Raw genomic sequence first — 57671 nt, forward strand, 5'->3', positions numbered from 1 at the left:
CGTACAAATTCCTCCGTTTCTCGACCCGCTGTTCCATTGCCGATTGCGATGGCTTGGATATCGTATTTCGAGACTAAATACTGAATTGTTTTTTTTGCTTCTGCCAGTCCATTGGCACCCGTATGTGGAAAGATAGCCGTATTTTCTTTGAGCTGTCCCTGCTCATCCAGAACAACCGTTTTACAGCCTGTACGAAATCCTGGGTCGATTGCAAGCAGCCTTTTCTGCCCTAGTGGAGCGGCTAGAAGTAATTGACGAACATTGTCGGCAAAAACTTTGATGGCTTCTTCATCGGCTTTTTGGCGTGTTAATACACGAATTTCAGTCTCCATGGAAGGTTTTAACAGACGCTTATAGCTATCGACCAAGGCGAGTTTTACCTGAGCTGCGGCATCGTTGGCACCCTTAACATAGATGGATTCGATACGGGGTAGAATTTCTTCTTCATTGATCGCTATATCTAAGTAGAGCAGCTCTTCTTTTTCCCCACGGCGCATCGCAAGCACACGATGGGAAGGTGCATCTTTCAAAGATTCAGACCATTCGTAATAATCTTTATATTTTAGGGCGGCGTCTTCTTTTCCAGGAACTACCTTTGAAACAAATGCACTTTTTTCGAGGAATATCGCTCTCGACTTGGCTCTCACTGTCGCATCTTCGGCAATGACCTCTGCAATGATATCGCGGGCACCTGCTAGTGCCTCCTCTGTATTTTTTACGCCTTTTTCTTCATCTATTAAACTGTCCGCAAGGGCGAGGAAATCGCCCGTTTCTTGCGCCAAAATAAGATCCGCTAAAGGTTGCAGACCTTTTTCACGTGCCACACTGGCGCGGGTTTTACGCTTAGGTTTGTAAGGCAAATAGATATCTTCAAGACTGGCCATGGTTTCGGCATTCAAAAGCTGCTGCTCAAGCTCCGCTGTCAATTTCCCCTGATCGTTGATAGATTTAAGAACAGCTTCTTTACGTTTATCTAAATCGCGCAGCTGCTGGAAACGATCTCTGATATTGGTGATTTGAACTTCGTCCAAACTACCAGTCATTTCCTTACGGTAGCGTGAGATAAACGGAACGGTAGCGCCTTCGTCTAATAGTGCTATAGTCGTGCGAACCTGTTTTTCGCTAATAGAAAGCTCGTTAGCAATAGTAATTTCGTGTGTTGATAAGCTCATTGTCGGTTTAATCTTAAAAAGTAGAGCTGTTGAATCACCATTCAACAGCTCTAAGTATATCTAATTATAAACTAAAGTAGTAAAATTAAGCAGGTTTATTGGTATTGTCCTGCTCAGGAACTTTTTTATCTTCTACCTCGTTGTTTTTAGTTTCAGCAAAATGATCGTTATACCCGTACGTGATGTGGGATGGCTCTTCGCCGTAATCGGGTTGTTTATGCGGATTATGTTCGACGACACCGGCAGGTGTTGTGAATTCATATTTTTTCTTAGGCTGCTCTGTTTCTGAACCTTCTACGGTTTCCTGTGGCTTAGCCTCTTCTTCGTGTGCTACTTGAGCCTTCTCCTCAGCTAAACGCACATCATTAGGAACAGCTTCTTCTTTTACTTCTGTTTTAACGTCTATGTCTTTCTCGAAATTATTGATTTGATCTGAAATTTCACGTTTGATACCTTCTGATGCATCTTTGAACTCACGTATTCCTCTTCCTAAACCTCTCGCCAATTCAGGAAGTTTTTTGCCTCCAAAAAGTAACAAGATTGCAAACACAATTAAGATCATCTCTTGTGTTCCGATGTTTAGAAATGCTATTACTGGATTGTACATACTCTTTTTCCTCTTCTTTTGATTACTAACTAGATGCTAAGGTACATTTATATTTCTATAGTTCTTAGACCCAAAAGTAAATTTAAGATAATTTTAAGGTATTTGAAACATAAAAATTACTTAACAAAGTGCGGTTATTTGATGGGTGTAAATTGTTATATTTTTGCTAAATATTTTTTAATATGACGATAGGGTAGCAATATCTTCGTATTTTTGTGGCTATTTTTTTAGGGAAATCGATTATGTTGGGAAATTTTAAAACATTTAAACCGTATTACAAAAGTACGATGGTATTGGCGGGGCCCGTGGTGATCTCACAATTGGGACATACACTGGTGCATACCGCAGATAGTGTGATTGTTGGACATTTTGCAGGAACCATTCCATTGGCCGCAGTTTCGTTGGTACATGCTGTTTTTATGGTTGTTATGGTCATCGGGTTGGGAATTGCTTATGGCATCACGCCGTTGATTGCACAGGAGAATGGCCGTGATAATAAAAAAGAATGTGCCATATTGTTGTCCAATAGCTTTTGGTTAAATATTCTCGCAGGACTCTTGTTGTTCGCTTTAGTTTACTTTGGTTCGATGTTGGCTATCGATCACCTCAACCAAGATCCGGCTGTGGTGAAGGAGGCAAAGCCTTATTTACTTATTCTGAGTTTATCGATGCTTCCGTTGATGGTATTTAGCACATTTAAACAATTTGCCGAAGGCCTTGGCTTTACAAAGCAAGCCATGAATGTAACTATTTGGGGAAATGTACTGAACATTATTTTGGCGATCATCTTTGTCAAAGGGATGTTTGGCATTAGCCCTATGGGGGTGAAGGGAGTCGGATACAGTACATTGATCGACCGTGTGTTAATGATGTCTGTGATGATGACCTATGTATTGCGATCGCAGAAATTTAAAGGATATATTCAATATTTTAAGGTGACATTGGTAGATCGGCAACGATTGCTTAAGATCGTGCGCATCGGGGCACCCGTGGCTATGCAATATGTATTTGAAATTGGGGCTTTTGCAGGGGCTTCCCTATTAGCCGGTACGATAAGTGCTACAGCGCAAGCTTCTCATCAAGTAGCCATCCAGCTGGCCGCGATGACGTATATGATGGCGAGTGGTATCGCTGCTGCTGCAACAATCAAGGTGGGGAATAGTTATGGTAATAGAAACCTTTTTCGCCTCGAACGATTTGCCATCACTTCGTATCAATTGGTGTTGATCTTTATGGTGATTACAGCGTCTTTGTTCGCGTTGTTGAATAATTATTTACCTTATATCTTTACCTCAGATCATGCTGTGGTGATTATTGCTTCCCAGCTGTTGATTATTGCGGGACTTTTCCAATTGTTTGATGGTACGCAAGTTGTCGGTCTGGGGGTGTTACGTGGTATGGGGGATGTGAATATTCCAACCCTTATCACATTTATTGCTTATTGGATTATAGGGCTACCAAGTGGCTACCTCATGGGAGTGGTATTTAACTGGGGTATCAAGGGGATTTGGTATGGGCTGACATTAGGCTTGTTAACCTCTTCGCTTTTACTTTATCTGCGGTTTCAATTGGTGATCAAGAAGAAGAAAATACAATTCGAACAAAGTATGTTTAAGTAACAAAAAATATATTTTAAATAATAAAAATGCCCCAAATAAGTGTCTAACTTTTTGGGGCATGTCTATTTAAGAGCCTTTTTTATTTATCAATTTTGATGGCTAGATTACTCTATTGCTATCCCAATTTTCCAGGTAGTCCGCCACCCGTTTTAAGAAGGTACCTCCGAGGGCACCATCGATTGCACGGTGGTCATAAGAAAGTGAAAGATACATCATATGTCTAATACCAATCATATCACCATACTCTGTTTCTATGACTGCTGGTTTTTTCGTAATTGTACCTACAGCCAAGATTGCAGCTTGCGGTTGGTTAATGATAGGAGTTCCCATAATATTGCCAAAAGCGCCGATATTGGTGAATGTAAATGTGCCATCTTGTGTGTCGTCAGGTTTTAATTTATTTGCCCGTGACCGTTGTGCGAGGTCGTTGACACTTTTACTCAAACCTACTAAGCTTAATTGATCTGCATTTTTGATAACAGGAACGATGAGATTGCCATTAGGCAATGCTGCCGCCATACCAATATTGATGTTTTTCTTCTTGATGATATTGTAACCGTCGATCGAGATATTGACCAATGGAAAATCTTTGAGCGCCTTGCTAATCGCCTCGATAAACAAAGGGGTGAACGTAATGTTTTCTCCCTCGCGTTTTTTATAGGCATCTTTAACTTTATTGCGCCACAAAACTAAATTGGTTACATCTGCCTCAACAAAAGAACATACATGGGGAGAGGTTTGTACACTTTTGACCATATGGTCTGCAATCAACCTTCGCATGCGGTCCATTTCAATGATTTCATCACTGCCATTGGCAACAGTGTGAACATGCGATGGAGCGGTAGAGATTATTTTCGGAGATTCTGTAGCCGTGTTCGTGTGCTCTGCCGGAATAGACTTTGGTGTTTTTGCCGATGAATCTCGATGTGTTACATAGTTTAAAATATCTTCCTTTGTCACTCTTCCCTCTGCTCCAGTACCCTGGATACGGTCAAGTTCATCTTGGGACAATCCTTCGTGACGTGCGATATTCTTTACTAAAGGTGAATAGAAACGAAGGGTATTCTCGTAGGGAGAAGACGAAATTTCAGCCGCTACATTTGGCAGCTGGTCTACACCAGGGATATTCAACTCTATGATCTCTTCGGGAGCTGTCGCTGAAGGAGCTGTATTTTCTTGTGCTTGAATCGCAGGTTCTTCATTTTCGCCCTCAATTTCTATAATTGCAACGACTTCACCAACTTGGACAGTCTGGTCTACGGTATAGCAATGCTCTTTTAAAACACCTTTTACAGGGGAAGGTACCTCTGAATCAACTTTGTCCGTTGCGATTTCCAATAAAGTGTCATCTTCATCAATCAGGTCACCAGGTTGTTTTAACCATTTTGTGATTGTTGCCTCGGATACACTTTCTCCCATTTTTGGGAGCAAGAGTTTATATAAAGCCATATTTTTTAGCAATCTCGTTATAGAAAAACGAAGTTAAATAAATTGTGGTTTACTTTCAACAATTTAAAATATTATTCCTTAAATAACGTATTCTTTGAAATATTATTTTACTTTATTGTGTGTCTTGTTCTTTTTCTTTTACCAGCAACTTCCACAAAAGTAATAAAGCATTCATACGGGTACGTTCGATGTTGATCAGTCTTTCGTTATTAAACTGAAACTTCTTGGTTAAAACTTCTTTTTTTCCCGCAACAGCTACCCAGATAGTGCCAACTGGTTTCTCAACTGTTCCACCACCTGGCCCCGCTATCCCAGTTGTCGCAATAGCATAATCCGACGAAAATGCCTTTTTTGAACCGGAAGCCATTTCGATAGCAGTCTGCTCACTTACTGCGCCATATTGGATCAGTGTTGCTTCTTTGACGTTCAACAATTGTTGTTTTAAAGCGTTGGAGTAGGGGATAGTACCACCAAGGAATATAACGCTGCTTCCTGCTACTGCGGTTATTGAAGCGGCAAGGCTACCACCTGTACAGCTTTCTGCGGTAGTCAATGTAGCACCTCGGCGGCTAAGCTCTTTAATTAAATAAGGTTCGATGCTGGTATCATAATCTGCAATGACATATTGTTGTAAACGATGGAGTAGCTTTGTTTTAAAAAGGGCAACCTGGAGCATAATGTCAGATTTATTCCTGCTTTTACCAGAGAGTCTCAATCGGATAAAGGCCAAGGTTGGTAGATAGGCCAATTTTATGCTTGAAGGAAGTTCTGATTCGATATCCTTTATTTCTTCTGCCAAATAGGATTCTCCGATTCCGCCGACCAAAATTGTCTCATGACAGATAAATAAGTCAGGATCCTGTTTGGCTAATAAAGGCAGCACATGTTTTTCCATCAGAAATTTCATCTCAAATGGCACTCCAGGCATAAAAATAAACTTCTTTTGGTTCTGGTGTACCAGCATGCCGGGTGCAGTGCCATAGTCGTTAAATAGGACTTCACAATTTGCCAAAACATCGGCCTGCTGCAGATTGATGTCGAGCATTTTTAGATTGCGTGATTCAAATATGTTGGTCACGTGCCGAAGTACATGCTCATCCCGTATCAAGGTGGTTCCAAAATACGCTGCGGCGGTTTTTTTTGTTACATCATCTTTCGTCGGGCCCAGACCTCCGGTGATTAAAATAAGATCTGCCCGAACTGAGGCCTCCTTCAATGTCGTTGAAATAGCCTCTTCAGTATCAGGGATCGATGTCATTTGAACGATATCGACTTCGAATTGGAGCAGTTGCTTGGCAATCCAGCCTGAATTGGTATCAATGATCTGCCCGATGAGGATCTCATCGCCTATGGTAATAATCTCTGCTTTCATCTTTAAAATAATTATGAAAATAATTATGAAACCACCTCCCTACTTTGAAAAATACATCTGCGGGGTATAGTGTTGGATTTTCTCAATCTTTTGGTGTTAAAATGTCCATGCGCTAGCGCCTAAAAAATGAAAATTCAATACCAGAAGATTCAGGATATAAACTTACATAAAATTGCGGCTCAACGAAATGTTAAAAATGTATTTGATGGAAGAAGTTTTTTGAAAAGAAGCTGATGGTTCTGCTGACCAATACAAGTACGGCATTTCAAAAAAAAGCAGTTATTTTAAAAATAACTGCCTCCTGAACTGGCTCTTTTTGTGAGCTTAAGATCTTGTAAGATCGATGCCTTTGCACGTATGGTGACGTTATAGCTTCGGAACCGGCCGAAAGGCATCCAGCCAAATGACATATCCCAACAATGCAGATCCCGATAGATATTGAAAGAGGTCATGACCACTTCCTTCTGTTTGAAATCGTATCCCGATTGAAAGGTGACTTTCCATTTTGGTGTAACACTGAAGTCGCCATGTAAATTCAATGTGCTTGTGATTTGACTTTCCATTCTCCGCGTACTGGAGTTGAACGATTTTGCCATATTGAAACTGAACGATGCCGCAAGATTCCATGGGATATTAAAGTCCACAAATGCATTTGGATCTGAGCTGATTCGAGCCAAGGCCTGTGCTTGCTCAGGAGTCATACCTGCTCCAGACATTTCTTTTCTTAAAGAATCAATATTGTTATTACGTGATTTCGCAGCTTTAGGATTCAGACTATAGTCAAAGGAAAGACCAAAGTTTGTCAGACGAGCAAGGCTACCGTCTTTAATGGCATAGCGATTGACGCGGACACCATTTTCATTGACCGAATAGGGATCAAATGTACCGTTGAAGTTTACATTCATCTTTTGGTCGAAAAAAGCTGTACGGCCAGAGAAAGTAATTGGGGACAACTTTAGCGAGTCGGCAACAAAGTTGTAATTTCCGCTGAACGTCAGACCTTGAAGAATAGGGATTTTCTTCATACCGCCATCTGTGGTATCGGATTTGCTTTTGACTTTTGCTTCGATGTTATTGTCAATGGAAAAGCCTATCCCTGCAGATTTTCCTGCAGAAGGAGATCCGTAGACACCCTGACTAAAGATTGAGTATACATTTCTGTTCCCATATTGATCGTTATAATGCTGATAGAAACCATATCTTGGATCCGAAAAATCGGGTCTATAGTTCAGGTTGATCGACGGTGTAACGACGTGTCTGATCTGCTTAAGGTTACCTATTTTAGGGAAATAATTACCATAAACCTTGGTCGAAAGTCCGGTCGAAACAGAGTAATCGTATGCACGATTGAATCCCTGAACGGTATCGATACGTTGTTTATAACCTGCGGCGGTATTGTCGATGCTTTGTCTTGTACTTTGTAAATACCAACGCTCGGTATAGTTTACACTGGTGTTGAACTGAAAATATTTAAAAGCATTGAGTGATAAACTGATTGGAATATTGTGTTGGAAACCATTTTGGAATTTTTTGAAGCCTCCTGGTTTAAATAACAATGTATCAATGGTGCTTACCGAGTTTTGTGCTTGGAAACTATAACCGACATTGATGCGTTGATACCATTTTTGTTCACCGACACGGTCTTTACTGTCAAATGGATTGAAAGAGGATACGTTTAAGCTGATATTTGGTAAACTCATCTGTATACTGCGCGTAGCCATATCCTGATTATGCGTTAAGCTGGCCGTGAGGTTTACCTTGCCATCGGCAAATACTTTTCCATAACTGATGGACGAGCCCATCCGGTTACGTGCAAGGTTTTCATAGGTGTTTTGTGTACTTCCGGTTCCGGTATTTTGAAAGAAAGAACTTGTACCAAAGTTAACACTTGCAGAGAAAGATGTTCCTGGATTGGCTTCCTGGCGTTGAGTATGATTCCAAGTGACATTAAAATCCTTATTGGAGCCATAATTAGATGTTCCTTCAATACCCGTTTTGGTATTAGCATAACGGATATTAAAACCACCGTTAAATTTATAGTTGACGGTATAGCGCGTATTGATGGACGCTTCCCATGAACCTTTAGAATACAAGGAACCTCTAATCTCACTGTCCCAGTAATCGTTGAAGGCCAAATACCAACCGATATCCCGCATCGAGAATCCTCTGGTATAATCTTCCCCAAAAGAAGGGAAGAGAAATCCAGAAGCTCTTTTATCTGGCTTTGGGAAAAACGCAAATGGAAATGCCACCGGCATAGGTACACCCATCACCACAAGGTAAGCCGGACCGGAAATAATCTGATTTTTAGTGACAATTCCTTTGGTGATATGAATGCCAAAATGGGTATGCGGATAGGGTAGATTACAGGTACTATATAATCCCTTGTATATCGACATTTCGTCGTAGATATTCTTTCGCACAATATTGGCCTGGATAAATCCACCATCAACTTCGGTCATAATACCGTAGGTGTTTCCCTCTTGTTTTTCGTAATCGTAATAAAGTGAGTCTACCGTTTTCGGTGATTCACCATTTCCCATGATGACGATAGGACGCCCTACATATTTACCAGTTTTGTCATAGATTCCAGAAGCAAAAATCTTTTTCTTGTTTCGGTCAAGACGGATATAATCGGCAGAAAGTTCAAAATCTTGATATTTTACCTTTGCTCCGCGATAAAGGTGACTTATATTCTTGGCAACTTCAGATTTCTGCGAGTCAACCGCAATAATACTCACTTCAGCCTGCAAACCACTTCCTTTTTTCTTGGTCGTATCGCTTACAGATTTGGTCGTATCTGCAGTTTTGGATTTACTTGTATCTTGCGATTTATTGGTCGCCGAAATAGGATCTTTACCTTGAAGTCCGTTCTGTTTTAAAGGAATATTACTTTGAGCAAAGCTAGAATTGCCCATTGCAAGAATGATAAATAGTGTTAAAATGTTGATTAACGACTTCAAAATTAAAGACAAATGTTATTTTTGTGAAATAATGTTAAACTTCGAGAGACAAAATTAGTCAAAAAAGCAATAGAAAATATGTTAAATATCGTTATCTATTAAAGAAATAATATAGACTCATTTTGATTCGTTTATAGTAGAGCAAATAATTATTCAATGAAATCAGATTTAAGAATTAGAAAATGGTGTAGCGTTGTGTTTGCTACTTTGGGATTTTTTTTATTGAATTCTTTCAAATTAAACAATGGGCAGGTAGAGCCTCCGGACTACCAAATAAGAACGATTGTAATTGATGCTGGCCATGGTGGTAAAGATACCGGAGCGCAAGGAAGACGGTCTTTGGAAAAAAATGTAGCATTGGAGGTGGCGTTAAAATTGGGGAAACAGATTCAGAAAGATATTCCAGGTATTAAGATCATCTATACGAGAACAACGGATGAATTTGTGGAGCTTTATAAACGTATCCGTTTGGCGAATGCCAATAAAGCCGATCTATTTATTTCGATACACTGTAATTCCAGCGGTGCCAGTGCGCATGGTACCGAAACTTTGGTCTCTGGTTCGCATCGTTTGGGACAGCAGGATGCAGCCGTTCGTGAAAATGCTTCCTTATTACTGGAATCAAACTATAAAGAGAATTATCAGGGATTTGATCCAAAAGACCCTGAAAGTGCCATCATCTTCTCCTTGATGAAAAACCGATTCCGTGAAAAAAGTATTCGTCTGGCGCAGATGATCGAAGGTGAGTATGTGAAAGCAGGCCGATATAGCAGAGGCTTCTGGGAGAAAGGATTAGCTGTGCTGGCGGAAGCAGGTATGCCTGCCGTGCTTACAGAAATTGGCTTTATTAGTAATAGAGAAGAAGAGAGCTATCTCCTGTCTGATGAAGGGCAACAGGAGGTTGTTGATAATTTGGTTTCGGCTCTGAAAATTTATAAAAATTCTGTAGAACGCTAAACAGATTTGCTTTTATGCTGTTTTAAACTTAAATTAATGATCATTACTAAATAGGTTATTTGTGAAAATTTCAAACGAGACAAAAGTCGGCATATTAGCAACAGTTGCAATAGTTTTATTATTTATTGGATATAGCTTTCTAAAAGGAAATGATGTTTTTAGCAGCGATAATACTTTTTACACGACCTATACGACTGTAGATGGCCTAACTCCATCCAAGCCTGTCCTGGTCAATGGCTATCAGATTGGACGTGTTTCAAAAATGATTTTACAGGCAGATGGGAAGATCAAAACCGAGTTTAAGATCCATTCTCATTACGATATACCAAAAAATACAGTAGCGAGAATTTCAAGTACAGATTTGTTGGGAAGTAAGGCTATTGTTTTCGAAATGGGCAACAGTAAGGAATTGGCAAAGGATGGCGATTTTTTAACTTCAGGTGTTCAACCGAATATTATGGATAAGGTTGAACCCATTCAAAAACGGATCGAAACAATTACCATTAAACTGGATTCAACGTTATCGGTTGTCAATACTGTCTTAGACAAACAGTTTCAGGACGACTTTAAAAGAAGTATTCATAGTATTTCCACTTCTTTAAAAAATGTGGAAGGCATCACCAAAGATGTCGAAGGTCTAGTGGGGGATGAAAAGGGAAGACTGAATAGAATCATGGCTAATCTGGAATCTATCACTTCCAATTTTTCACAAAATGGTGAGAAAATCAATGCGATTATGTCTAATCTGAATAATATTACCGATAAGGCGGCCCGATTGGATTTTGAACATACCATGAACAAAGTAAATGCTGCAGTGAATGATTTTCAGGAGATCACAGGAAAAATTAATAGTGGTAAGGGATCTATCGGTTTATTGCTCAATGATGAAGCTTTATACAATAATCTTAATAATGCTTCGAAGGAAATGGATAATTTGATGAAGGACGTTAAAGAGAAGCCTGGGAAATATATCAAACTTTCCATCTTTGGAAAAAAAGGCGAGAAATAGATTTTAGCAATCAGATCAAATAATATACGTAAAAAGCCTGCATATAGCAGGCTTTTTTGTTTTCATGAGCTACCCGTTTGGCGGTTGAATTGGTCGTCGCGCCGATCCCATAAATTAGATTCCCCCATTTATGCTTTACCGATCCGGACTTTCCTATTGCTATGCTTATATCATGTTTGGTATTAAGATCGTTTTTATTGCCTTTTTACAGGGGATTAACACCGGGTTAATAGGGGTATACCCGGGCTAACCCCCTGTTATACCCCTGTTAACCCCCTGTAAAACCCCAGTTAAACTAGAAGCTGATGTTAACCAATGGTTAACAAGAGTATGATATGGTAAGTATCGAATTGAAATAGAAACGCCACTCATCGAGTGGCGTTTCTATTCTTCTAAATTCAGCACTTTACGAGCGACTTTATTAGTCGCGAAAGTAGGTGGTCTTCCGATCCGATTTCACCGTACTTTCTATAAGGTTTCTTTAAGCCAGGTAAAGAATTCTCTTTGCCAAACCTGTGCGTTTTGTCCGGACAGAACCCAGTGATTTTCATCCGGTAGGTAGACCAGACGACTCTTAATTTTTTTGAGCTGAGCCAATTGGAATGCAGCCAGTCCTTGTCCGATTGGGACGCGATAATCTCTTCCACCCTGAAAGATCAAAATTGGTGTGTGCCAATTATTTGCTTTTTCAATCGGGTTGAATGCGGTATAGGATTTCTCATTTTTGCTATCCCAGTACGCTCCGCCCAGTTCGTGGTTGGCGAAAAAGAGTTCTTCTGTGGTGCCATACCAGCTTCTCATGTCGAATAAACCATTGTGCGTAATGAACGTTTTGAAACGGTTTTGATGCACTCCAGCTAGTTGATAAACAGAGTATCCACCATAACTAGCTCCAATCGCCGCGCGGCGTGTTGTATCTACATAAGACTCTTTGGAGATATCGTCTATGGCGGCCAAGTAATCCCGGATTGGCTGACCGCCCCAGTCTTGGGAAATAGCTTCATTCCATTTTACCCCCCAGCCAGGCATACCCCTACGGTTTGGAGCGATGACAATATAACCTTGTGATGCAATCAATTGTAAATTCCAACGGAACGAATAAAATTGCGTCAGTGCGGATTGAGGGCCGCCTTCACAGTAAAGTATGGTTGGATATTTTTTTGCAGGGTCAAAGTTTGGCGGATAGATTACCCATGAAAACAGATCTGCTCCATCGGATGCCTTTGTAATACGCTTCTCAATTTTGTTTTCGCTGATGCTTGCATATTTTGCATCATTAACTTTGGTGACCGGAGTTAATGATTTGGTTTTTAGATCAAAGCTGAAGATTTCTGTAGCACGGGTAAACTTTGTCGAGCTAACGATTAATTTGTCCGCTACTTGGCCTACAATACCGGTGATGTCAAAGTCACCTTCTGAAATTTGATGTATTTTTGGTAAACTTTTAGCTTTGATATTGGTCGGTACTTCAAGTTCAAATAATTGAACGGTACCTTTCGTAGCAGCTGTAAAATAGATTTTTCGATTGTCACTGCTCCAGATAAAACTATTGACCGTACCATCCCAATGTGCTGTTAGATTTAAACGAATTGAGCTGTTTTTGTCAAATAGCATGATGTCATTTTTGTCCGATTCATAACCATCGGTCTTCATGCTGAGCCAGGTTAGGCTTTTTCCATCGGGAGAATAGGTTGGGGCTGTGTCATACCCATTCATACCTTCTGTCAGGTTGGAAGTCGTTCCGCTGGCGATATCATAGCGATAAATATCGGTATTGGTACTGACGGCATAGTCTGTTCCGAATTTCTTTTTACAGACATACAGCACTGCTTTGCTATCTGGAGACCAGGCAAGATCTTCGGCGCCACCAAATGGTGCCTGAGGGCTATAAAAGGCTTGGTCCTTCAATAGGTCTACCGGCTCACCAACTTTACCATCAATAAAACTCGCCACAAAAGGATGACTGAACTTACCATCATTGAAGGTATCCCAGTGCCTATAATCTAAGTTGTCATAGATATAAGCGTCTGACTTTGGCAATTCGGGATATTTATCTGTGCTGTGGTATTTTTTTACAAGAACGGACTGACTGAAGAGTATTTGTTTTCCATCAGGAGAAAATTTGACATTTTCTAAGGCGATATCACCATTTGTCAATTGAAGTGCTTCACCCTTAGATAGGTTCTTCTTCCATAACTGCCCTTTTAGTAAATAAATTACGTCGCCATTTGGCGTGATCTGAACGACTGTTTCACCGCCTTTTTGATCGGTGAACTGCTGGTTGGTGCCATTGGCCAGTGAAATCGTATATAGATTTTTTTCACTTGAATTGCTTTCCAAATTATAATTGGAAACACCATATACCAATGTTTTGCCATCTGCAGAAAGTCCTTCGGCCGAAACACGACCAAGATCCCAGAGTGTACTTGGGTTGATCGGTTGTGGCGATTCCGACACTAATTTAAAATTGCTTTTTCCACCTTTGCTTTCTTGCGCATTGCTTAGGTTACACGCCATAATCGCTAATGTAAGTATTGTAAGTTTTTTCATCTGTTTAAACATATCTATGCCGCTGAAAAATTTCTTCGCAAGTTACAGAATTTGGTCATATATGCTAAGTCAAGTAAAAAAATAGCCATCTCTTTTAGTTAGAAATGGCTAATGAGAATTGTAAATCCCTATTTTTTAAGTAATATCTGAATCAAGACCCAGTAAAGTCGCAGATGTTGTCTATTGATCCACATGGCTATTGTCAAATTGATACCAGTTTATTTTTGTTGAAACGCGCATTAAAATCGCCAAAATGATAAAGATGCCAATTGTTCCAGCGATAAGGGAATAATCCCGAAGTTGCATAAGGATATAGATGAAGAGATAAAATAAAGCCAAAATTGAACTCAGCAACAGCGCCGATTTCTGATCTTTGGTAATTGATTTAATGAAACTGCCAATCAGCATAACTGTCGCCACGGAAGCGGTTAAGTAAGCTAGATTAAATCCAATATGCTCGGATAGCGCGAGTAACAATGTGTAAAAAAGAACCATCGCTGCCCCAATCAGGATATATTGGATGATATGGATCCTTTTTTTCTTGATCACCTCGGTGAATAGGAGCGAAGTAAAGGTCAGAATGATGACTAAAATACCATATTTGGCAACTCGTGTTGTTTTTTGATAGTTATTGATATCGGGTAAGAAGTTAATTGTAATCATGTCCGTGTTATCCAATAGGTTATTTGCAGAGGCAAGTGTAGTGTTGGCGGTTTGTGCTGCTTTTTGTTCATTGTCCTCATTTCCATTTGCGAGCTTGTTATCGAACTGATAGATTGGACGGGCATCGCCAGTCCATTGTTGTGGCAGCTTTCTATTGAACGAAGGGATTTCCCATGAAGCCGAAAAATTTGATGTTTCGGTATTACGTTTGCTCGGTAAAAATGCACCAGTGAAACTTGGATTAGCCCAGTTGCCCTTTGCCTGGATGTTTGTCTGATCACTAAGAGGGAGGAAATTCAATGATTTGGATCCTTTTAGATTTAGTTTTATCTTGAAACGACTGTCCGTTTTCTGCGGATCCAAAGATACCGGACAGACTAAATTCTGAGTGAACAATTTGAGATTATTAAAGTCTGGATCGAAAGTTAACTCGTTACCATCCCAATTCAAGGATGGACGCTTGCCTAGGCCTTTAAAATCCTGGATACCGAAAATAAGCTTGCTGCCTTTCCAGTCAATTTGCTCATGAGGAACCTCGAGTTTTTCTATGGATATTTTGTCAAAGGAACCTTCTAATGTGATGTTGCTGTTGTAAACTACGGCATTATAAATACCTCTAGAGAGATGTTGTGGCGTTATATCTGTTGCGATATTGGAAGTTTTGGGTAAGACAAATATCCATTTCAGCTCCTCTCTAAGGTTAGATTTATCGGCTTTTTCGGCAGAAAGTGGGATAGTCTCGCGATAGGGGATGGCAAGAACAGGGCTTGAAATAACCTGATCCTTTCCCCAATTTAATGTAATTCCATCGGATACTTCCTGTTCGCGGTTTTTCCGCTCTTCAATCAAATCGCTGATTAAGGCTAGTGGAATAAGTAGTATGAGAGAAAGGAAGAAAATGACAAATAGCTTTAGGACAGTAGAATTACTGATTTTCTCAAAAATTGAGGATTGCGCTGTCGGAGATAAATTGTTGTAGTCCATGATTTTAGCGGTTTAAGTTTAGCTGAATGTTTTTGCTGTATAAGGCAATTTGAAGCTCCGTTAATTGCCAATGAAGGATTTCTTTAAATTCTAAATGATGAAAGCTCTGGAGCGATCGCCCCTTTTGAAAATGTTTTTTGTAATAACTGAAGTATTCAGGAAATAAGGTGCCGCCAATAAAAATCATTGCCATGAGATACAGACTTATCTTTCCATTACCAAGCAGAAGGAATTGCATGGCAATTTCATCTTGTATCTCTGTTCCGGTTTCAGTCAGGATATGAAAGACATCGTGATTTTCCAGTTTGGGCATGACATCGAAACCTTTACTTTCATAAAAGAGCCCCAAATTATGGCCGATGCTTCCAATGGGGTAGGTCATGAAATCTGCTTTAGAGATTCCCCAGGCTTTTTTGTTCCATTTAAAGATGTTTGCATATACTTTGGAGGACCAATTGTAGAGGTGCAGCATCAGTTTCAGTCTAATTCCTTTCATTTAATTATGTTTTAAAAGTACTTTGGTTTTCAAAGTAAATAGATAAAAAAATTATTTGTATTGTTGTTTTATTAAATTTTCAAGTGCAATAAGGTGATTTTCAAAGGCTTTAAGTCCCTTTGTTGTTCTTTTGTATCTGGTGTTCGGCTTCCGGTCGACAAAGCTCTTTTCGACAATAATGTATTCCTCTTTTTCCAATGTTTTTAGGTTGGAAGCAAGGTTACCATCGGTTACATCCAACAATTCTTTCAATGAATTAAAATCATATTCTTCATTGGCAGCGAGAACACTCATAATTTGGAGGCGAACTCTGTTTTCAAATATTTTGTCATATAAGGAAAGATCTAATTTCACGATTCGTACTTTTTGTAAACGATAAAACCATAGATGATGTGTAGCACACCAAATCCTAATCCCCATAATAATAACCCGTTGTCCGGGAAACATATACCAATCAAACCCAGGCAGATTTCCAGTATACCCAGGCCTTTTGCTTCGGCAAAGGTATAGATGCTACCCGCAGTCAGTGCCAGTCCATAAAAGATCAGTAGCATAGCAGCAATCAGCTGGTAGTAGCCTTGGACAAAAAACAACAAGGATATTATGCCACCCGTTAGTAAGGGGATTGAAACTGCAAATAAAAGAGATTTGCTTGTAATGTTCCAAATCGACTGCTTATTTTTTCTCGCCTTTTTACGTGCCATTAGCCAGCCGGTCACCAAGGATGATAAGAGGACGATGAGCGCAATCATTAAAAACAGTAGGGGCCTATTCAGATTTTGGCCCAAGAGTAGAGCGGTACTTTCGGGTTGCTTTATAATATAGTATCCCAATAGCGTTCCCAGCAAAGCATAACAGCCCATGAGTACACCTGATAATCCGCTTATTGAAACAAATTTGGACGATTTTTCCATTAATGATCTGATCTGCCCAAGTTCTCTAAATAAATCTTTCTGTTCCATAAAAGTACTTTGATATTCAAAGTAAATGAATAATAATGAATTATGCAAGGGGTTGGGGGAATATTGAAAAAAAATAAAAAAAAGAGTAGAAAATACTTGCAGGATATAGGTTTGGTTTCTATCTTTGTGGCATCAAAAGAAATCCTAATGCGGAAGTGGCGTAATTGGTAGCCGCACCAGACTTAGGATCTGGCGCCGCAAGGCGTGGGGGTTCGAGTCCCTTCTTCCGCACTTGATGTCCTCCCGAACTTAAAACCTCGGGAGGATTTTTTTATGAATGCGATATAGCTAAAAAGAGTATGAATATTTCACACGAGAATGTAGATGCAATCAATGCGGTAGTCAACGTCGCATTAGCACCTGAAGATTATAATCCTCAAGTCGACAAAGAGATTAAAGCGCAAGCTAAAAAAGCAAAATTACCAGGGTTCCGTCCAGGTCAAGTTCCAGTGGGACATATCAGACGTACTTATGGTAAATCTATTTTATTTGATGAGATCAATAAATTAGTGAATGAGAAAATCACCAATTATATTGCTGAAAATAAATTAGAAGTTTTAGGTCAACCACTTCCTTTGGAAGATGATGCACAATACAGCTGGGATTATAAAGACAATTTCAACTTCAAATATGAAATTGGTCTTGCTCCTGCTTTTGAATTACCTTTTACCGCTGAGACTGAATTTACTTCATACGAAATCAAAGCTGATGAAGAGACATTGGCAGATCGTATCAAGAACTTGCGTCGTAGCTATGGAAAAATGACTAATCCAGAAGTATCTGAAGAAGGTGATGTATTGTATGCAACATTGAAACAAGATAAAGAAGAAGGTCTAGAAAAAACAACTTCTATCCGCACAGATATCGTAGAAGATGCTAAGATCAAAAAATCATTAGTTGGTCTTAAAAAAGACGATGTTGTTAAGATTGATGTTAAAAAAGCATTCAAAACTGAAGATTTAGCACGTATCTTAGGGATCACTGAGGAAGAAGCAACTGCTTTAGACGTCACTAAATTTGAATTGACTGTTAAGAATATCAACCGCTTAGAAGAAGCTGATCTTAACCAAGAATTTTTCGATAAATTATTCGCAGAAGGTGAAGTAACAGAAGAAGCTCAATTCACAGAAAAAGTGAAAGAAGAAGTTGAGAATTTATTCAAACAAAATTCAGATCAAAGATTACGTAATGATATGTATACTTTTGGTATGGAAAAGGTTGATGTATCTTTCCCTGAAGAATTCTTGAAAAGATGGTTGAAAGCAACTAACCCAAGCATTTCTGAAGAAGAATTGAACGAAGGTTTTGCTGATTTCTTGAATAACTTGAAATGGACAATCATCGAAAATCGCGTTGTTACTGAAAATGGTCTTGAAGTTAAATATGATGAAGTTATCAATTTAGCAAAAGAACGCATCTACGCGCAAATTAAGATGTACAACATCAACGAAGAGCCTTCTGATGAGCAGTTGAACCAATTTGCAATTCAATTGTTGCAAGACAGAGAACAAGGTAATCGTTTGTTCGAAGAAGCTAAAGCTTTAAAAGTATTTGATCACTTGAAAGGTTTAGTGAAATTGAATGCTAGTGACATTGAATTCAAAGAATTCGAGAAATTAGCATAAGCGATTTTTAAAATAAAAAGAAAGTCCCTCCGATCTATTTGGAGGGACTTTTTTATTTTCAATGCAGCGCGTCGCGTGGTCGCAGCTTAGACACTATTCGTTTATATGTTTTTCAGATCATCCACAGATCGTCTGCGTAGACCGTTATATGGAGCTGAAATACAATATCTGCTGGTGGAATCGAGACGGACTCCCAGAATAGGAATTATGTGTTTGGGATAGGAGTTGGACTGCTGGAGTTGAAATGGTCCGCTTGATTTGGATGAGGTCTGCTGGAGTTGGTCTGCTTGAGTTGAACGAACTCAGCCTGAGCTGAAAGAGGTCTGCTGGAATTGGAAGAGACCTGTTAAAATAGCAAAGGACTATTCCGAAAGGTTAATTGACCTTGCTTTTCTTTGTTTCTGTAGGAGCTGTCGTAATCGTCTTCTTGCCAAAAGGGAATAGCCTTTTCAAGAACTCGGAGAAGGTGTTGAATTCCTGCCGATAGAGCAATCCGAAAGCACTAATATATTCGCCGTCATTGGGGCTAAGAAGAAAGTTACGTGTATTTAGGCGATTGGAAGCACGTAGGACCAAACGTCCATCTTTTCTTAAATAAAACATAGCTTCGGCATCGGTTGAGACCCGATCTGAAAATACATTCAAATCTGTTAGAGCCTGACTTCTACGGTCGGAGATACCTCCTGTCAAAACAAGCCTATCGTTGAACAAGCGAAGTGAGGCGGAGGCATCATTTAAGGATTTGATATTAATATCAAAGAAATTGATGTTAAGCGATTGGGCTATGATGTTGTTGATCTGGTTGAACGCTATTTCAGTTCCAGCAGATAACAAGGTATTGTTTACTTCTTTACCGAAGTCTGTCTGTGTGCCAGGTGTAAAACTTCGTCTCACGATTAGGCTAAGCGCTTGTTGATTGACATTGTTGGCATCTGAAAAGTATCCTTGTAGCTCATCCTTAACCCCGGGGTTTTGTGGAAAGTTGATATCAAACGTGATTTCCGGCTGACTTAACTGCCCTTTTAGGATCATGTCGGCCTGTGCCAATACACGCTCGGGGTTTTCTTCCCGGCCTGCGGCATTGTACAAAGGCGCTAAGCTTGTTCTTTGTTGGTAGATGGCATTGATATTAATATTCGCTTCGGTTGGGTTTCCTGCCCAACGTACGGTACCGCCCTCTTTGAGATCAAAAATCTTGTTGATGTAATCTTGGGCGGTGAAATTGAATTTTCCACTGTTTATGATAAAATCCCCAAACATTTCAAAATCTCCCAATGAAGATATCCGCATGTTGAGATTGCTGTTTCCCCTTCCTGATAATTCGCCCATGCTGGAGAATAGATTTATTTCTGCATTCGGGTTGATCAAGAGGTCCATATTCATCGTCAGACCGTTGAAATCTCGTTTTTTAGCGCTTTTCTTCGTTTTGGTCGAGTCTTTCTCAATAAAGTAGATAAAGTCGGTATCTGAGATTGTACTGGCGCTATTGAAAGGGATATTGATAACTGTATTTTCTTCGGATTTAGCACGGATATTGATGTTCATGGCCGAAGTTAATCCTTTAAACTGAAAGGTGCCCGAAGCGTAAGCAGTGCCATAATATACATTATTGTCCTTTATAGTGGTATTTAATACCATAAAATTCTTCGTTTCTGCAGTTACATCGATATCTGGATCACTCAATTTGTTGAGATCTACAACGCCATCAATGGTTGCTACATTGTTTTTGGGATCGTATACTTTTAGCCCTGTCAGAAAAATTCGGTTATTGGTAACCGCAATTTCGTCAGAAAGGCGGTAGGGTGTTTTGAGGTAATTGATGACCATCGAAGCATTATCCAATTTTCCGGAACCTGTAATTTTGGGGTTCAGGATATCGCCTTCGATATCGAGGTCTGCATTGACCTTGCCCTGAATATTGGATACCAGGCTTCGTAAAAAGGGCTGGAAAACAAACACATCTGTGTTTACGAGTTTAGCTTTGAGATTAAGCTTATTGTTTTCACTTAAATGGTTATAGGAACCTTGTAACTGAATTAATTTATTTCCTTCCTCTATCTTGCTGTCTAGTTTTACCAGTTGATTCTCGGGGTCGTAGTTGGCACTCAGGGCTAGTGAGCCGATGGGAATATTGTTATAGAGGATAGGTGAAGTTTTTATATTGGCTACAACAAATGGAGCTTTGAATACAGAATTAACTTCAATATTTCCGTTTAAGTTGCCGGAGAGATTGATGCCATGTGGCTTGGTAATACCATTTAAGGATGTAAGATTAAAGTCCTGAAATTTGAGATTGATCTGATCACTGACTTCGTTGGACAGGATGCCATCGATGTGGACTTTTTGTTCGTCATGACTCAGTGTCAGTTTTTCAAAGTACCATTTTCCTTTCGATATTTTCAATTGTGCATCATTATTGACAAGCCATCGCTCTCTATTGATTAAGATATTCGATGGGTAGAAATTGATATAGGCAGGTTTGGCATGGGCAAAGCGTATGACACCATTAAGATCCAGACTGTTGCTTGCTTCAAGTTCCGACATTTTGATGTTAAATTGTAAACTGTCGTTTGCCAAGGTGTTTGAAATATTGACGTTTTTAATATAGGTACTGTCGGTAAAATTTATGCGATCGATGGAGGTCTGCAATTCCATATTCTTCAAATTGGCATTTTGATCGACAATCAGGTGAGTTAGCCGAATACCATTGTACTTGAATTCGGGTGCGTAAAAATTAAAACTAGCCGTTTGTTTTTCGCTTTCAAATTTTGCATTGAGCGTTGCTCCGCTGTCTAATGCGATATCCTTTCGAAAGAATGTTGCGATCGGCTTAAAAGAAGTGATATTAATATTCAGGTCAAAGTCCTGGCGATTAAAAATGTTGTTTTCAAACCCGATTGCGGGAGCGTAGCGCATGGCTAAAGCTTTAAAATAAGGAACAATTGTATTGAGGTCTATTCTTCCTTTGAGATCAATGTGTCCGATAGCTGACTGCAAGGTAAGGGAGCGTGCATTTTCATCTCCTTCGGCAAGGAAATTGATGTCGCGGATGACGAATTGGCCCTTAGAGGAAGTGAAATTGATACTGTCTGATTTAAATTCACCGGTAATATTATTGATGTTGTCCCCAATTAAACTGGTGTGGAATTTCGTGTTAATAATGTTGATGGAATCTCCCTGAAAGAAGTTGAGTTTTTTTAGATTAGCTTGTTGGATATCAGCATCCAGGTGATAGTTGGGTTTGACAGACCAATCGATATCTGTGGTAAACTGTAGTTTTAAATTTGGATCATATATTTGCCCTGAAGCAAGAATTAATTGTTTATCTGTATTTCCTTCAATTTGTATATGTTGATAACTGTAATTCTTGTAATTGAAATTACTGAGATCTCCTTTTATCTTTAGGCTCATTTTCTTAGGATCGGTACCTGTTCCGTCAACCTGTAAATTGAAGCCTGTTGCTCCCAGATCTTTTAATTTTGTTATCGTACCTACATCGAACTTTTTAGATTGAAAATTGCCCGCATATTTTATTTCCTTCTGGATATCCAGTAAGGCATCAGCCTCCACATTCCCGATCGCAGTCGTGAAAACTCCCTTTGTATTAAATTTATTGTATAATCCATTTAGGCTGCCTTTGAATGAAAATTTGTCGAAGATCTGGACAATTTCAGGAAGTTTGAAATTTTTTAGATTTCCGAGATCTGTAATAACAGCATTTAAGTCTTTGTGCTCAGAAGAAATTGCTATACTGGGAACAATAAATTTAGTTTTGTCGATATCTGGTAGACCGATAATCTGAAGGTCACCTGCTAAACTCGTTTTTTTTCCGATTGTTAAATCGACCTGTGATGCGTTGATGGAAGATACAGTTCCTTCTAGATTTGCCCGCTTGATATTGACGTCAAATTTGACTTGGTGCATAGGCGAGGAAAAGAAAGCAATATCCTCAGAGTGAATACGGGAGTCCCGTGCACGAAGTTTTACATGAACTTTATTGATGAAGTCCGAAAAATCGTCAAAGCTGCTGTAGCTGAGTTTGATGTAATTTTTGAATGTAGAACGATTGGTGGCTAGCATAAGCTCACTGAGTTCGATGCTTGTATTGCTTACCTTCGTTTGGGCAAGAAGGCCTTTGATCTCTAAACCCTTCTTTTCGCGAAGATTGAATGTCTTGATGTTCGCTGAAATTTGATTAGAATCGATTTTTATCTTATCAAAATGGGCGTTAAGTTTGGAAATCCCCAAATCTCCAAAGTCGACCACTTTATTGTAATGTTTGCGTCTATGGTTAACATAGTTAAACGCATTGTTCGTAATAACAAGTTCCTTTATATCGAAGATGATTTTTTTTGAACTTTTCTTTTTTTCTTTCTTATGCGGGTTGAAATAACGAATTAAAAATGAAATGTTTGAGCTGTCCTGAAATTGCTCAAAAGTCGCTTGGGTATCCTCAATGGTTAGTTTGTTGATCACAATCTTGTTCAGTTCAATGAACTGAGAAAGGTTGACGTTGGCTTCTAACCTTCCTGATTTTAATATTTCTTTTCCCTGTGGACTATAGAGTTGAAAATCTTCTACTACAATAGATTTAAAAGGTTTGAAATAGACACTTTTGAGGCTTATTTTGGTGTTTAGTTCGTTGGATAAATAGTCGACAGCTTTTTGGGCAACATAATTTTGTACCGGTTTCAACTGTAGTGATAACGCCAATGCAAGCAGTATAATGAATATACTACCAAGGACTATTGACACTATTTTAATTATTTTTTTGATACTTTTGTATTAAAATTTATTACCTCAAGCTATGGCTATTATTTTAGGGATTGAATCCTCTTGTGATGAAACCTCCGCTTCTATCTGTATTAACGGTGAAATTCATTCAAATGTTATTGCAACTCAGGCAATCCACGCAAAATATGGTGGAGTGATTCCCGAGCTCGCTTCACGTGCTCATCAACAAAATATTATTCCAACAGTGGAAGAAGCCATTCGCCAAGCAAAAGTAAGCAAAAATCAAATAGATGCAGTGAGTTTTACGCGGGGACCTGGTTTATTAGGTGCACTTTTGGTGGGAACCTCTTTTGCTAAATCATTTGCACTTGCACAGAATATCCCTTTAATTGATGTAAACCATATGCAGGCGCACATCCTGGCTCATTTTATTGAGGATCCGAAGCCTAGTTTTCCGTTTTTATGTCTTACTGTTTCTGGTGGTCATACGCAAATTGTGTTGGTGAAAGATTATTTTGAAATGGAACTTTTGGGAGAAACATTGGATGACGCGGCAGGGGAGGCTTTTGATAAAACAGCTAAAATCCTGAATCTTCCTTATCCCGGTGGACCGCTCATCGATAAATTTGCAAAAGATGGTAATCCGGCAGCTTATCGGCTTCCTGAACCACAGATCCCTGGTTTAAATTTTAGCTTTTCAGGATTGAAGACCGCGATATTATATTTGGTCCAAGATCAATTGAAGCAGAACCCGGATTTTCTGACCCACAATATGGCCGACTTATGTGCTAGCGTGCAATCCCGTATTGTATCAATCCTGCTGAATAAATTAAAGAAAGCGGCAAAGGAGACAGGGGTAAAGGATATTGCCATTGCAGGTGGCGTTTCGGCTAATTCTGGCCTGAGACAGAGCTTAATTGAAATGGGGGAGAAATACAAATGGCGGGTCTTCATACCAAAATTTGAATACTGTACGGATAATGCAGCGATGATTGCCATTGCGGGCTATCATAAATTTCTAAAAAAAGATTTTGTAGGTCAGGACGTCGCTCCTATGGCTAGGATGCACCTGTAGCAACTATTGAAATCTTGAGTTTCCCCGGGCACTGTCCTTTTGTACTGGGGAAACTTAAAATTCTTTATTTTATAAAGGGGAACTATACCCATAGGCCTGTGCCATAGAGGTAAATAAGTTTTTCTTCGGCTGGTAAAAGTTTAGTTCATACCCCTCAGCACCCCAAAAGATACTGATAAAACTAATTCCTTGCTCAGAACGCAATACTGTTAGTATCTGAAAAGCCTCGTTGTCAAACTGACCGCCATCATCAACACGCCAAGTGCTGATATCATCGTATAAAGCCGGGAAATCCAAATTGATCAGCTGTTCGTCCTTTGCGTAGGAAAATACAGCTAAAGCAGAATCTTGTTGATTTTCAAATACCGTAAGATTAAACTCGGACTGATCACTGAGGATGGCAACTGTCGTACTTTTATTAATCTTCCTATTGTATTTCTTCTCAAGCTGCTCCTTAATCGCTGAAGATGTTTCTTTTTGAACTTTTGTAAACTGCTCAATTTTGTACTGATCTAAAAAAGCCTTGTTGACAAGCATGCCAAATTCGCCTGATTTAATTGCGTCACTAATTTTAAATAACGAACCTTCACTATTCGCGAAGTTCTGCGCGGTCTGTCTTCCGTTACTCTCTTTGTTATCCATTTTATTCTGAACAAACTCAAGGGGGCTAACTTGGTTTTCCACAATGACATAATTATATTTTTCCGGACCCTCCATTGCTTGATCCATAGGAAGAGCGATTAGTGAGTCCTTTTGCTGGTTTAAAAAACCAAAATATGGCGAAATTGTCTCTTCCTTATTTTCATGCTTAATTGCAGTCTTGGATTGATTTTGATTGTTACCACAAGCATATAATGTAAGTAGAAAAATAGCTGAAAAAAGTGACTTCATAAGTATTTTGAATTTTTTTGTGAAATATAAGGCTTTCGCTCATCATAATGAAAAGATTTAAACTTTAATGTTATGATGAACTCTAAATTGAATATCTACCGCAAAGAATGGCTGGACGTTATTTTTGCTGGTCGTAACAAAATGTACGGTGCTTACGAGTTGCGAAATCTCTCTGATAAAGCAACAAATGTGGGTTTGGGAATTGTTGTTTCTTTTGCAGTTTTGCTGATCGCAGGATCCTATGCATATAATAAATATTTTAAGCAAACTGTTCCGCCCGTGATTTATACAGTACAAGATATTGGGCCCGACATGCTGGAAGAAATTCAAAAGAAGGTAGAGGAGAAAGAAGAGGTTCCTGAAGAACCTGTCATGATGAAGGAGAAAGCCCCGCAGCAGGTTGCCCAAGATGTATCCAAATTTGATCTGGTTAGAATGCCTGATATAAAAGTGGCGAAAGCAAATCAAGTTACGGAAGAACTTGTGAGTCAGGATGAGTTGAAAAATCCCAATACAATGACCTCAAGGATCACATTAAAAGCAAGTCCATCGGGAACATATATTGCGCGTGGTGAATTTGGTTCTTCAAAAAGAGACGGTGATATTACTGGTTCTAAAGATGGTTCATTATCCGGAGGCGGAACTGATGATAATTCTAACAGTACATTTACATCAGTAGAAATTATGCCAACACCTGTAGGGGGACTGCCTGCCTTTATGAAGTGGATCGCCGAGAATTATAACTTTCCACAACAGGCTTTGGATCAAGGGGTGTCTGGTGTTATAGAGGTTTCTTTTGTCGTTGAAAAAGATGGATCACTAACAGATATTGCTGTTAAACGTGATATGAAATTTGGTACGGGAGATGCTGCTATAAACTTATTGAAGAAAGCGAAAAAATGGAAACCAGGGGTGCAAAATGGACTTAAAGTGCGTGTAGCGTATACATTACCGATCCGTTTAAGTGCTGTCTCACAATAAATGCTTCTTAACTTTATTTAACAGATCATCAATTAAACTTTCGATAGCCAAGAGCACTCTTACTGATAAATAAGCTGAAAAAGAGTACTTATTAAAAAGAATGATTGTTGGTTTTATAAAAAAATAAAGAAATGAAAAAGTTGATGTTAAGTTTGGCGTTATCTGGATTGATGTTAGCCGGTTTCGCTCAAGAAAAAAAAGATGTTAAACCAGAAATGAAAGAAATGCAAACTTCCGTGCATAAACATAAAATGGGAAGAATGCGCGATGGTTTTAAAAATAAAACTCCAGAGGAAGTTGCTAAGATGAAAACTGATCGCATGGATCAAAAATTGAAATTTACAGATAAACAGCGTAAAGATATCTATGCCTTTAATTTGAAGCAAGCAAAAGACCATCAAAAAATGGCTGCTGAACGTCAGGAACATCGATCAAAAATGAAAAAACAACGTGTGGCAGAGCATGAAAAAATGATGGGAATGTTAACTCCAGAGCAACAAAAAACGTTAAAGGATTCCTACGCTGAAAATCGTAAAATGCACAAAGAACATTGGAAAAAAGACAGACAGCTAAAAAGAAAAGACTTTAAAAAAGGTGAAGTAACTAAAACAAATGAGGCAGACGTAAAAGCATCATAAAAATTAAACAAGGATAGTTTTCATATTAAATATTGGTGAGTGTTAGTAGAGGAGGGAACCGTTGGTTCCCTCTTTCTTATTATGTAAGCTCATGCTTAATACCTAAGCTCATCATTTGTTCGACGTGTTTTGTCTAGCTCAAAGGTTACACGATTGCAAAACGCTTCGGTATCCCCATCAGGATGCGCTTATTTGATAAACCTTCTTGTTATTGAATTACTATCCATCAGCTTGGTGATCAGGAAACTTAAGCTAAAACCTAAGAGCGCTATGGAGAAAATTTTCAATGTGGCTGGAAGAGTAGGAATAGGCAAGAAGATGTCTGTCAATGCTTGAACAATGATAAAATGCGCTAAGTAAATACCAAACGTGGCTGATGAAAGACGTTTTATCCATTTAGATTCGGGTATCTTCAGCTTTTGAACGACAAGAAAAATAGCGATGGTCATGAACGCTACGTTGATATTACAGAAATACCAGATAACCTCGAGATTGGCGTAATTTCCTGGATATTACTTTTGGGTCGTCAAGAAGCCAAAAAATGTGGCATTCGTTTGATCGTCTAATGCCACTTTTTTGTTATTCTTTATTTTTTTGATGTTCTTTCCATTGTTTAGAGAAAGATTTGTCTGCCAATTTGGGTAGTTCCCGTTGTTCTCCCCAGGTTTTCTGAAAGAGTTTTTTGAGGAAGAAATTTTTGAATTTCCCACCAAAAAAATCGATTAGTTTTCTTCGCATTATCCCATAGGTGAACCACTGCCATACTTTTTGTTCCGTTTTTGTTGCCAGACCCTGATCGACTGAATCTTTTCTGTTGACGAGAAGCATGCGCTGTATGTCAATACCAACGGGGCAGACCTCAGTACATTTTCCACAGAGTGTGGAAGCATAGCTTAGGTGTTTGAATTCCTTCATGCCATTCAAATGTGGCGATATGAGTGATCCAATTGGGCCCTGATAAGTCGTTTCATAGGTGTGTCCACCGATGTTCTGGTAGATTGGGCATACATTCAGACAGGCGCCACAACGGATGCAGTACAAACCCTGACGTTGTTCTTTTTGGGCTAATAGCTTGCTGCGGCCATTGTCAAGCAGTATAACATACATTTCTTCGGGGCCATCTGATTCATAAGGCTGTTTTGGCCCAGTGAGTAGCGTATTGTATACCGTTAGATTTTGACCCGTGCCATGTGTGGATAGGAGTGGCCAAAAGACTTCTAAATCTTGTACGTTGGGAATGATTTTTTCTATTCCAACGACGGCGATATGTGTTTTGGGGAAGGTCGATGTCAATCGGGCGTTTCCTTCATTTTCGGTAATTGCTATACTTCCAGTTTCGGCAATTAAGAAATTGGCTCCGGTAATCCCAATTTCTGCCGATAGGTAGCGATCTCGAAGTAATTCACGGGCCTTCATTGTAAGTTGCTCCGCAGATGCATCTAGCGGTGTGTCAAATTTCTCGTGAAAAAGCTTGGCGATATCTTCCAGGCTCAAATGCATGGCCGGCGTAACAAAATGATAAGGTTTTTGATCCAGCAGCTGAATGATATATTCGCCAAGATCAGTTTCTATGGCTTCAATGTTTTTGGAGGCCAGAAAATGATTAAGCTCGATCTCTTCTGTCGCCATCGATTTTGACTTTACGACAGATTTTGCTTTTTTACGCGCAATGATCGAATAGATTTCGTCCAAGGCTTCCGTAGCATCATTGGCCCAGATTACTTTTCCGCCTCGAGCCGTGAAGTTTGCTTCAAATTGCAACAAATAGCGATCGAGATTTTCCATGACCTTCCATTTGATCAGGTTCGCTTTTATCTTGCTATTTTCAAGGTCCGCAAATTTGCTCTTGCCTTTTTCGAAAGCCATGCTGTATTTGTCGATATTGTAATTGATAATATCGCGGTGTTTGGTGTCAAATGCTTTTTGCGCACTTTCCTTAATAAACGTATTAGCGGTACTCTCTGCCATCTAATCTGCTAATTTTTCACAAAAAAAGTTGGTAAAAATTACCAACTTTTAAATATACTGTTAATAAATTGTTTCTCGAAAATCGAGTTAAATAATTTATGCTTTTATCGCAATATTTAAGCTTAGCTCGTCCAGCTGCTCTTGGTGAATGGTTGACGGTGCGTCAATCATAACATCTCTTCCCGAGTTGTTTTTTGGGAAGGCAATGACGTCACGGATAGAATCTAAACCTGCCAATAAGGATACTAGTCGGTCAAAACCAAAAGCCAATCCGCCATGTGGAGGAGCACCGAAGGTAAAGGCCTCCATAAGGAATCCAAATTGTTTTTTTGCTTCTTCAGGACTGAATCCTAAATGTTTGAACATGAGCGATTGAAGCTCTCTGTCATGGATACGGATTGATCCACCACCTACTTCTACACCGTTTAAAACAAAGTCATAGGCATTTGCCCTTACTTCTCCGGGATTGGTATCTAAAAGCGGTATATCTTCCGGTTTTGGTGAAGTGAATGGGTGGTGCATTGCATGGAAACGGCCACTTTCTTCGTCCCATTCCAATAGTGGGAAATCAACGACCCATAATGGAGCAAAGGTTTCTTTGTTGCGGAAACCAAGTTGTGACGCAACTTCAAGGCGTAATTCATTGAGTTGTTTGCGAACTTTGTCTGTTCCACCAGCCATAATTAACAATAAGTCGCCAGGTTTCGCGTGGAACGCTTCTGCAATTGCCGACAGTTGTTCTGGCGTGAAAAATTTATCAACGGACGACTTCACTGAACCATCTTCATTCACGCGCGCATATACCAAGCCCGTTGCACCAATCTGTGGACGTTTGATAAAATCGGTCAAAGCATCCAGTTGTTTTCTGGTATAATGTGCACAATTTTCCGCATTGATACCAACCACTAACTCTGCTGCATCAAATACAGGGAAACCTTTTCCTTTGGCAACCTCGTTTAGTTCAACAAACTGCATTCCGAAACGGATATCCGGTTTGTCTGATCCGTAAAGGCGCATCGCATCTGCGTAAGTCATACGCGGAACATTGCCTAAGTCGATACCTTTGATTGTTTTGAAGATATGTTTTGCAAGTCCTTCAAAGATATTTAATACATCTTCCTGTTCTACAAAAGACATTTCACAGTCTATTTGCGTGAATTCTGGTTGGCGGTCTGCACGCAAATCTTCATCACGAAAACATTTTACAATTTGAAAATAGCGATCAAATCCTGAAACCATCAATAATTGTTTGAAGGTCTGTGGGGATTGTGGTAACGCATAAAATTCTCCAGGATTCATACGGGAAGGTACGACAAAGTCGCGTGCTCCCTCCGGAGTTGATTTAATCAGGTATGGAGTTTCTACTTCCAGGAAGTTTTGGGAGTCAAGATAACGGCGTACCTCTTGTGAGGTCTTATGACGTAAAATAAGGTTTTCACGTACGGGGTTACGACGCAAATCCAGGTATCTGAACTTCATTCTGATGTCATCACCACCATCTGTTTCATCTTCTATTGTAAAAGGGGGTAATTTAGCGGCATTTAATATTTCAAGATTTGAAACCTTGATTTCAATGTCTCCAGTGGAGATTTTAGCATTTTTATTAGAGCGTTCGATAACTTCTCCGGTTACCTTGATGACATATTCTCTTCCGAGCTCACGGGCACTTGCGCGCAAGGAAGCATCATCATCTGCATTGAACGTTAATTGTGTGATACCATATCGGTCTCTAACATCGATGAAAGTCATACCGCCCAAATCGCGCGATTTTTGAACCCATCCACTTAGGGTAACCGTTTTCCCTAAGTCAGCTAGTGTTAATTCTCCACAAGTGTGTGTTCTGTGCATATCGTTATGAAAATTATATTTGACGCAAAATTATTGGTTTTACTCGACAATAACGAATTCTGTTTAGGTTATTTGAGTAGCGTTCTCCCACTTTCTTCCACATCTTTTGTTTCTGTTTTTGTTGTCTCCCACTTTGCCCCCTTTTGAGAGAAAAATTGGGTAAAATTAAATTTCTAAAGAGGAAATTTTTACAATTCATTTCTGATTTTGATAAAAAAAAGAGCGAAAAATCGTGTCTCGTGTAATAGTTTGTTTTGCTGATAAATTGGGGTTTAACTGCTTGTAAATAAGGTTTTACATGTGTTTCATTCCAAGAGTACTTCTGTTTGTTGTAGCTATTTGTCGATGTGGAAAACTTTTTTATGTGATAAAGTGGGGGAAAGTGGGAGAAAGTGTATACTTTTACATTTAAATTAGAATAGGATAATTGACGACATGACTCAGTTGATCGGAGAATTCGAATGCAAGTTAGACGCCAAAGGAAGAATGGTGTTGCCAGCTGCGCTCAAGAGGCAAATGCCTCATGTAGAGCGGGATGGCCTTGTAGTGAATCGCGGTTTTGAGAAACATCTGGTATTTTATCCAAGAGAAGAGTGGGATTTGATGACGGCTAAGCTGGCGAAATTGAATCAATTCGATCCTAAAGTACGGGCGTTTGTTCGTGCTTTTACGCGTGGCGCTACGGAATTAACGTTGGATGCTGCGGGGCGTGTTTTGTTACCAAAAAGTTTGTTGGAATTTGCGGGCATAAGCACTGAATTGGTTTTGGCTTGTCAGTTTAATAAGATTGAGGTTTGGTCAAAAGAAGGATATGAGGAATTGATGGGTGATGGCGGAGTAGAGGATATATCATCTTTGGCGGCAGAGGTAATGGGGGATATTAATTTTGGACTATAAGCGTATGGAGAATGTATATCATGTTCCGGTAATGTTGCAAGAATGCATGGATGCTTTGGCTATTAAGCCGGATGGTATCTACGTGGATGTAACTTTTGGTGGTGGTGGTCATTCTCGGGAGATTTTGAAGAGATTGGGGCCAAAAGGGAAGCTGTTTGCTTTTGATCAGGATCCCGATGCATTGGAGAATGCAATTGACGATCCTCGTTTTACATTGATACATCAAAACTTTAGGTTTTTAAAGAATAGCCTTCGATTGGAAGGAGTGCGTTCTGTAGATGGTATTTTGGCAGATTTAGGTGTTTCCTCGCATCAATTTGATGCGGCTGATCGTGGGTTTTCTATTCGCTTTGACGCGGATCTGGATATGCGTATGGATCAAGTTGGTGATTTAGATGCGAAGTCGCTTTTGGCGACTTATTCGGAGGAGGATCTTCACCGCATTTTTGGGATGTATGGTGAAATCATGAATGCCAAGTCGCTTGCGAAAACAATTGTTACTGCACGTTTGGCACAGCCAATCCAGACTGTTGCCGAATTGAAAGAGGTGATTCAACGGATGGTTCCGAAAGGTAAAGAACATAAGTATCATGCGCAGGTATTTCAGGCGCTTCGTATAGAAGTGAATCGCGAGTTGGAAGCCTTACAGGAGTTTTTGTTGCAAACAGTTGATGTGTTACATGTTGAAGGTCGATTGGCGGTGATGTCCTATCATTCTCTGGAGGATCGTTTGGTCAAAAATTTTATGGCCAAAGGAAAGTTTAAAGGAGAAGTTGAAAAGGATTTTTTTGGAAATGAAATTAAGCCATTTCATGTGTTGAGCCGTAAAGCAATTACGGCATCTGCGCAAGAGTTGGCGTTAAATAATAGATCGCGCAGTGCGAAACTGCGTATTGCTGAAAAGTTGGATTTGTCTTAAAAATGGAGCGAGAGGATGAGCAGAAATACGATAAGACAGAAAGAATTGAGTGAAGAAGTTCAGGAGGAACTACAAGAAACTGTCGAAGAAAAGGCGGAACAAACAGAAGCGTTTATTAAAACGCTTTTTACCGTTGGAGACCTTTCGTTAAATAAAATATTGCAGTACTTGCCGTTTGGAGCTTTTATCGCCTTTCTGATGTTGTTGTATATTTCCAATCGTCATTTTGCAGAGCGAACTATTCGGAGTATCGATAAAGTGAGTAAAGAGGTGAAGGAGTTGGGCTGGGATCATAAATCGCTCTCCGCCGAACTGATGAAAATGTCTACACAGACAGAAATTGCCAAACGTGTAGATTCGCTGGGATTGAAAGAGCGTGTGGAGCCACCGATCAAAGTTGAAGTTATAGAGAATAAGGAAGATAAATAGGAAGAGTTATGAGTATCAGAAATACGATTCTTGTTCGTGTCTATTTTGCTTTTGGGCTTATCGTACTACTTGCGTTTTTGGTATTTGGAAAAATGACAAAGTTGCAGTATGTCGATGGAGAGCATTGGAAAGCTTTAGCGGATAGCCTTTCTATTCAGGAACGAGAGGTGGAGGCTGCTCGTGGTAATATCTATTCAAATGACGGAAGCTTGTTGGCTACATCAGTGCCTGAATATGAGCTTCGTTTTGATGCAATGGCTATTCCGGAAGAGGATGAAGAGTATTTCAATTTGAAAGTTGACTCCTTGGCTATTAAACTTGCTGATTTTTTTAAAGATAAATCATCGCGGCAGTATTTGACATTATTAAAACAGGCGCGCAATAAAAAACAACGCTACTTGTTGCTCAAACGTAATGTGTCACATCAGGATTTAAAACGGGTAAAACAATTTCCTTTACTTAAATCTGCTCGTGTCAACAAGGAACGTTTTCCAAGTTGTTTGATTACTGATAGGCAGAATAAGCGCATTTTACCTTTTGTCAATCTCGCTGCGAGGACCATCGGTTATAAAAATGTGAAAGAAGATATTCATGTTGGACTGGAAGGTGCGTATGGAGAATATATCGACGGAAAAAGCGGGAAGAGGTTAATGCAGCGTATTGCCGGTGGGGTATGGATTCCTGTCAACAAAGATATTGAGGTTGCTCCGGTTGATGGGTCTGATATTATCTCGACCATTGATGTGAATATGCAGGATATGGCGCAAAGGGCCCTGGAGAAGCAGATGATTACAAGTAACGCGGATGAGGGCTGTGTTGTGATGATGGAGGTGAAAACAGGAGAGGTGCGTGCGGTGGCCAATTTTATGCGTGATAAAGATGGGGTCTATCGTGAAAAGTTCAATCTTGCAATTGCGCAAAGTGCAGATCCAGGTTCAACATTTAAGTTGGCTTCTTATTTGGCTTTGATTGATGATAAGAAAATAGACTCGAGTACAACAGTGAATATTGGTAATGGTAATTGGCCAATTTACAAGCATACCATTCGTGATTCACATGCGCCTAAGAAGTCTATAATTTCTGCGAAAAGGGCCTTTGAGGAGTCGTCGAATGTGGGTGTTACTAAGTTTGTTTATCAGGCTTATAAAGATAACCCAGATCAGTTTACATCAAAACTGCATTCTTTTGGTTTTGGAAAAACGCTAGATCTGCAGATTCCAGGCGAAGGAGTTCCCTTGGTGAAATCTTCGAAAAGTAAAAGCTGGAGTGGGTTGTCGCTGGTACAGATGGCTTACGGCTATGAAATGAAAATTACGCCATTGCAAACGTTGACATTTTATAATGCTGTCGCAAATAATGGTAAGTTGATAGCGCCGCTATTTGTTAAAGAAATTCGGCATTTAGGAAATACAATTCAAACGTTTCAAGCGAAAGTCATTAATGAAAAGATCGCCTCGGATCATGCTTTAGCAGAGGTGCGGGGAATGATGGAAGGCGTTATGACTGAAGGGACAGGTAGAAGTGTTGCTAGCCCATTGTATAGCTCTGGTGGTAAAACAGGAACGGCACAGATGGCTGATGGCTCGAGAGGGTACGGTGCTAGACGATATCAATCTTCATTTGCTGGGTATTTTCCAGCTGAAGATCCAAAATATTCCATTATTGTCGTGATTCGTAATCCGAGAAATGGATATTATGGGGCATCGATTGCAGGTCCTGTATTTAAAGAGCTTGCAGACATGGTATATGCAAACGATATGGAGATGGAGGGAAAAAAGACGTTTAAAGCAGTTAATGTGGGCGGAAGAATGCCATTGACTTTGCAGGGGTCGAAGGAAGCTAGTAAAAAAGTGTACGATAAGTTGGGGATTAATACCGTGAATTGGGATACGATTGCGCGGGGAGAGGTGGATACCTCGACACGAGGCGTACCATTCATAGATTTAAAATATAAAGAAGGAATCGTTCCGAATGTTGTCGGAATGGGATTGATGGATGCTTTATATGTTGTGGAGAATGCAGGATTTAAAGCGCACGTGACAGGAAAAGGAAGAGTTGGAATGCAGTCGTTAGCTGCAGGACAGAAACTGGCTTTTGGAACGGCGATAAATTTAGAACTTAAGTAATGATGGATTTAAAAAAAGTATTGCATGCTATTCCTGTACAGCAGGTTGTAGGGAACCTTGAAGAGGTCGATGTGCACTCTTTGTGCTTTGATTCCAGAAAAGTGGAGTTGGGAAGTTTGTTTATCGCAGTGCGAGGTGTTCAAACAGATGGTCATTTGTTTGTAGACAAGGCAATTACTTCGGGAGCAAGAGCAGTTATTGTAGAGGAGTTGCCAAAAGAGACGTTAGACTCTGTTGCCTATATTTTAGTAGCCGATTCGGCATATGCTTTGGGTGTGGCTGCCGCTAATTTTTACGGAAATCCTTCGGAACAGTTGAAGTTGGTCGGTGTGACCGGCACAAATGGTAAAACGACAGTAGCTACATTGTTGTTTCAACTGTTTACTGAGTTGGGCTACCATGTAGGCTTATTATCTACGGTGCAAAACCAGATTGGAACGAAGATTATACCAGCAACACATACAACACCGGACCCTATTCAATTGAATAAATTGTTACGGGATATGGTTGATGATGGCTGTGACTATGCATTTATGGAGGTTAGTTCACATGCTGTCGTTCAGGAACGTATTGCAGGCTTGGTGTTTGCGGGTGCAATATTCACAAATATTACGCATGATCACCTTGATTTTCATAAAACTTTTGATAACTATATTAAAGCGAAAAAGAAGTTTTTTGATGATTTGGATGCGAATGCTTTTGCTTTGACGAATGCTGACGATAGAAATGGCCAGGTCATGCTTCAAAATACAGTGGCACATCGGAAAAGCTATGGCTTGCGTTCTGGTGCAGATTTTAAAGCAAAGGTGATCGAAAGCCATTTCGATGGTATGTTGATGAGTGTTGACGGACAGGAAGTATGGGTGAAATTGATCGGCGATTTCAATGCATATAACCTTTTGGCGGTGTATGCTGCCGCTATCTTGCTTGAGCAGGAAACGGTGAAAGTGTTGACCGCACTCAGTACCTTGAAAGGAGCAGAAGGACGGTTTGAAACGATGAAATCGGCTTCGGGTGTTTTTGGAATCGTAGACTATGCGCATACACCTGATGCGGTTGAAAATGTGTTGAAGACTATAAGTTCATTGCGACGTCCAGAGCAAAAAATCATTACGGTGTTAGGATGCGGTGGCGATCGGGATAAGACCAAAAGACCTGAAATGGCAGAGGCGGCTCTGCGTTATAGTGACCGTTTTTTAATTACGTCTGATAATCCGCGGACGGAAGATCCTTATCAGATTATTAGAGATATCGAAGCTGGTGTGGCAGCAGACCAAAAGGCGAAGACGCTTTCTATAGCGGATCGTAAGGAGGCCATACGAGCAGCATATCAGCTGGCTAATCCGGGGGATATTATCCTAGTGGCAGGAAAAGGGCATGAGAAATATCAAGATGTAAATGGTGTGAAGCATCATTTTGATGATAAAGAAGTTTTAGAGAATACATTTAACGAACAATAGAAATATGTTGTACCATCTTTTTACGTGGCTTAGCGAATATATTCATATACCTGGAGGAGGTTTGTTTCAATACATCTCCTTTCGGACATCTATGGCTGTAATCGCTTCATTGATTATTACCACGGTTTTTGGGGGAAAATTGATTCAATTCTTGCATAATAAGCAAGTTGGAGAGACAATTCGTGATTTGGGGCTTGAAGGAGAAAAAAAGAAAGCTGGTACGCCAACAATGGGTGGGATCATCATCATTGCAGGTATCCTTATCCCGACCTTGTTATTTGCAAAATTGACGAATATCTATGTGATTATCATGATTGTGACAACACTTTGGATGGGTGCAATTGGATTTTTAGATGATTATATAAAGGTTTTTAGACATAATAAAGAGGGCTTAGCTGGTAAGTTTAAGGTTGTTGGACAAGTTGGCTTGGGAGCCATAATTGCTTGTACGATGTACTTTCATCCGGATATCGTTGTTCGAAAAGGGGTGGATAAACCAACCTCTACCAAGCCCGTTGAAGTGGTTATCAATGAAGGCACAGGTGAGAAGACCTATGCTGAAAACGTGAAATCATCTAAGACAAATATTCCGTTTTATAAAAATAACGAGTTTGATTATGCTAAGGTGTTTAAAATATTCGGACTACAGAGCGATTATCTGACTTTCGTTGTCTTTTTAGTTGTCGTTATTTTTATCGTTACGGCAGTTTCAAACGGCGCAAATATTACGGACGGTATCGATGGTTTAGCCACGAGTACATCCGCTATCATTGGTGTTACTTTAGCCATTTTGGCGTACGTTTCAGGTAACGTAATCTTTTCAGATTACCTCAATATTATGTATATCCCCAATTCCGGAGAACTCGTGATTTTTGCAGGTGCATTTGTGGGGGCTTGCGTAGGTTTCTTATGGTATAACACGTATCCTGCCCAAGTTTTTATGGGTGATACGGGAAGTTTGGCAATAGGAGGTATAATTGCTGCTTTTGCTATCCTGATTCGGAAAGAACTGTTGATTCCGATTTTATGTGGTGTATTTCTGTTGGAAAACCTTTCGGTTATTCTTCAAGTGTCGTATTTCAAATACACGAAGAAGAAATATGGTGAGGGTAGACGTATCTTTTTGATGTCGCCATTACATCACCATTTTCAGAAGAAGGGCTATCACGAAGCGAAAATTGTAACACGTTTTGTTATTGTAGGAATCATATTGGCCATTCTTACTATTGTAACATTGAAAATTAGATAATGATGTCAAACATTGCAACAACATATTATCCTCAATCTGGAAGTTTGGTCATTTTAGGCGCCGGCGAAAGCGGTGTTGGAACGGCTATTCTTGGAAAAGAAAAGGGATTTGATGTATTTGTATCAGATAAAGGACTGATTGCGGACCACTATAAGGAACAATTGCAAGTCGAGGGAATAGCTTTTGAAGAAGGTAATCACGATGAAGAACGGATTTTGAATGCCGCTTTGGTTGTGAAGAGCCCCGGTATTCCAGAGACGGTGCCTTTGGTGGTCGCTCTGAAAGCAAAGAATATACCCGTGATTGCAGAAATTGAATTTGCTGCCCAATATACCGACGCAAAGTTAATCTGTATTACAGGATCAAACGGAAAGTCTACGACGACGATGTTGACTTATGAAATGCTTAAGCATGGCGGCTTAAATGTTGGATTGGCCGGTAATATTGGAAAGAGCTTTGCGCTTCAGGTAGCTAAAGAACAGTTTGATTGCTATGTCTTGGAAATATCAAGCTTTATGCTGGATGATATGTACCATTTTAGAGCAGATGTTGCTGTTATATTGAATATTACGCCTGATCATTTGGATCGCTATGACCATAAAATGGAAAATTATGTGGATTCAAAATTCAGGATGATTCAGAATCAAACGGAGAACGATTATTTTATATACTGTCTGGACGATCCAGAAACAATTAAAGGATTGGAAAGACATCATAGTAAAGGGACCTATTTGCCTTTTACACAGGAACAACTTGTTGAATTGGGCGCTTATTTAAATGCCAATAAAACAATAATTATTAATACACCAAATAACGATACATTCACTATGAGAGCTGAGGAATTGTCATTGCAGGGGAAGCATAATATTTATAATAGCATGGCTTCTGGGTTAATTGCGAAAGTGCAGGAATTGAGAAATCAAGTGATGAAAGAGAGCATGGGCTCGTATGTGAATATTCCACATCGCCTGGAACATGTAGCCTGTATCGGCGGTGTAAATTACATTAACGATTCAAAGGCAACGAATGTAAATTCGGTATGGTATGCTTTGGAAAGTTTCTCTACACCAATCGTATTGTTATTAGGAGGTGTAGATAAAGGAAACGATTACAGTATGCTTGCTGATTTGGTCAAAGACAAAGTGCGCGCTATTGTTTGTTTGGGAAAAGATACGGCTGCAATTCATAAAGCATTTGAACAAGATGTGGAGATTATTGTCAACAGTACCTCCATGCAAGATGCCGTGGTATTGTCTTCACACCTGGCCCAAAAAGGTGATACCGTCTTATTGTCTCCTGCTTGTGCTAGTTTTGATTGGTTCAAAAACTATGAAGATCGCGGCGATAAATTTAAAGCTGCTGTAATGGAATTATAAATGGTGTAACCCAATAAGAGGAGGAAGGATATGCTACAGAATATAATGTCTAAATTGAAGGGTGATCGATGGATATGGATCATTGTGATTATCTTATCGGGATGGTCACTCTTGGCTGTATACAGTTCGGTGGGTACGTTGGCGTATAAAGAAGGGAAGGGAACAGAAATGTATTTGTTAAAGCACTTCTCTATTATCGCTATTGGCTTTGTCCTCATGTATCTTTCTCACAAGTTGGATTATCGGTATTATGCAGGGATTTCCAAAATCTTAATGGGAATTACAATTCCCTTATTGCTATTCACCTTAGCTTTTGGAAGTAGCGTAAACCAGGCCAGTCGTTGGTTGACCATACCAGGTATTGGGATGACATTCCAAACGTCAGATTTAGCAAAACTGTCATTGATTGTTTTTCTTGCACGGATGTTATCCCGGAAACAGGAGGAGATCAAAGATGTGAAAAAGTCATTTTTGCCCATCATGGGGTCCGTATGTGGGGTTTTCGTGTTGATTGCATGGGCCAACATGTCCACTGCGATTATGCTATTTGGAGTGAGTGTTTTATTGCTTTTGATCGGGAGGATATCCTTTAAACAGATTGCTATTGTATCTGCTGGGGTTGTTTTGCTAGGAATTATAGTCGTTTCTATTGGTCCTCGGCGTGCAACCTATTATAGTCGTGTGAAGTCTTTTTTTGGTGTAGAGAAGAAAGATGAAACGACGCCGGTATCCTTCCAGGATGATAAAAATTATCAGGCAAACAATGCGAAAATTGCGATAGCAACGGGTGGGCTTTTTGGAAAAGGACCTGGAAATAGCGTGCAGCGTAATGTGTTGCCGCATCCTTACTCAGATTTTATATATGCTATTATTATAGAGGAGTACGGGACAGTCGGTGGGGTAATCCTGCTATTTCTATATCTGGCCTTTATGTATCGATGTATACGTATTGTCACGATGAGTCCCAAAGCTTTCGGTACTTTTCTGGCAGCGGGTTTGGGATTTAGTTTGACGATTCAGGCCCTAGCAAATATGGCTGTTGCTGTAGGCTTAGGACCAGTTACGGGGGTTCCGCTTCCACTCGTGAGTATGGGAGGAACATCTATTTTATTTACGAGTGTCGCTTTAGGAATTATCCTGAGTGTGAGCAGAAATATTGAAGAATTAAAAGGTAAAGAAGAGCTGGATGAAAAGCCTAAACCGAAAAAAGTGGTTATAGGATCAATTCCAGCATAATAAAAAATTGAGCATGGCAATTCGTGTAATTATTAGTGGTGGTGGAACCGGAGGACATATCTTTCCGGCGATTTCAATTGCAAATGCACTGAAGGCAATGGATCCTGCAAATGAAATTCTATTTGTGGGTGCCAATGGCCGGATGGAAATGGATAAAGTGCCAGCTGCCGGTTATCAAATTATTGGACTTGATATCCAGGGGATCAATAGAAAACAGCTGTGGAAAAATATCTTCTTGCCATTTAAGCTTATGAAAAGCTTGAATATGGCAAAAAGTGTAATTAAGGATTTTAGACCGGATGTGGCTGTAGGTGTAGGGGGCTTTGCCTCCGGACCTTTGTTAATGATGGCGAATAAATTGGGCGTGCCAACCGTTGTACAGGAACAAAATTCCTATGCAGGTGTGACCAATAAAAAAGTTGGGGCAAAGGCAGCAAAAATATGTGTTGCCTATGAGGGGATGGAGCAATTTTTTCCTGCGGAGAAGCTGTTACTCACAGGGAATCCAATAAGACGTGAGTCTATAGCGATTGCAGGGAAAAGAGAAGAAGCTTTAACGTTCTTTGGGTTAGATCCACACAAAAAGACAATTTTGGTGCTCGGTGGAAGTTTGGGGGCTAAAACATTAAATGAAAGTGTGCTTGCTTACCTAAATGAATTAAAGGGAGAGGATGTGCAAGTAATCTGGCAATGCGGTAGTTTCTATGTCGAAAAGTTGCAGGAAGAGTTAGCGGGGAAATTGCCACAGAATATTAAGATGTTGGCCTTTTTACAACGTATGGACTATGCTTATGCAGCGGCAGATTTAATTATTAGCCGCGCCGGAGCGGGTACGATTTCTGAGCTCTGTGTAGTCGGTAAGCCTGTTATCCTTGTGCCTTCGCCCAATGTGGCCGAAGACCATCAGACCAAAAATGCAATGGCATTGGTCAATAAGGGGGCTGCATTGTTGGTTAAGGATAGTGATGCAAAAAAAGACCTGGTGCCTGCTGCTTTAACTTTATTAAAAGACGCAGATCATGTCGCACAATTAAGTGAAAATATTAAAAAACTCGGTAAGTTGAATGCTGACGTGCAGATTGCCGAGGAGGTGTATAAATTGGTAAATAAAAAATAGACGAAGTATGAATCTAGATGCAATAAAACAAGTTTACTTGATCGGAATAGGTGGTATAGGCATGAGTGGTCTTGCGCGCTATTTTAAGCATTTGGGCTGTGAGGTGAATGGATATGACCGTACAGAAACTGAGCTGACTAAAACCTTAGTCAAGGAAGGAATCGCGATCTCATATCAGGATGATATCAATACGATTGATGCTATTTTTCACGTACCTACAGCGGAGACATTAGTCATTTTTACACCAGCCATTCCTAAAGATTCGAAGATTAAAGCTTTTTTGGAATCTCAAGGACATATACTATATAAGAGATCGCAGGTTTTGGGGATCATTAGTGAGAGTAGATTTACGGTCGCTGTTGCCGGTACACATGGTAAAACGACAACTTCTACAATGGTGGCACATGTATTGAAAGATTCGGGTTACGACTGTTCTGCCTTTTTGGGCGGAATCAGTTCTAATTACGGTACCAATGTGCTTTATGGAAATAATAATACAGTTGTGGTTGAGGCTGATGAGTTTGATCGCTCATTTCTGACGCTTCACCCCAATATCGCAATAGTAAATTCTTCTGATGCGGATCATTTGGACATTTATGGAGATCGCAGCCATCTGCTCGAATCATTCCAATTGTTCTTGGATAAAGTAGTTGAAGGAGGTACACGTATTATAAAAAAAGGCCTCGAGTTTGCTGGACAAATAAGTTATTCAGGCCATGAAATCGCTGATGCATATGCTTCCAATGTGCATGTACGCGACGGAGAGTTCTTTTTTGACTACCAAGATACCAACGGGCGGATAGATGATATCCATTTAGGTATTCCTGGTACCCACAATGTTGAAAATGCGGTAGCCGCGATTGCAGTAGCCCGTTTACTTGGGATTGAAAATGAAGCGATCAAGAAGGCATTGACAACATTCAAAGGAGTAAAAAGAAGGTTTGAATATATTGTCCGTAAACCTGGAACGGTGTATATCGATGACTATGCGCACCATCCAGAGGAACTGCGTGCATTTTTAACTTCGATGCGTAAATTGTATCCTACAAAAAAACTAAATGTGGTCTTTCAGCCGCATTTATTTTCCCGTACACGGGATTTTGTGGATGGTTTCGCAGAGGTACTGTCCATGGCAGACAATCTGTTGTTAATGGAAATTTATCCAGCTCGGGAACTTCCAATTGAAGGGATCAATTCGAGTTGGTTATTGGATAAAATTACGGCAGAGAAAAAACAGCTTGTAACTGCAGAAGAAGTCTTGGAATTCGCACGCGATGAAAAGCCGGAACTGATTGTTACAGTTGGGGCAGGTGATATTGATAAATTGGTTAAACCGTTACAGGAAATTTTAGGGCATGCTTAAAAAATTACGTAACATACAATGGAATCGTGTACTCTACTTTACGCTGTTTTTTATCGGCGTAATAGTTGTCGTCGTGATTATGACTATTGTGGGGAAACGTGATGAGCAGCAGGTTTGTAAAGATATTAAAATTGTCATTGAAGGCACAGAAGCTTTTATTGATCAGGCTGATATCTCCAAACTGATAGAACAAAACTATGGTAGTTTTGCGGGAAAGAAAGTCAATGGAATTCCCTTTCAAAAGGTTGAAAAAACCTTGCGCAAATTACCTTATGTTTCCGATGCCAGTATACATGCCGATATGGATGGTACGATCAGAATTAATATTAGTCAGCGCGAGGCTGTCATGCGGGTCATCAACAAAAATGGAAAGGAATTTTATGTGGACCCCAATGGGTTGAAGATACCGACAACGTTGAAGTATATACCGCATATCATGGTTGCAACGGGTAACATCGCAGAAGGATATAATGAAGCACTGGATACCATATCAACGCCCTTGGTTAAAGATTTGGTAAAGGTTATTGAGTTTATCAAAAACGATGAATTATGGAGTAATCAAGTTGTGCAGATCTATGTCAACGGGGATAAGGATATTGAACTTGTGCCTCGTATAGGGACACAGCAGTTGATTGTTGGATCGGCAGATTCATTGGAACAAAAATTTGAATTATTAAAGACCTTTTATACGCAGATCATGCCAAAAGTGGGTATAAATGCTTACGGTGTTGTCAACGTAAAATATGGAGGTCAGATTATCTGTGAAAAGAGGGGAAACTGGAGTTTTTCAGATGATCAAACAAAAAAAGTAGCAAATAATACATTATAGTAATACAGCAACAATACAGGAAATTATGAACTCAAAGGCAGCAGAAATTGAAAGAGAAAACCCAATTATCGTGGGACTCGATATTGGTACTACCAAAATTTGTGTTACGGTTGGGAGACGTAGCTCAGGAAACAAAATTGAATTATTAGGTGTGGGCAAAGCTGACTCTGCAGGTGTAAGCAGAGGGGTGGTTGCTAATATCCAGAAAACTGTGGGAAGCATTTTAGAGGCTGTCGAGATAGCCGAAGCACAGTCCAATGTGGATATTAAAGTGGTGAATGTGGGAATTGCTGGCCAACACATCAAAAGTATTCAACACCGTGGAATATTTACCAAAACTGATGGTGATGATGAAATCATTCGACGCGATATCGAACGACTGATTTCGGATATGTATAAACTGGTACTGCCTCCAGGAGAAGAAATTATACATGTTTTACCACAAGAGTTTACGGTAGATAACGAACCCGGAATTCGCGAACCAATCGGTATGGCTGGTCGTCGTATTGAAGCAAATTTTCATATTATATCGGGACGTGTGACGGATATTAAAAATATCAAGAAATGTATTGATAATTCCAATCTGGAAGTTGCTGAATTAATTCTCGAGCCTTTAGCGTCTTCCGAAGCTGTATTGGATGAAGACGAAAAAAATGCTGGCGTTGTATTAGTGGATATCGGTGGTGGAACCACGGATGTTGCCATCTTCCATGAAGGAATTATTCGTCACACTGCTGTGATTCCTTTAGGCGGTAATATTGTAACGGAAGATATCCGTCAAGGATGTTCTGTTTTGCGTTCTCAGGCTGAATTGTTGAAAACTCGTTTCGGATCGGCTCTAGCTGATGAAAATAAAGAAAATGAGGTGATTTGTGTGCCAGGATTGAAAGGTCGTGAACCAAAGGAAATTTCCGTTAAAAATTTGGCTTATATTATTCAAGCTAGAATGGAAGAAATTATTGAGCACGTGTACTATGAAATCAAATCTTCTGGATATGAAAATAAACTGATCGGTGGTATTGTTATTACCGGTGGTGGTGCTCAATTAAAACATTTGGTACAACTTGTTGAGTATATTACTGGAATAGATTGTCGTATCGGATTTCCGAATGAATATCTTTCTAAGAATGAGGTTTTACCAAAACCGTTGTTCGAAGAATTGAAAAGCCCTTTGTATGCAACAAGTATTGGCTTGTTGATTAAGGGAATTCAATCCCATGAGGAAGAAGAAGATAGCCGTAGAGAAATGCACGCCCCATCGAAAAAAGTGCAGGCTGCTACGGTGACAACAAAAGAGGTTTCTGAACAACAACAAAAAGAGCAAGGATTATTGTCATGGTTCAAACGTTTTATCAAAGACGGTAACGAAATCGATGACGCAAGTTTTTTAGATAAGAAGTAAGTTTTCCACAATAGTTGAAGTTTTCCACAATTTAACAAATGTGGAAAACTTTTGTTGAAATTATATTATTATTACATTACATATAGTGGGTTTGATTCGTTCTGATATCATCTTCATTGTAAGTTAAATAGGGATAAGTTATGTCAATACAGTTTGAAATGTTAAAAGAACAATCTTCAATAATCAAGGTTATTGGGGTTGGTGGTGGTGGCGGCAATGCCGTAAACCACATGTATAAACAAGGAATTAGTGGGGTAGATTTTATCGTGTGTAATACTGATGCGCAAGCATTGGAATTGAGCCCGATCCCAAATAAAGTTCAATTGGGAATAAGTCTAACCGAAGGTATGGGAGCAGGAGCAGATCCTGATGTAGGTGAAAATTCAGCAATCGAAAGTATTGAAGATATCAAACGTATGTTGGGTACCAATACCAAGATGTTGTTTATTACAGCTGGTATGGGCGGTGGTACTGGTACTGGTGCTAGCCCGGTATTGGCGAAAGCTGCCAAAGAATTGGGTATTTTAACTGTTGCGATTATTACGACACCATTTACATTTGAAGGTAAACGCCGTCGTTCTCAAGCGGAGGAAGGGCTTTCGGAATTACGTAAATATGTAGACTCTTATCTTGTTATTTCTAACGATCGTTTGCGTGAAATCTTCGGGAATCTAACGATGACAGCTGCTTTCGCGAAAGCGGATGATATTTTAACTACCGCTGCAAAAGGTATTGCCGAAATTATTACGATCCCTGGTTATGTAAACGTCGATTTTAAAGATGTACGTACCGTCATGAATGATAGCGGTGTTGCTATTATGGGTAACGCAATAGCTGAAGGTGAAGACCGTGCATTACGCGCTGTAGAAGGTGCTTTGGCTTCGCCTTTATTGAAAGACAATGAGATCGAAGGCGCTCGCTATATTTTATTGAATATTACTTCTGGAACAAAAGAAGTAACAATGGATGAGGTGGCAATCATTACGGATTACATTCAGGAAAAAGCTGGTTTGTCAGCTGATTTGATCTGGGGTAACTGTATTGACGAGAACTTTGAAGATGAGTTGTCAGTAACAATTATTGCTACCGGTTTTCAAACATCTGAAGAACGCGATAAAGAACGTGAAAATACAAAGGTGTCTATGCCCTTAACTGCTGAACCGGCTAATTCTTTTATCAAACCTGTTTCTCAGGTAGCACCAAGAGAAGTTCCAGCTACGAATAGTTTCGTGACTCCGGTTCAACGTGTGGATACACCAGTCCCTTCTTCAAATACGCCAACTCCAAATAATTTGCAATCTGATTTGTTCACTTCACCAAGAAATGCTGTGCAACAACAGGTGGCTGTTGAGGAACCTCAAGTTATACGTCATGATTTAGGTTTTGATGGTGGTTATGAAGAGGAAACTTCATTTGGAGACAATGATTTTCAATTGAAAACTTCGCCATCTGTGTTTCAATTCCAGATGCCAACAGTCTTCGATTCTTATACAGCACCTTCAGCTTCAGCATATGAGGAGAAACCTACTTTTTCATCAAGTACAACAAATGAACAAGTAGAAGTCCCGCAAGTGGAAGAAGAACAGGTGTCGTTTGAAGATCAGCTCGTTCGTACGAAAGAACGTATTTTGCGTCTTAAAGAATTAAGCATGAAATTAAAATCTTCTAATGGGTTACATGAGTTGGAAAATGAGCCTGCTTATAAGAGAAAACAAATGTCATTGGAAGATACACCGCATTCTTCACAATCTCAGGTGTCTCGTTTTACACTTTCTTTTGAAGATGGAAATACTGAAATCAGACCGAACAATTCTTTTCTACATGACAATGTAGACTAGTTGATTCACCATAAAATAACAAAAAGCCATCCAATCGGATGGCTTTTTTAGTATCTTTAAATACCGAAATAAGACAATTATACAAGCTATGACGACAAAATTAAATAACCCTGTATGGGTAATGAGTTCTGCATTTGATAAATTATCCTTACCGGAGTTGATTCAGACGACCAAAAGAATCGGGGCCGGGGGGATAGACCTTTGTGTGTTTAGAAAAGATGGTACTCGAGAAGATCATACCGCAACACATTTGGATTATGATGATTTTACTCCTGCAAAAGCGAGGGAAATAATTGAGCTGTTCAATCAGGCTGATTTAAAACTTTCGCTTGGTGCTTTTGAAAATATGATTGGTGGTGATCCTGAGCAACGTGTGAAGAATCAAAATCATTTATTGAAATTGATCCGTATTGCACATTTGCTTGGTGGTGATGCAAATAACGTCAAGGTAGGAACATTCGTTGGGTATAATCACGAATTGGGCAATCAAATTGATGGATTTCAAAAAAATCTTGAAGAATACAAACGTGTATTTGCTCCCATTGTTAATTATGCAGAGAGTTTAGGTGTAACCATCCTCTATGAGAATTGCCCAATGGAAGGATGGCGCTCATCACGTTATAGCTCTACCTATAACAATCTTCCCGCTGTGCTGGCCGCTCGTAAATTAATGTATGCGATGATTCCGAGTAAAGCTCATGGCGAGATTTATGATCCTTCGCATGATGTTTGGCAAAATACAAATCCGATTGAAGTTATTCGTAATACAGACATCAGCCGCTTACAGCGTATACATGTGAAGACTACACGTAATTTACAGACCGCTGCACGTATTGATTGGGGTGGAATGTACCCTATGCAGCATGTTGATGCTGAATTGGCTAAAAAGGCCAACGTAACTATTCCTGGGCATGACTGGGATAGACATCACTATGAAGCAATGTTACCAGGCTTTGGTGGATCCGATAGCATGGATTGGCGAGGCTTTGTTGACTTATTGCAAGAACGTGGTTTCAGTGGTCCCTTTGAGATCGAAAATGAAGCTAAGAATTCGAAAGATACAGGTGATTTTTCTGCAACGGTTCAAGGCTTTACGACCTGCCTCAACTTTTTAGCACCGATGTTATGGGATTTAGAAGCAGAGGTGGGGTATTCTTATAAGAAATCTCAGCCTTTAAAAGACCTGAACGTAAAAGATGTTCCAGTTGTTACGATGGATGAGTTAATTTAGTAGGATAAAAATGCACTCCAACAAAATGACTAGTTGTTGGAGTGTATTCTGAAAAGTTCAATAAGTTCAGGAATATTAGAAACATTGAGTTTTTCAAAGATTCTGCTTTTATACGTGCTCACTGTTGAAGGGCTTAACTCCAACAAGCTAGATACTTCAATAATCCCCAGTCCCTTTATTAATTGTTTAGCAACGTCCACCTCTCTATTTGACAGACGTGCCAACGGATTTAGCTTCGTCAGTTCAGACTTGCTCTGTGTTAATTTCTGAATATATAGATCCTGTACATTGCTCGACATATACTTCCCTCTATCCTGAATAGCCAGAATAGCATTGGAAAGTTCAGCCATTGCTGTTGTTTTGTTGAGATAGCCTACTGCTCCTGCTTCGATATAGCGTAGTGCATATAGTGATTCGTCATAAGACGAGAAAATCAATATTTTGATGCTTGGTCGAATTTGAAGGATCTCCTCAACGACGCGTATATTATTTCCACCCGGCATATTAATGTCCAACAATAACAGGTCGAAATCCTCTACCTTTATTTTTTCAAGAACCTCGTCAAAGGTTTCAGCTTGGAATATTTCTGCCTTTTGAAGAGTTTCTTTAATAATAACGGAGGCTCCTAACCGTACAATACCGTGGTCGTCTGCTATAAGAATCTTTTTCATAGATATGCTATCTGATGCTGGGCTTTAATTACCGTATGAAATAAAGTACTAACAATATACAATATATCTTGATATTTTACTAGTTAACGCGCAAATATAAGAAATTAAGTTAATAAAAATTGGGGCGGTGCGAGTTGCGTATCTTTTTATATAAATAGGACATAGGCTAGAAAATATAGCACAATATGAGTTTAACGATAAAAAATTGGCATATTTTAATTAGATTTATGTGACAATTACTAGTTTTGTCATAATTTATGGACTAAAAAATTTAAATATGGGATTTTTAAAAGAGTTTAAAGAGTTTGCAATGCGCGGCAGCGTGGTCGATCTAGCTGTCGGTGTTGTTATCGGTGGAGCCTTTGGTAAAATTGTCACCTCATTGGTTGACGATATTATCATGCCGCCCATTGGTTATTTAACAGGGGGTGTTGATTTTTCATCCAAAAAATTGATTTTGAAGGCCGCTGATGAAGCTACTAAACAAGCTGAAGTATCCATTAATTATGGAAACTTTATTAATGTGGTTATTCAATTTTTAATTGTAGCATTCTGTATTTTTTGTGTTATCAAAGCATTAAATTCATTGAAACGTAAAGAGGAAGCAGCTCCGGCGGCACCTGCAGCACCGACGAAAGAAGAAACACTTTTGACTGAGATCAGGGATATTCTGAAAAATAAATAGTGTAAGGTATATACTTCATTTATAAAAATCAGCACAGTCAAACTGTGCTGATTTTTATTTTATGGTAGGTGAAAAATTGTTTTTTGAAGCTGTAGCTGAATAAATTAGCTTGTCTGCTTCACATTAACTTTAAATGTTCGTAATATTGTTTGTTTTTGTCTAAAATAAACTTTACTTTTGCATTCCTCTTGGGGAGTTTTGTATTAATTGAAGTAAGAACAAATTAGCATAATAGCGTCATGAAAAGAACATTTCAGCCATCGCAAAGAAAAAGAAGAAACAAACACGGTTTTAGAGAGCGTATGAGCTCTGCAAACGGTAGAAGAGTATTAGCTTCACGTAGAGCTAAAGGTAGAAAACGTCTTACAGTGTCTGACGAATACCGTCACAAAGGTTAATCTTTGACAAGGATCGGTGGCCGCTTATAAGAGCTTTTTCTAATAAGATTAAGTCATCGTATGAAAAATACATTTACAAAAGAAGAACGGTTATGTGCGAAAAGGCGTATTGATGCGCTTTTTAAAAGCGGTTCTTCTTTTGTTTTGTATCCGTTTAGGGTTGTTTTTATCTTCGAGAAAAACAACTTGACTGACCATATTCCCTCCAGTCAGTCTATCATTTCAGTATCCAAACGTAGGTTCAAAAGAGCAGTTGATCGCAATTCGATTAAGCGAATGATGCGTGAGAGTTACCGTTTACAAAAATCGAATGATTTGATTCCGTTTTTGTTGAAACATAATGTAACTTTGTATTTAGCTATTCAATATGTAGGCAAGCAGATCTTAGCGTATGATGTGTTTAGCACCGCAATGAATAAAATGCTGAAAAAATTGCAGGATGAATGTGCTGAAGCTTATTTGGAAAAAGGGGATTAGACCCTTGTTTAGTTTTATTTTCTTGGCTATTATTCGTTTCTACCAAGTTTTTATCTCACCATTTTTAGGCGCCAATTGTAGATATACACCTACCTGTTCTCAGTACGGTAAGGAAGCTATTTTGAAATATGGTCCTTTTAAAGGTGGCTGGATGGCTTTGAAACGAATCGCACGTTGCAACCCTTGGGGTGGCCATGGGCATGATCCTGTACCTTGATTTCTATAACGACGATGAATAATTTAATTTTACAAATTGATACATCAACCGCTGTATGTTCGGTTGCCTTGAGTGAAAATGGTCAAACGTTGCAAGTCATCGATCTCGATGAACCAAATGCTCATGCGGCTAAATTGACTATTTTGATTGAGGAAATTCTTAAACAGACAGGCCGAAAGATGCAGGATTTGAACGCTGTTGCGGTGAGTATGGGGCCAGGCTCGTATACAGGCTTGCGGATAGGGGTGTCTACGGCCAAAGGTCTCTGTTATGCCTTAGATGTACCTTTAATCGCCATTAACACGTTAGAAGCGTTGTTTTTAGGCTATAAAGGGCAATTCGGTTTAACAGAAGATGAAGCTTACCTTCCTATGCTCGATGCCCGTCGGATGGAAGTCTATACAGCAGTTTATAATCATAACGCTATATTGGAGAGAGCGACATCTGCGGAAATCATCGATGTTGAGTATTTCAATGAATTATTGCTGAACTACCATCGTGTCCATTTATTTGGTTCGGGAGCCGATAAATTCCAGGATTTGTTCAGTGCAACGGATCGCGTGGATGTGCTGAGCGGATTTAATGTTTCCGCGGCTTTTCTATCGCTGTTGGCCTTTGATAAATTTCAGCGGAAAGAGTTTGAGGATGTTGCTTATTTCGAGCCATTCTATCTTAAAGATTTTGTGGTTACCCCTGCAAAGAAAAAGGTTGGCTTATTATAGCCAACCTTTTCTTTTGAACCACAAATAAATCGCAAGGGATATGGCAACCATGATTCCCATGGCCACTGGATATCCATAGTACCATTCTAATTCGGGCATATTTTTAAAATTCATTCCATAAATTCCTGCCACAAAAGTGATTGGCATAAAAAATACGGAGAAAATCGTCAGGATGCGCATAATCTCATTGGTGTGATTAGACGAGATGTTGAAATATACATTCAGTAGCTGTGCTACATTTTCCGATAAGTTTTCGTACAAGGTTGATGTCCGGACCTGGAGATCTTTTAAATCGCGGGTATAGACATCTTTTTTCGACGAGGAATGAAAATGCTCAACGACCTCTCTGTAGAGAAAGATGACCTTTCGTGCAACATCAATCTGCCTTTTGATAAAATAGAGGTTTTTCAGTATTGGCTGTTGTTTCATGCGTTTGAGGAAAATCAATTCTTCGTATGCATCGATGCGTGTTGAAAGTTGCTCTAAGGTTTGACTAAAGGTGAATACAGCCGCAGTCGTGATAAATACAGCCAGTTTACGGCTATTTTTTGTCTTGATGGACGTGAATTCAATATTCTTAAGTTTTTCTAAAAACTCGATACGACGTTTGTGTACAGTAATCACAAAATCACTTCCGTAGAAGATGGTCAGGCGATCGGTGATTTCCCCGATGCTGTCTGAATTTTCCTTGAAATTGTCCGACATGACACGGAGAATAACAAAGGTATAATTCTCAAATTCTTCAATTTTCGGTAGATGTTCTGGTTCTTTGGAATCCTTGATCGAAGCTTCATTCAAATTGAAGCGCTCTTTGATAAAGGTGAAGTCTTCTGAGGTTGGCTCAGCTATATCTATCCATTCGTAGTTTGCGATTTCCTTTTCAACAATCGTTCTGACCATAAATCCAATTTTAGTAAGGACAAGATAAGAAAGAAAATAAAAAAAGCCATCAACTCAGTTGATGGCTTTCCTAAATTATTATAACCTTCTATTTGTTTGAAGATTTATATTCTTCGTTTAACTGTTTGATTACCTCATTCGTGATTTCCAGAGATGGGTCAGCATACAATACAGTTGGGTTGCTTTTTGAATAGGTCAGCACCAGTTTGTAGCCATTTTCTGCTGCATGTTTTTTCAGGAATTCGGTAATTTTATTATAAACATTGTTGAATTCTTCAGACTCGTCTTTTGCAATAGAGGAAGAAGCTGTTTGATCTAAACGTGCAAGCTCATCTTGTTTACGTGCTAGTTTTTGTTCAGTAGCTTGTCTATCAGGGGCAGACATTGTAGCTGCATTTTTTTGATATTCGGCAACTTCCCGTTGGAATGCAGTGCTTTTAGATTGCAGATCCGTTTGTGCTTTCTTTACTTTGTTTTCAAGCTTTGATTTAATGTCCTTAAAATATTGATATTTTTCAGAAAGTGAATCCGAGTTTAAATAGACGATTTTATCTTTGTTACTTCCCTGGCTCTCCTTGCTTACCGTATTGGAATCATTTTTTGCAGGTTCGTTTGTTGTTTTTGCACCTTGGTTACATGATGCAATAGTTCCAACCAATAAAAGGCCAAAGGAAACTTTCGATACAATTGAAAATATAGTGTTCATTTTTTTGTTATTTGCAAATTATTACTGAAAACAAACCTAACATAAAAAAATCGAAATTCTAGTTTTTAGTAATAAAAAAGTAAAATTATCCTATGTATTATAATTCGGAATATAGGTTCAATACTTGTTCACGGACTTGATAAATCGGCCAAAATTTCGTATTTTTGAATATTACATTTAAGAGGTTTTCAATGAGCGAAGAAAATAAAAATGCATCCACCTATTCGGCCGATAATATTCAGGTATTAGAGGGTTTAGAGGCGGTTCGTAAGCGTCCATCCATGTATATTGGTGACACCGGTGTAAAAGGATTGCACCATTTGGTATACGAGGTTGTTGACAATTCAATCGATGAAGCTGTAGCAGGATATTGTACAGATATCTTTGTTACTATCCATAAAGATAATTCGATTTCTGTCCGGGATAACGGTCGTGGTATTCCTACAGGAATCAACAAAAAAGAGAATAAATCAGCCTTAGAGCTTGTAATGACTGTATTGCACGCCGGAGGTAAATTTGATAAAGATACATACAAGGTTTCTGGTGGTCTGCATGGTGTCGGTGTTTCCTGTGTGAATGCACTATCTACCCTTTTGAAGGCTGAGGTTCATCGCGATGGAAAGATTTTCCAGCAAGAATACCAAATTGGTAAGCCCTTGTATGATGTGAAAGAAGTTGGTGTTTCGGATAAGACGGGTACGATTGTAACCTTCCATCCAGATGCGACAATTTTCACGCAGACTACTGTTTATAATTACGATACATTGGCAAATCGTCTTCGTGAACTTGCATTTTTAAATAAAGGTGTGAGTTTGACGTTGAATGATGAGCGGGAGACTAATGAAGACGGTTCTGAAAAGAAAGAAACATTCTATTCAGAGGGTGGTCTGAAAGAGTTTGTGAAATTTTTAGATGGTAACCGTCAGTCGTTGATTCCTGAACCAATTTATGTTGAAGGCGTGAAACAAGGTATCCCTGTTGAACTGGCTTTACAATATAACGATACGTATTCGGAGAATGTCCATTCTTATGTGAATAACATCAATACGATTGAAGGTGGTTCTCACGTTGCGGGTTTCCGTCGTGGTTTGACACGTACTTTGAAAGCATATGCGGACAAGTCAGGTTTGCTTAAAAACTTAAAAGTGGAAATTACCGGTGATGACTTCCGTGAGGGATTGACAGCTGTAATTTCGGTGAAGGTTGCAGAACCTCAATTTGAGGGACAAACGAAGACGAAATTAGGTAACTCCGAGGTGATGGGGGCTGTAGATGTTGCTGTTGGTGAGATCTTAGGTGTTTATCTGGAAGAGAATCCACGTGAGGCAAAATCTATTGTTCAAAAGGTTGTCATTGCAGCTCAAGCACGTGCTGCTGCACGTAAGGCCCGTGATTTGGTCCAACGTAAAACCGTTATGGGGGGCTCCGGACTTCCTGGTAAATTAGCCGACTGTCAAGACAACGATCCTACCAAATGTGAGATTTATTTTGTCGAGGGGGATTCTGCGGGTGGTACTGCCAAGTCTGGTCGTGATAGAAAGCATCAGGCGATCATGCCTTTACGTGGTAAGATCCTGAACGTTGAAAAAGCGATGGAACATAAGATCTACGAAAATGAGGAGATCAAAAATATGTTTACAGCTTTGGGCGTGAGTGTAGGTACTGCCGAAGATGCTAAGGCATTGAATATTGAAAAATTACGTTATCACCGCATCATCATCATGACCGATGCCGATGTGGATGGGTCCCACATTACAACATTGATCTTGACGTTCTATTTCAGATACATGAAGGAATTGATCGAAAGAGGATATGTATATATCGCTACACCGCCGCTATACTTGGTGAAAAAAGGGAAAGAGCATGAGTACGCTTGGAATGAAGACCAACGTATCAATGCAATTCAACGTTTGAAAGGAAGTGGTAAAGAGGATAGCGTACACGTACAACGTTATAAAGGTCTTGGAGAGATGAATGCAGAACAGTTATGGGATACAACCATGAATCCTGAAACGCGTACTTTAAGACAAGTAACTATTGAAAACGCGGCAGAATGTGACCGTATCTTCTCGATGTTGATGGGTGATGAAGTTGCTCCGCGTCGTGAATTTATCGAAAAAAATGCACGTTATGCTAAAATTGATATTTAATTGATCTGATCATAAAAGAATAAAAAAAGCCTGATGAAAAATTTCATCAGGCTTTTTTTATTCTTTTATATTTCCTAATTTCATACCAGTGAACCGTTTTTCTGCCGGGATAAAATGTTCATCGCCTAGCATTTAGCCAATATTAATTAAAACCTATTATGAAATATTGTAGCAAAATTTTGCTCTTTATAGGTTGTTTTATTGGACTAACCTGTACGGCGCAAACAAATGAAAAAATCGATCTCCAAGATTTATTTGAAAGCTTATCGGAAGAGCTTCCTGAGGATGCTGATTTGAGTGAATTCACTGAAAAGTGGTCTCATTATCTCAAACACCCGATCGATCTCAACAAAACTGATGGTAGAGAACTCACTGAATTACAATTTTTGAACCCTTTATTAATCGAGCACCTATTGGCCCATAGGACCATTTCAGGGAATTTTATCAACGTACTCGAACTACAGTCCATTGAAGGATTTAATGAGCGGATAGTCAGTTTGTTGTTACCCTTCGTAAGGGTAGGTCCGGGATCTCCCCTTGAAACCCTGAAATCGAGAAATTTTAAACAGGAATTTATAATACGGTACGCCCGGATACTCGAAAAAGCAAAGGGATACCGTATAGTCGATACGACGAAATCCCATTATCTTGGCGATGCCAATCGCTATGCTGTTAGGTATAGAGCCCAGTTAAACGATGGGTTTCATCTCGCAGTTAATATGGAGAAAGATGCGGGGGAACCATTTTTTAGAGACAGGCAAAAAATGGGATTTGATTTCTATAGCTTAAGTATATCAATAAAGTCTTTAGGCCGTTTCAAAAATATCGTGATCGGCGATTACGCGTTGCAATTTGGCCAGGGACTCAGTATGTGGAATGGTCTGAATTTTGGAAAAGGGGGATTGGTACAGCATACTGCAAGACAAGGGATCGGTGTAAAGTCATATACGTCATTAAATGAGGCTAATTTTATGCGTGGCATTGCAGGAACATTACAGATTAGGCACATTGAAATTACACCTTATTTCTCCTACCAATCCATAGATGGAAAAGTTAACCGTACAACTTCTCCGCCTACGATTTCAACGATCGCAAGCTCAGGCTTGCATCGGACTGCAACCGAACAGCAATACCGTCATGCCGCATCTCAACTGGCCTATGGATTGAATCTGTTGTGGCGCTATAAGCGGTTCAAAATGGGTGTTCATTTCAATCAGACACAATTAAATGTCTTTAAAACAAAAGGCAATGGTATACGGCAAAAGGCGGACTTTGAAGGTGATTTTTTGCGAAATATAAGTCTATATGGAAACTATACGATTCGGAATGCTTATTTATTTGGTGAGTATGCAAGCAGCATGGATGGCGGTTCAGCACTGTTAGCAGGATCTATGATAAGTTTGCATCCACGTTTATCATCGGTTGTATTGCTGCGGGACTATAAAAAGAATTTTCATACTTTTTATGGACAGGGATTTGGTGAATCGGATAACACCTCCAACGAGCAGGGGGCTTATTTGGGACTAACGTATCAATTGGGTAGAAAATTGCTCTGGTCCAATTATGCGGATATATTTCGTTTCCCGGGAGCAAAGTATCAGGCTGATACGCTATCTACAGGCGCTGATTTTTTTAGCCAGCTGAGTTACATGTGGTACAAAAAAGGCCAACTTTCATTGCGCTATCGTAACCGATTTAAACAAGTTAATTACCAGGGAGAGGGACAAACCGAGCACGGGCTTGTAAATACCAGCAAACAGCAGTTCAGGGTAGAATTTCATTACCGCCTAAGTTCAATATGGACGATTCGCTCCCGTGTAGAAGCTAATTTATTCCAAAAAGAGTATCAGGAAAATAGTTTCGGTTATATGCTTTATCAAGATTTGCTCTGGAAGTCTAGCGCGGGAAAATTTCAGTCGAATATACGCGTTGCGTATTTCGATGCGGCAAGTTATGATAATCGGATCTATGCTTATGAGCAGGATGTATTATATGCATCTGGTTTTGGAATGTACAATACAAGGGGATGGAGAATGTATTTCAATCTGCAGTATCGGTTAAGCCGCCATCTTCAGGTATGGACCAAATATGCGGTCTATTATTATCCGGGGCGAGAGAGTATTGGGACTGGACTGGACCAAATTGAGGGTAATAGAAAGTCAGAGGTTAAGATACAGTTGCGGTGGCAGTTATGAAAGAGCTTAGTTTTATACAAAGATTAGAGCGGCTGCCTACTCTTAAGATAGCGATCCTATATATTGTGACGCTTCTTTTCGCCCCTAAATTACCTATGTCGTTCCACATTTTCCAATGCGTTCAGCAGCTATTGGTTGTGCTGGTTTTGATAACGTTTTGTTGTTATTTATTAAAGGGAAGAATCCGCCAGTATGGCTACATCTACGGGTATTATGTGTCTGTTGTATTATTTGGGATTTTCCAATTTTGGCGCGAAGCCCCTTTGGTTACAATCAGTCATTTCTCCCATATAGTGACCGATAGTTATGTAGTCAAAATTATTGAAGAGCCCAAGGTGAAGCGGGATATCATTCGTTTTTCGGCGGAAGTAGTAGGGGCTTACCAAAAAGGTGAATTTGTTGAAACTACAGGTCGACTGATGTTATCTTTAAAATCCAGCCAGAAGAACCCACTGCAGTTTGGTGATCTATTGTGGTTAAAAGGTCAAGTAAAGGAAATAGCTCCGCCATTCAAT

The 57671-nt window shown here is 39.6% G+C and carries 47 protein-coding genes and 1 tRNA gene (2 of these 48 running past the window's edge); 30 read left to right on the forward strand and 18 right to left on the reverse strand.

The genetic code is table 11. The features are described 5' to 3' along the window. Positions 1-1172: the 5' portion of a Tex family protein gene (locus tag IQ31_RS12465; protein WP_088160397.1), read on the reverse strand. The gene continues 1066 nt to the left of window position 1, outside the view; 1172 of the gene's 2238 nt are visible here — the first part of the coding sequence; the start codon lies at positions 1170-1172; its stop codon lies beyond the left edge, outside the window. An 85-nt stretch (positions 1173-1257) separates the two neighbouring features. After that, the gene (locus tag IQ31_RS28075; protein ID WP_088160398.1) at positions 1258-1779 is read right to left on the reverse strand and encodes a Sec-independent protein translocase subunit TatA/TatB; all 522 of its coding nucleotides are present in this window, start codon (positions 1777-1779) and stop codon (positions 1258-1260) included. A gap of 242 nt (positions 1780-2021) precedes the next feature. On the opposite strand from IQ31_RS28075, the gene IQ31_RS12475 reads away from it, so the two are divergent. Further along, positions 2022-3398: an MATE family efflux transporter gene (locus IQ31_RS12475; protein WP_145328196.1), complete on the forward strand. Its 1377-nt coding sequence runs from the start codon at positions 2022-2024 to the stop codon at positions 3396-3398. Positions 3399-3497: 99 nt separating this feature from the next. On the opposite strand, the gene IQ31_RS12480 is transcribed toward IQ31_RS12475, so the two are convergent. From IQ31_RS12480 to IQ31_RS12490, 3 genes are all read right to left on the reverse strand, one after another. Beyond that, entirely contained in the window at positions 3498-4847 is a 1350-nt protein-coding gene (locus IQ31_RS12480; RefSeq protein WP_145328197.1) for a dihydrolipoamide acetyltransferase family protein, read from the reverse strand. 112 nt (positions 4848-4959) lie between these two features. Next, positions 4960-6219 (reverse strand): competence/damage-inducible protein A, encoded by a 1260-nt coding sequence (locus IQ31_RS12485; protein ID WP_145328198.1) that lies wholly within the window; start codon positions 6217-6219, stop codon positions 4960-4962. Between the two features lie 284 nt (positions 6220-6503). Beyond that, a complete protein-coding gene (locus tag IQ31_RS12490; protein WP_244294477.1) occupies positions 6504-9137 on the reverse strand; it encodes a putative LPS assembly protein LptD in 2634 nt (877 codons plus the stop codon). 201 nt (positions 9138-9338) lie between these two features. On the opposite strand from IQ31_RS12490, the gene IQ31_RS12495 reads away from it, so the two are divergent. Both IQ31_RS12495 and IQ31_RS12500 read left to right on the forward strand, forming a co-directional pair. Beyond that, a complete protein-coding gene (locus IQ31_RS12495) occupies positions 9339-10139 on the forward strand; it encodes an N-acetylmuramoyl-L-alanine amidase family protein (protein WP_145328199.1) in 801 nt (266 codons plus the stop codon). Positions 10140-10200: 61 nt separating this feature from the next. Then, the gene (locus IQ31_RS12500; protein ID WP_088160402.1) at positions 10201-11148 is read left to right on the forward strand and encodes an MlaD family protein; all 948 of its coding nucleotides are present in this window, start codon (positions 10201-10203) and stop codon (positions 11146-11148) included. 468 nt (positions 11149-11616) lie between these two features. On the opposite strand, the gene IQ31_RS12505 is transcribed toward IQ31_RS12500, so the two are convergent. From IQ31_RS12505 to IQ31_RS12525, 5 genes are all read right to left on the reverse strand, one after another. Continuing rightward, positions 11617-13698: a S9 family peptidase gene (locus IQ31_RS12505; protein ID WP_145328200.1), complete on the reverse strand. Its 2082-nt coding sequence runs from the start codon at positions 13696-13698 to the stop codon at positions 11617-11619. Between the two features lie 180 nt (positions 13699-13878). Then, the gene (gene creD / locus IQ31_RS12510; protein WP_145328201.1) at positions 13879-15345 is read right to left on the reverse strand and encodes a cell envelope integrity protein CreD; all 1467 of its coding nucleotides are present in this window, start codon (positions 15343-15345) and stop codon (positions 13879-13881) included. 4 nt (positions 15346-15349) lie between these two features. Beyond that, positions 15350-15841 (reverse strand): Coq4 family protein, encoded by a 492-nt coding sequence (locus tag IQ31_RS12515; protein ID WP_145328202.1) that lies wholly within the window; start codon positions 15839-15841, stop codon positions 15350-15352. A gap of 51 nt (positions 15842-15892) precedes the next feature. Further along, positions 15893-16195, reverse strand: coding sequence for a winged helix-turn-helix domain-containing protein (locus IQ31_RS12520; protein WP_075991269.1), 303 nt, complete (start codon positions 16193-16195; stop codon positions 15893-15895). Further along, positions 16192-16803 carry a hypothetical protein gene (locus tag IQ31_RS12525; protein WP_145328203.1) on the reverse strand — a complete coding sequence of 204 codons (612 nt, stop codon included), beginning with the start codon at positions 16801-16803 and terminating at the stop codon, positions 16192-16194. Before IQ31_RS12525 ends, IQ31_RS12520 begins: the two co-directional genes overlap by 4 nt. A gap of 149 nt (positions 16804-16952) precedes the next feature. Between IQ31_RS12525 and IQ31_RS12530 the strand changes: the two genes are divergently transcribed. Together IQ31_RS12530 and IQ31_RS12535 are read left to right on the forward strand one after the other, a co-directional pair. Next, positions 16953-17034, forward strand: a tRNA-Leu gene (locus IQ31_RS12530). Positions 17035-17102: 68 nt separating this feature from the next. Then, a complete protein-coding gene (locus IQ31_RS12535; RefSeq protein WP_088160406.1) occupies positions 17103-18428 on the forward strand; it encodes a trigger factor in 1326 nt (441 codons plus the stop codon). Positions 18429-18803: 375 nt separating this feature from the next. On the opposite strand, the gene IQ31_RS12540 is transcribed toward IQ31_RS12535, so the two are convergent. Continuing rightward, positions 18804-23183, reverse strand: a complete 4380-nt coding sequence (locus tag IQ31_RS12540; RefSeq protein WP_145328204.1) for a translocation/assembly module TamB domain-containing protein — start codon at positions 23181-23183, stop codon at positions 18804-18806. A 52-nt stretch (positions 23184-23235) separates the two neighbouring features. Here IQ31_RS12540 and tsaD point away from each other — a divergent pair, with 52 nt between their 5' ends. Then, a complete protein-coding gene (tsaD, locus tag IQ31_RS12545) occupies positions 23236-24237 on the forward strand; it encodes a tRNA (adenosine(37)-N6)-threonylcarbamoyltransferase complex transferase subunit TsaD (protein WP_145328205.1) in 1002 nt (333 codons plus the stop codon). 69 nt (positions 24238-24306) lie between these two features. Here tsaD and IQ31_RS12550 read toward each other — a convergent pair whose 3' ends face one another. Beyond that, the gene (locus IQ31_RS12550) at positions 24307-25128 is read right to left on the reverse strand and encodes a hypothetical protein (RefSeq protein ID WP_145328206.1); all 822 of its coding nucleotides are present in this window, start codon (positions 25126-25128) and stop codon (positions 24307-24309) included. A gap of 72 nt (positions 25129-25200) precedes the next feature. Here IQ31_RS12550 and IQ31_RS12555 point away from each other — a divergent pair, with 72 nt between their 5' ends. Beyond that, positions 25201-26109 carry an energy transducer TonB gene (locus IQ31_RS12555; protein ID WP_075991275.1) on the forward strand — a complete coding sequence of 303 codons (909 nt, stop codon included), beginning with the start codon at positions 25201-25203 and terminating at the stop codon, positions 26107-26109. 131 nt (positions 26110-26240) lie between these two features. Further along, the gene (locus IQ31_RS12560; protein WP_145328207.1) at positions 26241-26747 is read left to right on the forward strand and encodes a hypothetical protein; all 507 of its coding nucleotides are present in this window, start codon (positions 26241-26243) and stop codon (positions 26745-26747) included. A gap of 188 nt (positions 26748-26935) precedes the next feature. Here the strand turns inward: IQ31_RS12560 and IQ31_RS27660 are convergent, their stop codons facing one another. The 3 genes from IQ31_RS27660 to aspS all read right to left on the reverse strand — a co-directional run bounded on the left by IQ31_RS27660 (position 26936) and on the right by aspS (position 30563). Continuing rightward, entirely contained in the window at positions 26936-27229 is a 294-nt protein-coding gene (locus IQ31_RS27660) for an acyltransferase family protein (protein WP_280176856.1), read from the reverse strand. A 97-nt stretch (positions 27230-27326) separates the two neighbouring features. Continuing rightward, positions 27327-28715, reverse strand: coding sequence for a LutB/LldF family L-lactate oxidation iron-sulfur protein (locus IQ31_RS12570; protein WP_145328208.1), 1389 nt, complete (start codon positions 28713-28715; stop codon positions 27327-27329). 96 nt (positions 28716-28811) lie between these two features. Next, positions 28812-30563, reverse strand: a complete 1752-nt coding sequence (gene aspS, locus IQ31_RS12575; protein WP_088160414.1) for an aspartate--tRNA ligase — start codon at positions 30561-30563, stop codon at positions 28812-28814. Positions 30564-30998: 435 nt separating this feature from the next. Here aspS and mraZ point away from each other — a divergent pair, with 435 nt between their 5' ends. The 14 genes from mraZ to IQ31_RS12645 all read left to right on the forward strand — a co-directional run bounded on the left by mraZ (position 30999) and on the right by IQ31_RS12645 (position 48035). After that, a complete protein-coding gene (gene mraZ, locus IQ31_RS12580; RefSeq protein ID WP_070564930.1) occupies positions 30999-31460 on the forward strand; it encodes a division/cell wall cluster transcriptional repressor MraZ in 462 nt (153 codons plus the stop codon). Between the two features lie 4 nt (positions 31461-31464). Next, complete coding sequence (rsmH, locus tag IQ31_RS12585) at positions 31465-32379, forward strand: 16S rRNA (cytosine(1402)-N(4))-methyltransferase RsmH (RefSeq protein ID WP_145328209.1); 915 nt, start codon at positions 31465-31467, stop codon at positions 32377-32379. A gap of 15 nt (positions 32380-32394) precedes the next feature. Continuing rightward, positions 32395-32808: an FtsL-like putative cell division protein gene (locus IQ31_RS12590; protein ID WP_075991280.1), complete on the forward strand. Its 414-nt coding sequence runs from the start codon at positions 32395-32397 to the stop codon at positions 32806-32808. Between the two features lie 8 nt (positions 32809-32816). Next, positions 32817-34934, forward strand: a complete 2118-nt coding sequence (locus IQ31_RS12595) for a penicillin-binding protein (protein ID WP_145328210.1) — start codon at positions 32817-32819, stop codon at positions 34932-34934. Then, positions 34934-36394, forward strand: a complete 1461-nt coding sequence (locus IQ31_RS12600; protein WP_120335346.1) for a UDP-N-acetylmuramoyl-L-alanyl-D-glutamate--2,6-diaminopimelate ligase — start codon at positions 34934-34936, stop codon at positions 36392-36394. Before IQ31_RS12595 ends, IQ31_RS12600 begins: the two co-directional genes overlap by 1 nt. A gap of 4 nt (positions 36395-36398) precedes the next feature. Further along, complete coding sequence (mraY, locus tag IQ31_RS12605; protein WP_075991283.1) at positions 36399-37643, forward strand: phospho-N-acetylmuramoyl-pentapeptide-transferase; 1245 nt, start codon at positions 36399-36401, stop codon at positions 37641-37643. A 2-nt stretch (positions 37644-37645) separates the two neighbouring features. Continuing rightward, positions 37646-39019 carry a UDP-N-acetylmuramoyl-L-alanine--D-glutamate ligase gene (gene murD, locus IQ31_RS12610; RefSeq protein WP_145328223.1) on the forward strand — a complete coding sequence of 458 codons (1374 nt, stop codon included), beginning with the start codon at positions 37646-37648 and terminating at the stop codon, positions 39017-39019. Between the two features lie 30 nt (positions 39020-39049). Further along, a complete protein-coding gene (locus IQ31_RS12615; RefSeq protein WP_145328211.1) occupies positions 39050-40255 on the forward strand; it encodes an FtsW/RodA/SpoVE family cell cycle protein in 1206 nt (401 codons plus the stop codon). Between the two features lie 13 nt (positions 40256-40268). Then, positions 40269-41372, forward strand: coding sequence for an undecaprenyldiphospho-muramoylpentapeptide beta-N-acetylglucosaminyltransferase (murG, locus tag IQ31_RS12620; RefSeq protein ID WP_145328212.1), 1104 nt, complete (start codon positions 40269-40271; stop codon positions 41370-41372). A 7-nt stretch (positions 41373-41379) separates the two neighbouring features. Next, a complete protein-coding gene (gene murC, locus IQ31_RS12625; protein WP_145328213.1) occupies positions 41380-42735 on the forward strand; it encodes a UDP-N-acetylmuramate--L-alanine ligase in 1356 nt (451 codons plus the stop codon). Further along, the gene (locus IQ31_RS12630) at positions 42728-43564 is read left to right on the forward strand and encodes a cell division protein FtsQ/DivIB (protein ID WP_120335351.1); all 837 of its coding nucleotides are present in this window, start codon (positions 42728-42730) and stop codon (positions 43562-43564) included. Before murC ends, IQ31_RS12630 begins: the two co-directional genes overlap by 8 nt. Positions 43565-43589: 25 nt before the next feature. After that, the gene (gene ftsA, locus IQ31_RS12635) at positions 43590-44966 is read left to right on the forward strand and encodes a cell division protein FtsA (protein WP_070564959.1); all 1377 of its coding nucleotides are present in this window, start codon (positions 43590-43592) and stop codon (positions 44964-44966) included. 140 nt (positions 44967-45106) lie between these two features. Then, positions 45107-46804 (forward strand): cell division protein FtsZ, encoded by a 1698-nt coding sequence (gene ftsZ, locus IQ31_RS12640; protein WP_088160422.1) that lies wholly within the window; start codon positions 45107-45109, stop codon positions 46802-46804. 88 nt (positions 46805-46892) lie between these two features. Then, entirely contained in the window at positions 46893-48035 is a 1143-nt protein-coding gene (locus IQ31_RS12645) for a sugar phosphate isomerase/epimerase family protein (RefSeq protein ID WP_145328214.1), read from the forward strand. 29 nt (positions 48036-48064) lie between these two features. On the opposite strand, the gene IQ31_RS12650 is transcribed toward IQ31_RS12645, so the two are convergent. Beyond that, positions 48065-48706 (reverse strand): response regulator transcription factor, encoded by a 642-nt coding sequence (locus tag IQ31_RS12650; RefSeq protein ID WP_120335355.1) that lies wholly within the window; start codon positions 48704-48706, stop codon positions 48065-48067. Positions 48707-48983: 277 nt separating this feature from the next. Between IQ31_RS12650 and mscL the strand changes: the two genes are divergently transcribed. The 5 genes from mscL to tsaB all read left to right on the forward strand — a co-directional run bounded on the left by mscL (position 48984) and on the right by tsaB (position 51205). Further along, positions 48984-49391 (forward strand): large-conductance mechanosensitive channel protein MscL, encoded by a 408-nt coding sequence (gene mscL, locus IQ31_RS12655; protein ID WP_046673978.1) that lies wholly within the window; start codon positions 48984-48986, stop codon positions 49389-49391. A gap of 239 nt (positions 49392-49630) precedes the next feature. Then, a complete protein-coding gene (rpmH, locus tag IQ31_RS12660; RefSeq protein ID WP_075991291.1) occupies positions 49631-49789 on the forward strand; it encodes a 50S ribosomal protein L34 in 159 nt (52 codons plus the stop codon). 60 nt (positions 49790-49849) lie between these two features. Continuing rightward, on the forward strand, positions 49850-50266 hold the full coding sequence (locus IQ31_RS12665; RefSeq protein ID WP_088160425.1) for a ribonuclease P protein component: 417 nt from the start codon (positions 49850-49852) through the stop codon (positions 50264-50266). Next, positions 50229-50483, forward strand: a complete 255-nt coding sequence (yidD, locus tag IQ31_RS12670) for a membrane protein insertion efficiency factor YidD (protein WP_075991293.1) — start codon at positions 50229-50231, stop codon at positions 50481-50483. Before IQ31_RS12665 ends, yidD begins: the two co-directional genes overlap by 38 nt. A gap of 14 nt (positions 50484-50497) precedes the next feature. Next, entirely contained in the window at positions 50498-51205 is a 708-nt protein-coding gene (gene tsaB / locus IQ31_RS12675; protein ID WP_145328215.1) for a tRNA (adenosine(37)-N6)-threonylcarbamoyltransferase complex dimerization subunit type 1 TsaB, read from the forward strand. Here tsaB and IQ31_RS12680 read toward each other — a convergent pair. Together IQ31_RS12680 and IQ31_RS12685 are read right to left on the reverse strand one after the other, a co-directional pair. Continuing rightward, positions 51200-52105 (reverse strand): magnesium transporter CorA family protein, encoded by a 906-nt coding sequence (locus IQ31_RS12680; protein ID WP_088160427.1) that lies wholly within the window; start codon positions 52103-52105, stop codon positions 51200-51202. The genes tsaB and IQ31_RS12680 overlap by 6 nt on opposite strands. Before the next feature lie 88 nt (positions 52106-52193). Next, the gene (locus tag IQ31_RS12685; protein ID WP_088160428.1) at positions 52194-52811 is read right to left on the reverse strand and encodes an OmpH/Skp family outer membrane protein; all 618 of its coding nucleotides are present in this window, start codon (positions 52809-52811) and stop codon (positions 52194-52196) included. 191 nt (positions 52812-53002) lie between these two features. On the opposite strand from IQ31_RS12685, the gene gyrB reads away from it, so the two are divergent. From gyrB to IQ31_RS12700, 3 genes are all read left to right on the forward strand, one after another. After that, positions 53003-54961 (forward strand): DNA topoisomerase (ATP-hydrolyzing) subunit B, encoded by a 1959-nt coding sequence (gene gyrB / locus IQ31_RS12690; RefSeq protein ID WP_088160429.1) that lies wholly within the window; start codon positions 53003-53005, stop codon positions 54959-54961. Positions 54962-55119: 158 nt separating this feature from the next. After that, the gene (locus IQ31_RS12695; protein ID WP_145328216.1) at positions 55120-57156 is read left to right on the forward strand and encodes a ComEA family DNA-binding protein; all 2037 of its coding nucleotides are present in this window, start codon (positions 55120-55122) and stop codon (positions 57154-57156) included. Between the two features lie 95 nt (positions 57157-57251). Then, positions 57252-57671, forward strand: partial view of a ComEC/Rec2 family competence protein gene (locus IQ31_RS12700; RefSeq protein ID WP_158638879.1) — the start only. It continues 1566 nt past the right edge of the window; 420 of the gene's 1986 nt are visible here — the first part of the coding sequence; the start codon lies at positions 57252-57254; its stop codon lies beyond the right edge, outside the window.

The organism is Sphingobacterium siyangense, assembly GCF_007830445.1.
GTDB lineage: Bacteria > Bacteroidota > Bacteroidia > Sphingobacteriales > Sphingobacteriaceae > Sphingobacterium > Sphingobacterium siyangense.

What these genes read in the sequence shown, in the direction of transcription:
- IQ31_RS28075 (WP_088160398.1), bottom strand. Translation starts at nt 1,779, where the DNA reads ATGTACAATCCAGTAATAGCATTTCTAAACATCGGAACACAAGAGATG.
- IQ31_RS12475 (WP_145328196.1), top strand. Translation starts at nt 2,022, where the DNA reads ATGTTGGGAAATTTTAAAACATTTAAACCGTATTACAAAAGTACGATG.
- IQ31_RS12480 (WP_145328197.1), bottom strand. Translation starts at nt 4,847, where the DNA reads ATGGCTTTATATAAACTCTTGCTCCCAAAAATGGGAGAAAGTGTATCC.
- IQ31_RS12485 (WP_145328198.1), bottom strand. Translation starts at nt 6,219, where the DNA reads ATGAAAGCAGAGATTATTACCATAGGCGATGAGATCCTCATCGGGCAG.
- IQ31_RS12490 (WP_244294477.1), bottom strand. Translation starts at nt 9,137, where the DNA reads ATGGGCAATTCTAGCTTTGCTCAAAGTAATATTCCTTTAAAACAGAAC.
- IQ31_RS12495 (WP_145328199.1), top strand. Translation starts at nt 9,339, where the DNA reads ATGAAATCAGATTTAAGAATTAGAAAATGGTGTAGCGTTGTGTTTGCT.
- IQ31_RS12505 (WP_145328200.1), bottom strand. Translation starts at nt 13,698, where the DNA reads ATGAAAAAACTTACAATACTTACATTAGCGATTATGGCGTGTAACCTA.
- creD (WP_145328201.1), bottom strand. Translation starts at nt 15,345, where the DNA reads ATGGACTACAACAATTTATCTCCGACAGCGCAATCCTCAATTTTTGAG.
- IQ31_RS12515 (WP_145328202.1), bottom strand. Translation starts at nt 15,841, where the DNA reads ATGAAAGGAATTAGACTGAAACTGATGCTGCACCTCTACAATTGGTCC.
- IQ31_RS12525 (WP_145328203.1), bottom strand. Translation starts at nt 16,803, where the DNA reads ATGGAACAGAAAGATTTATTTAGAGAACTTGGGCAGATCAGATCATTA.
- IQ31_RS12535 (WP_088160406.1), top strand. Translation starts at nt 17,103, where the DNA reads ATGAATATTTCACACGAGAATGTAGATGCAATCAATGCGGTAGTCAAC.
- tsaD (WP_145328205.1), top strand. Translation starts at nt 23,236, where the DNA reads ATGGCTATTATTTTAGGGATTGAATCCTCTTGTGATGAAACCTCCGCT.
- IQ31_RS12550 (WP_145328206.1), bottom strand. Translation starts at nt 25,128, where the DNA reads ATGAAGTCACTTTTTTCAGCTATTTTTCTACTTACATTATATGCTTGT.
- IQ31_RS12555 (WP_075991275.1), top strand. Translation starts at nt 25,201, where the DNA reads ATGATGAACTCTAAATTGAATATCTACCGCAAAGAATGGCTGGACGTT.
- IQ31_RS12560 (WP_145328207.1), top strand. Translation starts at nt 26,241, where the DNA reads ATGAAAAAGTTGATGTTAAGTTTGGCGTTATCTGGATTGATGTTAGCC.
- IQ31_RS12570 (WP_145328208.1), bottom strand. Translation starts at nt 28,715, where the DNA reads ATGGCAGAGAGTACCGCTAATACGTTTATTAAGGAAAGTGCGCAAAAA.
- aspS (WP_088160414.1), bottom strand. Translation starts at nt 30,563, where the DNA reads ATGCACAGAACACACACTTGTGGAGAATTAACACTAGCTGACTTAGGG.
- mraZ (WP_070564930.1), top strand. Translation starts at nt 30,999, where the DNA reads ATGACTCAGTTGATCGGAGAATTCGAATGCAAGTTAGACGCCAAAGGA.
- rsmH (WP_145328209.1), top strand. Translation starts at nt 31,465, where the DNA reads ATGGAGAATGTATATCATGTTCCGGTAATGTTGCAAGAATGCATGGAT.
- IQ31_RS12590 (WP_075991280.1), top strand. Translation starts at nt 32,395, where the DNA reads ATGAGCAGAAATACGATAAGACAGAAAGAATTGAGTGAAGAAGTTCAG.
- IQ31_RS12595 (WP_145328210.1), top strand. Translation starts at nt 32,817, where the DNA reads ATGAGTATCAGAAATACGATTCTTGTTCGTGTCTATTTTGCTTTTGGG.
- IQ31_RS12600 (WP_120335346.1), top strand. Translation starts at nt 34,934, where the DNA reads ATGATGGATTTAAAAAAAGTATTGCATGCTATTCCTGTACAGCAGGTT.
- mraY (WP_075991283.1), top strand. Translation starts at nt 36,399, where the DNA reads ATGTTGTACCATCTTTTTACGTGGCTTAGCGAATATATTCATATACCT.
- murD (WP_145328223.1), top strand. Translation starts at nt 37,646, where the DNA reads ATGTCAAACATTGCAACAACATATTATCCTCAATCTGGAAGTTTGGTC.
- IQ31_RS12615 (WP_145328211.1), top strand. Translation starts at nt 39,050, where the DNA reads ATGCTACAGAATATAATGTCTAAATTGAAGGGTGATCGATGGATATGG.
- murG (WP_145328212.1), top strand. Translation starts at nt 40,269, where the DNA reads ATGGCAATTCGTGTAATTATTAGTGGTGGTGGAACCGGAGGACATATC.
- murC (WP_145328213.1), top strand. Translation starts at nt 41,380, where the DNA reads ATGAATCTAGATGCAATAAAACAAGTTTACTTGATCGGAATAGGTGGT.
- IQ31_RS12630 (WP_120335351.1), top strand. Translation starts at nt 42,728, where the DNA reads ATGCTTAAAAAATTACGTAACATACAATGGAATCGTGTACTCTACTTT.
- ftsA (WP_070564959.1), top strand. Translation starts at nt 43,590, where the DNA reads ATGAACTCAAAGGCAGCAGAAATTGAAAGAGAAAACCCAATTATCGTG.
- ftsZ (WP_088160422.1), top strand. Translation starts at nt 45,107, where the DNA reads ATGTCAATACAGTTTGAAATGTTAAAAGAACAATCTTCAATAATCAAG.
- IQ31_RS12645 (WP_145328214.1), top strand. Translation starts at nt 46,893, where the DNA reads ATGACGACAAAATTAAATAACCCTGTATGGGTAATGAGTTCTGCATTT.
- IQ31_RS12650 (WP_120335355.1), bottom strand. Translation starts at nt 48,706, where the DNA reads ATGAAAAAGATTCTTATAGCAGACGACCACGGTATTGTACGGTTAGGA.
- mscL (WP_046673978.1), top strand. Translation starts at nt 48,984, where the DNA reads ATGGGATTTTTAAAAGAGTTTAAAGAGTTTGCAATGCGCGGCAGCGTG.
- rpmH (WP_075991291.1), top strand. Translation starts at nt 49,631, where the DNA reads ATGAAAAGAACATTTCAGCCATCGCAAAGAAAAAGAAGAAACAAACAC.
- IQ31_RS12665 (WP_088160425.1), top strand. Translation starts at nt 49,850, where the DNA reads ATGAAAAATACATTTACAAAAGAAGAACGGTTATGTGCGAAAAGGCGT.
- yidD (WP_075991293.1), top strand. Translation starts at nt 50,229, where the DNA reads ATGAATGTGCTGAAGCTTATTTGGAAAAAGGGGATTAGACCCTTGTTT.
- tsaB (WP_145328215.1), top strand. Translation starts at nt 50,498, where the DNA reads ATGAATAATTTAATTTTACAAATTGATACATCAACCGCTGTATGTTCG.
- IQ31_RS12680 (WP_088160427.1), bottom strand. Translation starts at nt 52,105, where the DNA reads ATGGTCAGAACGATTGTTGAAAAGGAAATCGCAAACTACGAATGGATA.
- IQ31_RS12685 (WP_088160428.1), bottom strand. Translation starts at nt 52,811, where the DNA reads ATGAACACTATATTTTCAATTGTATCGAAAGTTTCCTTTGGCCTTTTA.
- gyrB (WP_088160429.1), top strand. Translation starts at nt 53,003, where the DNA reads ATGAGCGAAGAAAATAAAAATGCATCCACCTATTCGGCCGATAATATT.
- IQ31_RS12695 (WP_145328216.1), top strand. Translation starts at nt 55,120, where the DNA reads ATGAAATATTGTAGCAAAATTTTGCTCTTTATAGGTTGTTTTATTGGA.